This is a genomic window from Pseudomonas sp. PLB05 (assembly GCF_021106615.1).
Lineage (GTDB): Bacteria > Pseudomonadota > Gammaproteobacteria > Pseudomonadales > Pseudomonadaceae > Chryseomonas > Chryseomonas benzopyrenica.
In genome coordinates, this window is record NZ_JAJOHO010000003.1 from 393,834 (window position 1) to 449,978 (window position 56,145).

Sequence of the window (56,145 nt, forward strand, 5' to 3'; positions counted from 1 at the left end):
TTGGGCTTCGACGGTGGAGCCGACTCAACCCAAGCTACGCAATCACCGGATAGCCCTGCTCCACCGCCTCGCGGCGCCAGTCCAGCAGGGGCAGATAGATCGCCTCGTCTACTGCGGTGAAGCCCTCGATGGCGAGGCGCTCGGCCAGCGTAGGATCGGCGACCAGGCTGTCGCCCAGCGCCCCACGCAAAGCCTCAACCTCTGCATCGGACCGGCTGACGGCGGTGATGAAGGGCAGCGCTGGACTTGGGCGGGTGCGTTGCAGCAAGCGCAGACCGGCGACCCGCTCGGGTTGGGCGCGCTGCAGATAGCCATAGGTCACGGCATCCACCGCGGCCACATCGGCATGGCCTTGCTGCAACAACGCCAGGCTGTTGGCGTGGCTCTCGCTGACGATCACCTCACCAAAGAAGCGGCCACGCTCGGCCAGGGGCGCCACGGCGAGGCGCAGGAGATTCATGCCGCTGTTGGAATCCAGGCCATTGAGCGCCACTCGCTTGCCGCGCAGATCGGCCAGGCTGGCCACATCCAGGGCGTCGGGCACCAGGATGAAGGCGCAGTGCTCGGCCTCATTGCAACCCTCGAAGTGATAGCGCGGCGCCGCCACCAGACGCACCTGACCGCGCAGGCGGGTCGCCCAGGGATAGCCGCAAGTCTGGGCCAGCAGCAGCTCCGGATGACTCCAGAGCGCTGGCAGTTCCTCGGGCGCGGATTCGAGGGTCGCCCCCAGGCGCAGCGCCACGGCCTCGGCGAGCTGGCGATAGGCGTCGCGCACCTCGGCGGGCTCGACGTACATGGTAAGGGCGGCGACGGTCATGGGCGGCTCCTGCACGGAAAACCGCCATTATCCCCTATCGCTGCGCCTAGAGCGCGGCCTTCACCCGCTCGGCATTTTCCGCCGGCAGCCAGGACGTCCAGACCTCGGGGTGCTCCTTGAGGAAACGCTTGGCCACGACCTGGGCATCTTCGCGTTTCTCGGCCATGCCGGCGAGGATGCCGTTGAACTGGTCGAGGGGAAATTCGACCTTCTCGAACAGGGCCACCAGGGCCGGCGCCTTGTCGTGCAGGTCGCGGGAGACGCCGATGGTGATCTTGGCCGGGAGCGAGCGCGACGGCAGCGGATCGGGGTTCTTCGGATCCGACAGGGTATCCCAGGCCTTCTGGCTGAACGGTGGTTCTTCCAGCTGGACCAGCTTGTAGCGGCCCATCAGCGGTGTCGGCGACCAATAGTAGAAGAGCACCGGTTCGCCGCGGCGCATGGCGGTGGCGATGGCGGCGTCCAGCGCGGGGCCGGTACCGGTGCGGAAGTTGGTGTAGCTGTCGGTGAGCTGGTAGGCCTTGAGCTTCTGGCTGTTGACGATCTCGCAGGTCCAGCCGGTCGGGCAGTTCAGGAAGCGGCCCTTGCCCGGCTCCTCGGGATCGCGGAACAGCTCTTTATAACGTGGCAGATCGGCCACGCTCTTGAGATCCGGCGCCTTGGCCTGGATGCCGCGCTCAGGATCGCCCTTGACCAGGTATTCCGGCACCCACCAGCCCTCGGTGGCGCCCTTGACCGTCTCGCCGACGGCGAACACCTTGCCGGCCTGTTCCGCAGCGCGCCAGGCCGGACTGCGCCCGGCCCACTGCTCGCCGGTGACCTGGATGTCGTTTTGCGCCAGGGCGTTTTCCAGAGTCACGGTGTTGCCCGGTACGCTGTCGGTCTGGCAACCGTAGCCCTTCTCCACCAGCAGGCGCAGGACCTCGGTGGTGAACATGCCGCTCTCCCAGTTGGGGCCGGCGAATTTCACCGTCTTTGGATAGGGACAGCCGCCATCGGCGGCAAAGGCCAGTGGCGCGATGGCGAAACTGGCGAGGGTCAGGGCGAAACGCAGGCGCATGGGCAATTTCTCCGACAAGGGACGTGGTCCTTTCGACCCAAGGTATGGCCATTCGTCGCCGCGGGCCAGAGCTATTTCACAGCGGACCGTTCTCGGCGGTCTTGCGCAGGCCGGCGATCACCGTTTCGCCGGTTTCCCGGGCCAGCTCGGCGTACCAGGCCTGGGTGGCCAGGGGCTCATGACCGTGGGTGATCTCGCAGCGCTTGCGCGCCCGCGCGACGATCCCGGCGACCCGCTCCAGACGGGCTGCTTCATAGGCTTGGAGCGCTGCCAGGGGATCCTGCTCGGCGTCCAGGCAGCGCGCCAGCACCCAGGCGTCCTCCATGGCCTGGCAACCGCCCTGCCCCAGATCCGGCGCCATGGCATGGGCGGAATCGCCCAGGAGCGCTACCCGGCCCTGTACCAGGGTCGGCAGCGGCCGGGTGTCATGGATTTCCACCCGCGCCACGCCCTGGGGATCCAGCCGTTCGATCAGCCGTTGCACCGGCGGTGCCCAGCCGGCGAAGTGCTCGGCTAGCTCCGCGCGGTAACGGCTACGGTCGTTGGGTGTGCCCTTGGGCAGGGGTACATCGAAGAAGAAGTAGAATTCATCGCCGCCCATGGGCATCAGGGAGACTCGCTGATGCGCCCCGACGAATTGCGCCCAGTCGTGGGCCTCGGCTAGATCAGGCGCGATCCTCACCCGCCCGTTCCAGTTCACGTAGCCGCAATACTCACGGGTGATGGCCCGGCCCACCACCCGGTCGCGCAGGCGCGAGTGGGTACCGTCGGCGGCGATCAGCAGATCGGCCCACTCGCGACGCCCGTCGCCAAGGTGCACCGTCACCCCGTCCGCGTCCTGCTCGAAGCCCTCGCAACCGATACCCAGGGTCACCTGATCGGCGCCCACGGCGTCCAGCAGGAGGCGCTGCAGGTGGGCACGGGCGATGGGCCGTGCCGGTCGGCCCACGGCTGTATAGAGCGGCAGCAGGCTGAAGTGGGTGAGCAACTGTCCCTGGTGGTCGCGGTAGCTCATGGTCTGCATGTCGCCACTGACCGCGGCGATGGCGGGCCCCAGTCCCAGGTGTTCGAGTACCTTGACGCCGTTGGGCCAGATGGAGATGGCCGCGCCGATGGGTGCGAGGTCCTGCGCCCGCTCGAACAGGCGGACCCGGTGTCCGGCCTGCTGCAGTGCCAGGGCGGCGGTGAGACCGCCCATGCCGGCACCGGCGATGATGATGTCGAGAGATGGCATGACGGACCTCGTTGGCCGGTAACAGATGCCTTGAGCAAGCAATTTCCTGACCAGGTGGTCAGGTATTGGAATCAGGCCGCTGGCGAAACGAGCGGGGGCGGAAAACGCACCAGCCTGGTGCCCTGCGACCACTCGTCGCTTCGTTTCTAGGCAGGCTGCCCTTCGTCGGCTCGCATGACGCATTCCAGAGCTCTTCTATACTCCTAAGGTAGTCGCCATTTGCGTTGTACCCAGCGTTCGCCATCCACAGAGGCCCGCTTGCGGCGACCACAGCGGGTGAGGAGCAGGATCATGATCAATCATGTCTGGGGCCTGCTGGCCCATCCCGATCGCGAGTGGCAACAGATTCGTCGCGAAGGGGAAACGGTCGGGCACTTCTTTGCCCATCATGTCGCCTTGCTGGCGGCCATTCCCGTCGTCGCGTCCCTGGTGGGCACCACCACCTTCGGCTGGCGCTTCGGTGGCGGTGAAGCCCATGTGCTGGATCTACCCACGGCGGCGGTACTGGCGGTCATCAGCTACGCGCTGATCATGGCAGCGGTGGTGGCCATGGGGCATGTGATCCACTGGCTGGCGCGGCGCTATCCGGATCGGCCCAGTGCCAATCGCTGCATTCTGTTCGCCGGCTACGTGGCCACGCCCATGCTGCTGAGTGGTCTGGTGGGTTTCTATCCGCTGGTGTGGCTGTGCACCATCGGCGGCATCGTCGGCCTGGCCTATTCGGCCTATCTGCTCTATACCGGCATCCCCTCCTTCCTCAATATCGATCAACGGGAAGGCTTCATCATGTCTGGCTCCACCCTGGCCATCGGGGTGCTGGTGCTGGAGGTGCTGATGGCTACCACGGTGCTGATGTGGGGTTACGGTCCGGAGCTGTTCGGCTGATCGAACGTCGCTCTGCAGTTGGCAAGCAGCTAGCGGCGGGAAAAGCCGTAGAGATCCATGGCCAGGATGCCATGGGCGATGCCGTCGTGATGGACGCTGAAGGTGCCTTCGGGGTCCGCCGCGCCCAGGGCGACGAACAAGGGCAGCAGGTGCTCGTCGGTGGGATGCGCCTGGCGGGCCTGGGACGCCTGGCGCCGGTAGTCGAGCAAGGCGTCCAGATCTCGCTCGCGCAATCGATGTTGGATCCACTGCTGGAAGTCCCGCACATAGCCGGGGGACTCAGCGCCCCCACGACGGAAGTGACCGAGGTTGTGGGTCAGGCTGCCCGAACCGATCAGCAGGGTATCCGCCGGCAGCACCCTGGCCAGCGCCTGGCCCAGGGCATAGTGGTAGTCCGGCCCGCGGGAGGCGCTCATCGACAGCGGCACCACGGGGATTTGCGCGTCGGGATAGAGATAGCGCAACGGTACCCAGGCGCCGTGATCCAGTCCCTGCGCCTCCGTCTCGGCCTCCCAGCCCTGGTCACGCAAGCCTTGAGCCAGTTGCTCGGCCAGCGCCGGGGCACCCGGCGCGGGATAATCCAGGCGGTAGAGGGCTTCGGGAAAGCCATGGAAGTCATGGATGGTGGCCGGCCGCTTGGCGCTGCCGAATACCGGTATCCGGGTATCGAAGTGCGCCGAGACCACCAGGATGGCGGCCGGGGTCGGCAGTGACCGCCCCAGGGCGCGCCAGGCCGCCCCTGCCGCGCCGGCGTCGAGCGCCTCCATGGGCGACCCGTGGGAAACGAACAGGGTGGGAAGCGACATGGTGGCGACCTCTCGAGTGGATTCAGGCGCGCTTGCGGGCATCCCAGGAGAGCTGACCCGCGCCCAGCAGCGCCAGGGCGGCAGCGGTCACGGCGAGAAAGACCGGATATTCCCAGCCACCGTCGGGATTGGAAAAGGACCAGCCGTTGCCGAAATGGACCGTCGCCGCGGCGAACAGTTGGACGGCGGCCACTGCCGCGACCGGACGCACCCAGACGCCCAGGATCAGCAGCACGCCCGCGCCCAACTCGAAGAAGGTGACCGGATAGGCCAGCCAGCCGGGAAAGCCCACCGAAGCGAAGCAACCCGCGGTGCCTGGCAAGGTGAACACCAGCAGCTTGGTCAGGCCATGGGCCAGGAACATGGTGCTCAGGGCCAGGCGCAGCAATAGGGCGGCATAGGACGAAGTACGATCGGTCATGCTGATTCTCGAGCAGGGGAAAGATGACCCATTGTCCTGTTTCCAACGCGCGAATAAAGGTGCACTCTGGGAATGAACTATGCACGCTATGGAAACAATCCTTGGATACCCTGAGAGCCCTGCAGGCCTTCATCAAGATCGTCGAACTGGGTAGCCTGACCGCGGCGGCTGAACGGCTGGAGCTCTCGCGCTCGGCGCTCACCAAGCATCTGGCCGCCCTGGAGCGACACTACGGCACCCGGCTGCTGCAACGTACTACCCGCACCCTGAGCCTGACCGAGGCCGGACGCACCCTCCATGAAGGGCTGGTGCCCCTGCTGGGCGATCTGGAGGCCCTTGAACAGCGCCTGCAGGAAGGCCACGAGCGCCCGCAGGGACGCCTCAGGGTCAGTGCGCCCCTGACCTTTGGCGTGCGCCACCTGGCACCGCTGGTGAGCAGTTTCCTGCACGAATACCCCGAGGTCGCGATCGATCTGGAGCTGAGCGATCGTCAGGTGCGCCTGGTCGAAGAAGGCTTCGATCTGGCCGTACGCATCGGCGATCTCAGCGATTCCAGCCTGGTGGCGCAGCCCCTGGGGGCGGTGGAATTGTTCATCTGCGCCGCGCCCGCCTATCTGCAGCGCCACGGTCGTCCCGAGCACCCCGCCGAACTACGCGAGCACCGCTGCCTGCTCTACAGCTACGCCAGCGATGGCGATCTCTGGGAATTCCAGCGTGACGATGAGCGCCTGCAGGTCAAAGTCAGTGGGCCCTTGCGCGCCAACAATGGCAGTGTCCTGCACCAGGCAGCGCTGGACGGCCATGGGATCATTCGCCAACCGGACTTCCTGGTGGGCGATGACCTGGCGACGGGTCGCCTGCAACGACTGTTCGCACCCTGGTACACCCAGGCCATCGCCATCCATGCGCTCTATCCCCATCGGCGTCTGGTGCCGGCCAAGGTGCGGCTGTTCATCGCCTGGCTGCAGCGACATCTGGTCACAGCCGAGCATCTGAAAAGACTGCCGTAGGTCGCCGCCGAACGGTCATTGCCGGGGGCTTCGCAGCCTGACGGGGCTTGCCTAGAATCCCTGCCTGTCCCGCCGGCACTGCCGGTTTCTGCGATGGCTGTCGTTCATGTCGACCGAGAATCCTTGCCTCAACTGTGGCGCCTGCTGCGCCCACTTTCGCGTGTCTTTCTATTGGGGCGAATGCCATTCGGCAGGCGGCCCAGTGCCCGATTACCTCACCGTCGCGGTCAGTCCCCATCTGGCGGCCATGCAGGGCACCGAGCAGAAGCCGGTACGCTGCGTGGCTCTGCTGGGCGAAGTGGGCTGCGGCACGCGCTGCACCGTTTACGAGAACCGTTCCAGCACCTGCCGCGAGTTCACCGCCGCCTGGGAGAACGGCGAAGCCAATCCCCATTGCGATGCCGCCCGCGCCGCCTATGGCCTGCCGCCGCTGACGCCGCCGTTGCAGCCCCATATCTCGCCCGACCGCGTAGCCTAGAGGGAAACCAAACGGCCATCGCCGCTGCCCAAAAAGGCGACGGCTGGGCTGTGAAGCGTGGAAAATGCAGTGCGGATCAGGTTTTCACGTCCCTGCTAGATCGAATACCCTATCGTTCTTTCGCCCGCTATGCGTATCCTGTAGCGCCGAACAACAAGGCTGCTTCAACCGGCCACGTAGAGGCTTACAAAGGCTCTACGCAAGGCAAAGCTGCCGCTATACTGCCTGGCCAATACTCACACATGGAGTTTTTACATGAATAAAGCTGAGCTGATCGACGCCATTGCCGCGTCTGCCGACCTGCCCAAGGCCACCGCTGCCAAAGCCCTGGACGCCTTCACCACCGCGGTGACCGACGCCCTGAAGCAAGGCGACAGCGTCAGCCTGGTCGGTTTCGGAACTTTCGCAGTAAAAGAGCGCGCTGCTCGCGAAGGCCGCAACCCGCAGACCGGTGCCACCATCAAGATCGCCGCTGCCAAGCTGCCCGGCTTCAAGCCCGGCAAAGGCCTGAAAGACGCCGTCAGCTAAGACTGCATTGGTCGATTCTTGTCTTCCGGGCGCTGCAGAGCGCTTCGGAAGACAGTCCTCCGCCCCACCCGCTCACGCCCCTTCCCTGCTTTTCCCCTCCGCGCCCTAGTGAAAATCCCGACTCGACACCAAGAGTTCGTCGAGCAGCGGACTCAGATCGGTCAAGCGACCGGCGATCAGGTGCTGCACCCCCGCCTCCCGTTCCAGATGCCCCTCGACCTGTAGCAGCCGTGCCTGCAACAACGGTCGTCGCTGCTGTTCGCCCACTGCGCGCCAGACCACCACATTGAGCATGCCGTGCTCGTCTTCCAGGGTGACGAAGATCACCCCGCTGGCCGTGCCTGGACGCTGTCGTCCGCGCACCAGTCCGGCCACTCGCACCAGGGCGCCGGGCCTGATCTCGTCCAGCTGACGGAAGTCCCGGCAGCGCCGCGCCTGGAGTTCGCCACGCAGCAGGCTCAGCGGATGCGGCCCCAGGGTGGTGCCCAGCATGCGGTAGTCGGCATGGACTTCTTCGGCAACGCTGGGCGTGGGCAAGGCCAGGCGCTCCTCTTGAACGCTATCCGCCGCCGCGAACAGCGGCAGCTGGCGCTCCACCCCGGCCATGGCCCAGCGCGCCTGATGGCGATCCCCGGCGAGCTCCGCCAGGGCGCCGGCCTCGGCCAGTTGCCCGCGGGCCCGGGCATCCAGTTCGGCCCGGCGGCAGAGGTCCTCGATGTCCCGAAAGGGCTGCGTACCCCGCGCCACCACCAGGCGGCGGCCGACCGCTTCCGCCAACCCCTGCACCAGGCGCAGGCCCAGGCGGATCGCCGGCTGATGGCCAGCGCTCGCCTCCAGCCGGCAGTCCCAGTCGCTGGCCTGCACGGTCACGGCGCGCACCTCGACGCCATGGCGTCGAGCGTCCTGCAGCACCTGGTCGGGACTGTAGAAGCCCATGGGCCAGCTGTTGACCAGGGCACAGGCGAAGGCGGCCGGTTCATGGCATTTGAGCCAGGAGCTGGCATAGGTCAGCAGGGCGAAGCTGGCGGCATGGGATTCGGGAAAGCCGTAGCTGCCGAAGCCCTTGATCTGCTCGAAGAGGCGCGCGGCGAATTCCGGGCGATAGCCGCGCTCGACCATGCGACTGTGCAACCGCTGGCGATGAGGTTCGAGGCCGCCATGACGCTTCCAGGCGGCCATGGAGCGGCGCAGCTGATCGGCTTCGCCCGGGGTGTACTGGGCAGCGGTCATGGCGATCTGCATCACCTGCTCCTGGAACAGCGGCACTCCCAGGGTGCGCTCCAGAGCTGGCCGCAATTCGTCATGGGGATAGTCCGCCACTTCCTCGCCATTCCGGCGGCGCAGATAGGGATGCACCATGTCGCCCTGGATCGGCCCGGGGCGGACGATGGCCACCTCGATCACCAGGTCGTAGAGGGTTTGCGGCCGGAGGCGCGGCAGCATGGCCATCTGGGCGCGGGATTCGATCTGGAACACCCCCACCGTGTCGGCGCGGGAGATCATGGCGTAGGTGGGCGCATCCTCCTGGGGCAGGCTGGCCAGGGTCCAGCGCTGGCCACGCCAGTCGGCGACCAGGTCGAAGCAGCGGCGCAGGGCGCTGAGCATGCCCAGGGCGAGGATGTCGACCTTGAGCAAGCCCACGGCATCGAGGTCGTCCTTGTCCCACTGGATCAGGGTGCGCTCGGGCATGGCGGCATTCTCCACCGGCACCAGCGTGGCCAGGGGCGCCTCGGAGATGACGAAGCCGCCGGGGTGCTGGGAGAGATGTCGGGGAAAACCGATCAGTTGACCGGCGAGGATGAGCACCCGCTGCAGCAGCGGGCTGTCGGGATCGAAACCGGCTTCGCGCAGACGTGCGGGGCCGGGGATCTCGTCGGTCCAGCGCCCGGCGCACCCGGACAGGGCGTCGAGCTGATCGCCCGGCAGGCCCAGGGCCTTGCCGACATCGCGCAGGGCGCCAGCGGCATGGTAGGTGCTGACCACCGCGGTGAGCGCGGCCCGTTCGCGGCCATAGCGGCGAAAGACGTACTGGATCACCTCTTCGCGGCGTTCGTGCTCGAAGTCGACATCGATGTCGGGCGGTTCGTCGCGCTCACGGGAGATGAAGCGCTCGAACAGCAGATTGCCGGTGAGCGGATTCAACTCGGTGATGCCCAGCACGTAGCAGACCACCGAGTTGGCCGCCGAGCCGCGGCCCTGGCAGAGGATGTGCTGGCGGCGGGCATGGTCGACGATGTCATGCACGGTGAGAAAGTAGTTCTCGTAGCCCTTCTCGGCGATCAGCGCCAGCTCCCTGGCCACCTGATCGGTGACCTTTTGCGGCGGTCCCTCCGGCCAGCGCCAGGCCAGGCCGCGGCGGGTCAACTCGGCCAACCAGGAGCCGGCAGTCTGGCCGGCGGGTATCACCTCCTGGGGATAGCGATAACGCAACTCGCCCAGATCGAAGCGACAGCGGGCGGCGATCTTCAGGGTTTCGGCGCGCAAGGCATCGGGATAGAGCCCTTCGAGCACCGTCAACGGGCGCAGATGCCGCTCCCCGTTGGGATGCAGGCGATAGCCGGCCTCGGCCACTGGCAGGTGGTGGCGGATGCTGGTGAGCACATCCTGCAGGGCACGACGACCGCGGGTATGCATGTGCACGTCGCCGCAGGCCACCGGCGGCAGCCCCAGTTGCTCCCCCAGTGCCTGCAACTGCATGAGCTGGGCGGCGTCGTCGGCGCCGCGCAGCAATTCCACGCCGAGCCAGAGGCGTTCGGCGAAGACCTGCTTGAGCCAGGCGCCCTCCTCGACCAGGGGTTCGCCGCCCGGCAACCAGATGGCCAGCAGCCCGGGCAAGGGGTGCTGCAGATCCGCGCGACCCAACTGGTAGCGGCCCTTGGGCGCACGGCGGCGTGCCCGGGTGATCAGGGCGCAAAGAGACTCGTAGCCCGGCAGATCCTCCACCAGCAGCACCAGGCGCAGGCCGTCGTCCAGGGTCAGCTCGCTGCCAACGATGAGCGGCAGTCCGACCTGCCGCGCCGCCTGCCAGGCGCGGACGATGCCGCTCAGGGTGCCTTCGTCGGTGATGGCCAGCGCAGCGTAGCCCAGCGCCTTGGCTCGCTCGAACAATTCCAGGGCGCTGGAGGCACCGCGCTGGAAACTGAAATTCGACAGACAGTGCAACTCGGCATAGCCGCTCATGCGAACCAGCCCTGGATCCACCAGGGCGCCTCCTCGCCATAGCGGCGGAAGGCCCAGGCCTGGCGTCCGTCGGCCACCTCGATGCGGTAGTAGTCGCGGCGTTGGTCGCCGCCGTCCCACCAGCCGCTTTCGATGCGTTCAGGACCGGCCAGGATCCGGCGTGGCTGACCGTCGAGGGGGCGCGGTTCGCGCAGCAGCCAGCCCGGACGCAGGCCGGGCAGCACAGTCTCCAGGCGTCGCTCGTGGCGCCAGACCAGGGCGCGCTCGGGCCGATGATCCGCCTGGATGCCGAGGCCGAGCACGGCCTCCTCACCCAGCCGGGCGCGCAGACGCTCGCGCAGCACCTCCCAGCCCACGGCCTGGGCCGGGCGTTCGTCGAACAGACCATGGCGTTCCGGCACGAAGAGCGGCAATTCCTCGCTTTCCAGGCGCAGCGCCAGAACCGGCGCCACCACCTGCAACTGTTCGAGGCGGCCACGGGCGAATTCGAACAGCAGGGCGGCATCGCGCTCGGGGGCCAGCAGGCCGATGGTGAGGGTGGTGGCCGGCCCCTGGCGATGTTCCAACCAGAGCAGGAAGCGCTGCACGCCACGGTCGCGACTGGCCAGCCAGGCGGCCAGGTCGGCGGTGAGGCGGCGCAGTGGGAACAGCAGGGCCTGGTGGGAGTCCACCTCGAAATTGAGTTCCACCCGCGCCACGAAGCGATCGGGCGGCCGATAGAACTCCAGCGCCAGACTGCGACTGCCGCCCAGCAGATCCAGCTGCTGCAGAAGCTCCGGCGCGAAGCGCCGGGCCAGGGCGGCCCTGGGCAGGGCCTTGAGCTGCTCCAACCGGCGGATACCCATGCGCGTCAGCGCCTGGGCTTGCTGGGGGGCGAAACCGGCGCGCTCCACGGGCAGCCGATCGAGCAGGCGCGGCAGGTCATCCGGAGAGGCGATGAGACCATCGGCGACATTGGTCAGCATGCGCGCCGCCACCGGATTGGGTGCCAGGGCCAGCCGATGACGAAAGCCCAGGCCCTGGAGCTCCTGACGCAGGCGCCGCTCCAGCCGCGGCCAGGGACCCAGCAGCGGCAGGCTGGACTGGATCTCCAGCAGCAGCGCCCGCGGATAGTGGCGACTGACCTGGGAGCTGAAGCCATAGCCCCAGGCCGCCAACAGCGCCTCGGCCGTCTCGATGAGCGCCGGATCATGTTCCTGCTGCTCGAAGTCGCGGGTCAGCGCCTGGGCGGCGGCCAGGGTCAGGCCAGGGCGCAACCCCAGGGCCCGCGCAGCCGGATTGACCGCCCGCAGCAGGCGGCGCTGGGGCGGACCGGAAAGCAGCACCAGCGGCTGCTCCGGCTGCGGATGACGGCGCAGCACGGCATCCAGCGCCAGCTGCGGAAAGAGGATGCAGGCCCAGCGCATGGCCAGCTCAAGCGCCGCCGGCCAGATCGAGCACGCCGGGCTGACCGCCGCGGCATTTGCGGATGTGCAGCCGTTCCAGCGGCGCCCTGAGTTCCAGGCGCAAGGCCGCCGGCGAGGGATTGTCCAGGGCGGCGGCCGGGCGCAGGGCGAAGGCCAGGGTGCGACCGCTCTCGGCGGCGACCTGCAGCCGACGCAGTTGGCGATCATCGGCCCGCTCGGGCCAGCAGAGCACCGCGCCGAAGCATCCCGAACGCAGGCACTGCTCGGCGGCCCAGAGCACCTCGGCGCCCTGGGCGCGGATCACCACCAGGGAATCCAGCGCCACGCCGGCCGCCTGCCAGGCCAGGGGATAGGGCAATAGCGGCGGGCCGATCAGGGCGATGCGTTCGGCGGCCTGACTCAGGCGTGCCAGGGTTGGCCAGAGCAGCCGCAACTCGCCATGGCCGGGGCCGGCGAGCAGCAATTCGGTCAGCGCCGCCTCGGGCCAGCCGGCGCCGGGCAGATGGGCATCCAGGGCGGCGACCCCGGTGGGCTGGTCGCTACGCCGGGCATCAGGACTGGTCTGCCCCTTCCAGAGCCGCCGCTCCTCGAACAGCCGGGCCAGGCTGGCGCCACCGCTCATGCCGCCAGACCTGCAGGGGTGTTATCCATGGCCATCGCCTCAATCTGTATATGCATACAGTATTAGAGGCGATCCGCATCGGGGTCAAGTCGAACCGGTGTCTTGGCTGACGAAGGCGACGTCAGATCCAGATGACCACGCCGATCAGCGCCGCCAACAGCAGCCACTGTTCGAGGTAGTAGCGGAAGCGGTTGCGCTTCTTCAGCGCCTTGCCGCGCTGGCGGATGCGATAGAGATGCCGGAAGGCGCGGTTGAGGCCGCCGGTTCTGTCGCTGGCGTCATTGGGCGAGGCCGCGGAGGCCAGCAGGGTGCCGCTGACCCAGCGGTTGAAGGCGCCGGCCCAGCGATAGCGCAGGGGCCGCTCGATGTCGCAGAACAGGATGATGCGATCCTGCTCGGTGGTGTTCTCGGCGTAGTGGATGAAGGTTTCGTCGAACACCACCGCCTGGCCATCGCGCCAGTGATAGCGCTGGCCGTCCACCTCGATGAAGCAGCGCGGATCGTTGGGCGTATCCAGGCCCAGGTGATAGCGCAGGGAGCCACCGTAGGGATCGCGATGGCGCACCAGCCGCGAACCGGGCGGCAGTTCGGCGAACATGGCGGCCTTGACCGTGCCGATGCCCCGCAGCAGTTCGGTGGTCTGCGGGCACAGCTGCATGGCGGAAGGATGGCTGTCGCCGTACCACTTCAGATAGAAGCGCTTCCAGCCGCTCTTGAAGAAGGAGTTGAAGCCGGCATCGTTGTGCTCGGCGGCTTTCTTGATCTGACCGGCGCGCAGCAGGTCCTGGGCCTCGTCGCGGATAAGCTGCCAGTTGTCCTGCAGCACCTGGAGTTCGGGAAAGCGCTCCACCGGGTGATAGGGCTGGTTGGGTACCCGCGACGTCAGGAACATGAAGGTGTTCAGCGGTGCCAGCACCGTCGAATGATCACTGAGCTGACGCAGGAAGCGATGGCGCACATGACCGCGGAAGTGCACATACAAAACGCAGAGAAAAAAACCGCCGATAACGAACCACTTCACGCGTCGCTGTCCTGGAAAGAATGTTTCAGGATGTTATACGTTCACGGCAAACCAGGCCTAGCCTTTAAGGTCTGACGATTAGCCGCAGGCTTATTCTCGATACTGGGAGCCGTCGCGGTCATCTTGTATCCTGCAGGTGACACTTCGAGTGCCCGGAGGGCCTCATCATGCGTTCGCTGCTCTATGGCCTGCTGTTCGCCAGTGGCGTCGTGGCCGCTCAGGATGTCTACAAATGCGTGGACGCCCAGGGCCGGACGACCTATACCCAGGGCGCTTGTCCGACGAATAGTCAGATCACTACCATTCCGCTGCAGCGTTTGCCCGACAGCAATGGCTTCACTCCCCCGCCAAAACCCGCCACGCCACCGCCAGCCACTGCACCGCGCGAGATCACCGTAGTGCCCGCGCCGGCCAGCAGACGTCAGCGCCCGGTCGATGACGTCACCGTGGTCGGCGGCTCGTCCTCCTCTTCCAGCTTTCGCCAGGAAACCCAGGTGCGCAGCGCTGGCATCCTCTATCAGCCGGTGCCGATCTACATCGACCGCCGGCCGCGTGACGAGACCTGGCACATGGTGCCCCACCCCCAGGCGCAGCCGCCGGCTCCGCCTACTCAGCAGATTTACGGTATCCCTTTCAAACGCTGAAAGGCGGTAACCACTGCCTAAAGACGATGCAGGAAGTTGACGACGAACTTGCGTCCCTCGGTGCGGTTCTCGGCGTCCTGCTCGAAGTAGCTGTTGACGGTGACCAGGTTCTGTCTGGAAAAGGCGTAGGTGAAGCCCGGGCCCCAGGCCCAGACCTTTTCCCGACGTCCGCTGACGTCATGGCCATCCACCTGGGTATCGGTGATCTGCCGGAGCCAGTAGCCGCTCAGGCCGATGCTGAGTCGGTCGTTCAGCGCGTACTGGGTGGCGAAGTTGGCATGCAGTGCTTGGCCGGCCTGGGTGTCCGAGACAGCGCCGAAGCTACGCAGCGGCTGGTCGTTCTTGCCATTCCACAGGTACCAGAAGCGCCCGGTCACCGACCACTGGGGCGTCAGCCAGTAGGTGGTGGCGTAATAGGGATTGAAGGACCAGAAGTTGCTGCCCGGATTGATCGCCCGGTCGCGGTCGTAGCGGCCGGTGGGAGCGACGATCTCGGCCTCGATGCGCTGCGCCCAGCGCGGTCCGCCATCGGGGCGGGTGGTGGTGGGTAACTGCAGGAAGGCGCCCAGGGTCAGGTCCCCTACCCCTTCGCGGGCGCTCAACGCCTGGCCGCCGAGGCCATCGTCGACATCGGCATGGGCCAGCCAGGGCAGGATAACGGTGAAACCGGGCATGGCCCCATTGGCCAGCGGCTGCCCCAGGTAGATGAGCTGGGTGACCGGGGCGAAGGTGGTCAGGTCCTGCTTGGGCAGGGGCAGCTTGCGGCCATTCTGATCGTTGAAGCGATTGGTCTTGCCATAGATCAGGTATTCCGCCAGGTACCAGCCGGGCCATCCGGCGCCGGGGCGCCATCATAGAAGCTGGTGGAGCCAAGGTTGAGACCGGGCAGGTCGTAGGCCTGGGCCAGCGTGGTGGCGAGACTGGCCGCGGCCAGCAGACCGAATCGGGAAAATGTGCGCATGACGTCGTCCTGAAGTTGTTCTTGTTGTGGGAACACGCGATCACCGCACCCGGGCAGGCGCGGCGATCCGGGTCAGACGTAACTGGCCGCCAGGCCACCATCCACTGGCAGATTGGCGCCGTTGATCCAGCGCGAGGCATCGCTGCAGAGGAAGGCGATGACCGCGGCCACCTCATCGGCCAGCGCCGGGCGCAGGATGCGCTGGCTGTCGCGGGCGACCCGCTCTTCACCCAGCATGCTGACGAAGTCGCCGAGGATGGGGGTGAACACCGGTCCTGGTGCCACGCAGTTCAGGCGCACGCCAAACTCGCAAAACCAGCTCTGGGACTGCACGAAGCTCCAGACGATGAGCGCCTCCTTGAAGTACTGGTAGCAGGTGGCCTGCTCCACCGGATGGGCCTCCAGCCAGGCCTGGGCCTGGGCGAAGTCGGCGATTTGCGCCAGTTCGCGGTGTCGTTCCAGGCGCTGCGGCCATTCGGCGCCCAGGATGGAGGCGACGTTGACGATGGCCCCACCCTGCCCCAGCCGCGTGACCAGTTGCTGGCTGAGCAGCCGCAGACCGAGGTAATTGACCCGGGCCACTGCCTCCCGGGGTGCCGTGCCCGGTACCCCGGCGATGTTGCACAGGCCGTGCAGGCGATCCGGCAGGCGACTGACCAGGGTGGCGATGCTGTCGGGATCGCCAAGGTCGGCCTGGTGGAAGTCGTCCAGGCTGAACTGGGGCTGATTGCGGTCGACGCCGATCACGGTGGCGCCTTGGAAGCGTGCTAGGCGCGCCAACTCGGCGCCGATGCCGGAGGCAACGCCGGTGATCACCAGAGTCTTGCCATTCAGGGTCATGGGATTTTCCTCTTGTTGTTATTGGGGGTGAAACAAGGGCTTGGAGCCTGTTCAAAGACTCGCGAGCTAGAGCCAAACAAGGCGAACATGGCTGAGGAAGCGGATCGGACCCGCGCTCGGGTTTACGAGTGGTAAATGAGCATTCCGATCGGGCTGGCGACCCAGGTCGTGTTCAACGCGGTTTGGCCGACGCGCAGCAGCCTTTGAGCAGGCTCTCAGAAGGGGTAGCGTGGCGGCTCGTTATGCTCGGTCACCCATTGCCACTGGCTGTAGTCGTCCCAGTTGCACAGGCCACCGACGCTGCCGCCATTGCCGGACTGGCCACGGCCGCCGAAGGGATTGACCACCTCGTCGTTCACCGTCTGGTCGTTGAGGTGCAGCATTCCGCACTCTAGCCGTTCGCCCAGGGCCCGGGCCCGCGCCAGGGAGCCGGACAGCACACCGGCTGCCAGGCCATAGGAGGTGCGGTTGGCCAGGTCGATGGCCTCGGACTCGTCGGCGAAGGTCACCACGCTGGCCACCGGGCCGAAGACTTCCTCATCGAAGGCCCGCATGCCGGGGCGGACGTCGGCGAGCACCGTGGGGGCATAGAAGAGGCCTTCGTGATGACCGCCCTGCAGCAGCCGGGCACCGGCGGCGAGGCTATCGGCGACGATGCCCTGCACCCGTCGCAACTGCCGGTCGTTGATCAGCGGGCCGAGTTGGGTGCTGGGCGCCAGGGGGTCACCCAGGCGCAGGGCGGCGGCGCGGGCGACCAGGCGTTCGCTGAAGGCGGCGGCGATGCGCTGGTGCACCAGGATCAGGCCGGTGGCCATGCAGATCTGGCCCTGGTGCAGGAAGCTGCCCCAGGCGGCGCAGCTGGCGGCGCGGTCGAGATCGGCGTCATCGAGCACGATCAGCGGATTCTTGCCGCCCAGCTCCAGGGCCACCTTCTTCAGATGGCGCCCGGCACTTTCCGCCACCTGGCGCCCGGCCTGGGTCGAGCCGGTGAAGGCGATCATCCGCACCTGGGGATGGGCGCAGAGCGCTGCCCCGGTCTCGGCGCGACCGGGCAGCACCTGCAGCACGCCTTTGGGCAGGCCGATGGCCTCGAACAGTCGGGCGATCAGCACGCCGCCGCTCACCGGCGTCTGGTGATCCGGCTTGAGTACCACGGCATTGCCGCAGGCCAGGGCCGGGGCCACGGCGCGCAGGGAAAGGATCAGCGGGAAGTTGAAGGGCGAGATCACCCCCACCACGCCATGGGGCAGGCGGCGGGCATAGGACAGGGCACCGCGCTCGCTGGGCAGAACCACGCCATGGGGCTGCAGCAACTGGCCGGCGACCTGCTGCAGGATGACTCCGGCTTCGCGCAGTTCCAGCTCGGCCTTGGGCAGGATGCCGCCGGTCTCCCGGGCGATCAGGGGTGCCAGTTCGGCGCGATTCAATTCGAGCTGCGCGGCGGCCGCCAGGAACAGCGCGGCCTTTTGCCGGGCCGTCCAGGCAGCCCAGGCCGGTTGCGCCTGGGCCGCCTTGGCGCAGGCCTGGTCGATGTCGGCGACGCTGGCGAGGCCCGTGCGATGCAGGGGCTGGCCGGTGGCGGGTTCGATGACCTCCAGGGTGCCGCCCTGAGCGGCGATCCAGTCGCCATCGAAAATCCGCTCGCGCCAGGGTGCGCCGTCCAGGAACGGCGTGGATGGTCTGCTCATAGCCTTCTCCTTGTTGTTATCGGGCCGCGGTGGGCACAGACAACGGAGCAAGGGCTGTGCCCAGCCCGGGCTGGCAGGAGAAAGAGTCGTTCAATCAGGGACTTGCTGGATTAGGTGGGCAAAGACACCCGACCCACCCGGCAAACGCCTTGCTCAAAAGATAAAGTTATGAGGTATAACCTTTTTCTCGATTGCGCATTTGCGCAATTCACCTGGGAGGTGGTGCCATGGCCCGGTCCGAACGCCTGTCCCTCAACGCCTTGCAGCAGGTCACCCCTGGCCTGTACCGCGGCGACAGTGCCGCCTGGGATGACAGCGCCAGCCCGACCCAGGCGGAACTGGCCGAGTGCCTGTTCTTCTCGCCCGGCGATGGGCGCATCTGGCTCAACGACCAGCGCATGCTACTGGTGCATGCCTCCGCCTTTGGCGCCCTGCGGCGCGAGCTGATCGGCGCCCTGGGTCAGGAACGCGCCCGCGGGCTGCTGACCCGGGTCGGCTATCTGTCCGGGGTGCGCGACGCCGAGCTGGTGCGCAAGCGCTGGCCCCAGGCCGACGCCGCCGCCATCTTCGCGGCCGGCACCCGCCTGCACGGCCTGGAGGGGCTGGTGCGGGTCGAGCCGCTGCATTTCGAATTCGATGTCGATCAGGGCCGCTATGGCGGCGAGTTTCTCTGGCATCACTCGGCCGAATGCGACGAGCACCAGATCGCCCACGGTCAGGGCAGCGACCCGGCCTGCTGGATGGAGATCGGCTATGCGATCGGCTATGTCAGCAGCCTGTTCGGCCGCCTGGTGATCTTTCGCGAAGTGGAATGCCGCGCCATGGGCCACCACGTCTGCCGGGTCGAGGGCCGCAATGCCGAACGCTGGCCCGATGTGGCGGAAGACCTGCGCTATCTCAATGCCGCTGGCGACGGCGCCCCCGCGACAGCCGCCACGGAACGCCTGCCCGCGCCCCTGCCCCACGCCGCCGACGGCCAGCAACCGCTGGTGGGCGCCTCGGCGGCCTTCAACAGCGCCTTCCAGGCCCTGCAGCGGGTCGCCCCGACCCCGGCCACGGTGCTGCTCACCGGCGAATCGGGAGTGGGCAAGGAATTGTTCGCCAGCCACCTGCACCGCCTCAGCCGCCGCGCCGACGGCCCCTTCGTCGCCCTCAACTGCGCGGCCATTCCCGAGAATCTCATCGAAGCCGAATTGTTCGGCGTGGAGCGTGGCGCCTATACCGGCGCCAACCAGTCCCGCGCCGGGCGCTTCGAACGCGCCCAGGGCGGTACGCTGTTCCTCGACGAGATCGCCTGCCTGAGCCTGCCCGGTCAGGGCAAGCTGCTGCGCGCGCTGCAGGAGCGCGAGATCGAACGGGTCGGCGGCAGCCGCACCCTCAGGGTGGACGTACGGGTAGTCGCCGCCACCAACCTGGACCTGCGCGACGCGGTGCGCCGTGGCGACTTCCGCGAAGACCTCTTCTATCGTCTCAACGTCTATCCCATCGGCATCCCACCCCTGCGGGACCGCCGCGACGACGTACCGCTGCTGGTGGATCTGTTCCTGCGCCGCTTCTGCGCCGCCTACGAACGCCCGCCGGTGGGGCTGACCATGCGCGCCCTCAAGGCGCTGCTGCGCTACGATTTTCCCGGCAACGTACGGGAATTGCAGAATCTGGTGGAGCGCGGGGTGATCGCCAGCGATCCGGGCGAACTCATCGACCTGCCCCACCTGTTTCGCGGCGAGCCGCTGCCGGCCGACCTCCTGGAACCGGCGCCGCAGACAGCCGGTTGGCTGGAGCGCCTCGGCGTGGCTGGCGAACGCCCGCTGCACCTGGGCCAGCTGGAAGCCGAGCTGCTCGACGAAGCCCTGGCGCACAGCCACGGCAACGTGGCCGCCGCGGCACGACTGCTCGGCCTGAGTCGTGCCCAGTTCGCCTATCGCCATCGACGCGCGAGACGGGATCTCGACTAGAATGACCCCTCGATACCCTCCTCTCGCCATCTCCGACGGAAGCCCTTCCCGCCGATGAGTTCCCCCGACGACGCCACGCCCCTGGACCCTGCCGCCACCCCCTGGCTGGACACCGCCGTAGGCTATGCCCTGCGCCGCGCCCAGATGAAGATGTTCCAGCACCTGGTGGACAGCCTGGCCGAATACGACCTGCGCCCTGCCCAGTTCACCGCCCTGGTGATCCTCGAACAGGAACCGGGCCTGATGCAGGCCGACCTGGCCCGGCGCCTGGCCATCGAGCCGCCGCAACTGGTCCTGCTGCTGAACAAGCTGGAACGCCAGAGCCTGGCCGAGCGGGTGCGCGGCACCCAGGATCGCCGCGCCTACGCCCTGCACCTCACCGAGCAGGGCCGTGCCCTGGTGGGCGAACTCAAGGAACGCGCCGCTGCCAGCGACCGTGCCGCCAGCGCCCCGCTGGACGACGCCGAACGAACCGAGCTGTTGCGCCTGCTGCGCAAGCTCAATGGAGAGCTGGGCTGAAGGTTGATGGCGGTGTTCTGTGTTGGGCTTCGCTGCGCTCAACCGCAACCTACGAAAAGCCAGCTTGCACCGATCGCCCCCTCTCCCTCGGGGAGAGGGTTGGGGTGAGGGATACTGGCAGCGTCTGGGGCAGTGCCCTGTTGGGCTTCGCTGCGCTCAGCCGCAACCTACGAAAAGCTAGCTTGCACCGATCGCCCCCTCTCCATCAGGGAGAGGGTTGGGGTGAGGGAGATTGGCAGCGTCTGGGGCAGCGCCCTGTTAGGCTTCGCTGTGCTCAGCCGCAACCTACGGAAAGCTAGCTTGCACCGATCGCCCCCTCTTCCTCGGGGAGAGGGCCGGGGTGAGGGAGATCGACAGCGCCTGAGGCAGCGCCCTGTTGGGCTTCGCTGTGCTCAGCCGCAACCTACGGAAAGCCAACCTGCACCGAACGCCCCCTCTCCCTCGGGGAGAGGGCTGGGGTGAGGGGGACCCCGGTACCTATCGTCACGCCCTGATCAACAGCGGCGCCGTTCCCTGATAGCAGGCCTCCAACCGTTCCGCGCGATGGGTCAGGACGCTGCGCTGGTTGAGCGAGCCCTTGTCGGTGATCTCGCCACGGTCGGCGGACGGCGGTTCCTCCTGCAGGGCGATCCATTCCAGGCGGCTGGCGTTGCCCGAGGCCTCGCGATTGAGGCGCTTGAGCCAGGCGGCGAACCAGTCCTGCACCGGCGCGCTGGCCAGCACCGTGGCGGCATCGGCGCTCTCGTCCAGCCCGGCCAATTGCCGGCAGTCCGCCAGCCGCGGAAAGACCAGCAGCCCGAGGCACTCGCGATCCGGCGCCGCCACCACCACGTCCTGCACCAGGGGCGTGCCCTCCAGCACCGCGCGATTGCGCAAGGGTCCGACGCTGACGAAGACCCCGGACGACAGCTTGAAGTCCTCGGCGATGCGGCCATCGAACATCAGGCCCAGTTGCGGGTTGGCCGGATCGACCAGCTTGAGGGCATCGCCCGAGCAGTAGAAACCCTCTTCGTCGAAGCAGGCGGCGGTCTGGCCGGCATCGCGCCAGTAGCCAGGCATGATGTGCGGCCCGCGGAAGCGCCCTTCCAGCTTGCCGTCCACCGGCACCAGCTTGAGTTCGCACCCCGGCGCCGGTACCCCGACGTAGCCGGCCACCGACAGGGGTCCGGTGGTGAAGGTGCAACTGGGCGAGGCCTCGGTCATACCCAGGCCGGCCATCATGCGGATGCGTTCGCCGCAATGGGCCTCGGCGATGCGATCCAGGCGATCCCAGACGCTTTGCGACAGCCCCGCCGCGGCAAAGAAGAACAGCCGCATGCGGGCGAAGAAGCGCTCGCGCAACCTGGCGTCGCGCTCCAGGGCATTGGCCAGCTCTTCCCAGCCGCGCGGCACCGTCAGGTAGGCGGTGGGTGATACCTCGCGCAGGTTGCGCAGGGTCTCGCCGAAGCCCTGGGGCGTCGGCTTGCCTTCGTCCAGATAGAAGGTGCCGCCGTTGTAGAGCACGATGCCCAGGTTGTGGCTGCCGCCGAAGGTGTGGTTCCAGGGCAGCCAGTCCACCAGCACCGGCGGCTCTTCGCCGAACACCGGAAAGGTCTGCAGCAGCATCTGCTGGTTGGCGCAGAGCATGCGCTGGGTAGTGGTCACCGCCTTGGGCAGCTTGGTGGAACCGGAGGTGAAGAGAAACTTGGCGATGCTGTCCGGCCCGGTGGCGGCGAAGGCACGCTCGGCGGCGGCTAGCTCACCGCGGGCGAGCAGCGCCGCGAAGGCCAGGCTGATGCGGCCCTGTACCTGGCCGCGGGTCGCGATCACCGGTACGTCGGCGGGCAGCACAGCGTCCAGCGCCTTCTGGAAGGCCGGACCATCGCTGACGAACACCAGTCCCGGCTGCACCAGGCCGCAGACATGGCGCAGCTTGGCGTGATCCTGGGACAGCAGTGCATAGCCGGGTGACACCGGGCAGAAGGGAATGCCGGCGTAGAGGGCCGCCATGGCCAATTGCAGATGTTCGGGATCGTTGCCGGAGAGGATCGCCAGCGGGCGTTCGGCGGAGAGGCCGAACTCCAACAGCGCGGCGGCCAGCTGGCGCACCCGCTGCAGCATCTCGCCATAGGAGAATTCGCGCCAGGCGCCGCCGGCTTCCCGTGCGGTGAAGAAGGTGCGGTCCGGGGCCACCGCGGCCCAGTGCAGCAGCCGGTCCAGCAGTCGCGGCGGCGGCGGGGTCAGGGCTTCCTGGGAGGCCATGTAGAGCAGTCCACCCCGCTCTTCCACGGTGACGCCGGGTTGTCCCAGGGTCACCGGGCGATAGCGCAGCGGCTGATCGGCGGGCGCGCGGGTGTGCGTGACGTGACTCACCTTGAATTCTCCTCTGGGCTGGCGCCCGAGGGCGCCTCTTATTGTTGTCGCGACAGGAGCGAGGGACGGCGGACGCGGATCAGATCGGGTAGTGGCGCGGCCCCGTCTGCAGCGTCACCCAGCGCAACTGGGTGAAATGGTCGATGGAGGCGCGCGAGCCGAAGCTGCCGTAGCCGCTCGACTTGACGCCGCCGAAGGGCATCTGCGCCTCGTCGTGCACTGTGGGGCCGTTGATGTGGCAGATGCCGCTCTCTACCCGCTGCGCCAGCGCCAGGGCACGGGCGGTGTCGCGACTGAAGATGGCCGACGAGAGACCGAATTCGGAATCGTTGGCCAGGCGCAGCAGGGCCTCGTCACCCTCGGCACGGATCACCACCGCGACCGGGCCGAAGGATTCCTCGGCATAGAGCTGCATCTCGGCGGTGACGTCATCCAGCAGCGTCGGCTGCAGGATGCTGCCCTCCAGCTCGCCGCCGCAGACCAGCCGCGCGCCCTTGCCCACGGCGTCGTCGATCATGGCCTTGATGCGGGTCCCGGCACTGGCGTCGATCAGGGAACCCAGAACCGAATCGGGCGCGCCTGGATCGCCGGCCTTGAGGGTGCGCACCTTGGCCGCCAGGCGCTCGACGAAGGCGTCGGCGATGCGACTGTCCACCAGCAGACGCTCGGTAGACATGCAGATCTGCCCCTGATTGAAATAGGCGCCAAAGGCCGCCGCGGCGACCGCGGCATCCAGGTCGGCGTCCTCCAGCACCAGCAGCGGTGCCTTGCCGCCCAGTTCCAGCACGGCCGGCTTGAGATGGCGCGCCGACAGTTCGCCGACGATGCGACCCACCCGGGTGGAACCGGTGAAGTTGACGCGCCGCACCGCCGGGTTGGCGATCAGCCGCTCGACGATGGCCGGGGCATCCTCCGGAGCATTGGTGACGACATTGACCACACCGTCGCCCAGGCCGGCATCCTGCAGCACCTTGCCGATCAGCCGGTGCACGCCAGGACTCTGTTCGGAGGCCTTGAGCACCACGGTGTTGCCGCAGGCCAGCGGCATGGCCAGGGCGCGGGTACCGAGGATCACCGGCGCGTTCCAGGGGGCGATGCCCAGCACCACGCCGCACGGCTGGCGCAGCGCCATGGCGAAGCTGCCAGGCACATCGGAAGGAATGACCTCGCCCTGGATCTGGGTGGTCATGGCCGCCGCCTCGCGCAGCATGTTGGCCGCCAGGTGGACATTGAAGCCGTACCAGTTGGCCATGGCGCCGGTCTCCCCGGCCAGGGCGACGAATTCGTCACTGCGTGCGGCCAGACCATCGGCGGCAGCCAGCAGACGGCGACGGCGCTCGCCCGGCGGCAACGCGGCCCAGGCGGGAAAGGCGGCCTGGGCCGCGGCCACCGCGGCGTCGGCGTCGTCCAGGGTGGCGGCGGCCACGGTGGAGACCACCGCGCCGGTCACCGGATGGCAACGCTGATAGCTGCGACCGTCGCCGGCCGGGCGGCTGGCGCCGCCGATGAGCAGGGATACCTCGACCATGACGCTACCTCTTGTTGTTGTACGGGTGGGCGGTGGCGGTTCAGCGCTTGTAGGTCTGCAGCCCGGGCTTGATGCTCTTGTCGTCGAGGAACTGCTTCATGCCCTGCTCGCGACCGCCCTCCGGATCCTGCAGCCGGGACTGGTCGAGCTTGGCATAGAGGTAGTCCTCGTTCTGCTCCCAGGTCAGTTCGCGGCAGCGCTTGAAGCCGACCTTGGCGGCACGCAGCACCACCGGATTCTTGTCCAGCAGCTCACGCGCCAGGGCGGTGGTCACCTCACGCAACTGGTCGCGCGGCACGCTCTGGTTGACCAGGCCCATGGCGGCAGCCTCAGGACCGCTGAAGGTCTTGCCGGTCATCACATAGTAGAGGGCGGTGCGATGGCCCACGGTGTCGGCCAGGGCCTTGCTCACCAGGTTGCCCGGGGGAATGCCCCAGTTGATCTCGGACAGGCCGAAGGTGGCCTCGTCGGCGGTGATGGCCAGGTCGCAGGCCACCAGCGGGCTGAAGCCGCCGCCAAAGCACCAGCCGTTGACCATGGCGATGGTCGGCTTGGCGTACATGCGCAGGAGCTTCCACTGCCACTGGGAGGCTTCGCGGCGAATCTTTTCCTGCAGGATCTCGGGGCCGGCATCGGTCTCGCGGAAGTATTCCTTGAGGTCCATGCCCGCGGTCCAGGCATCGCCGGCACCGGTCAGCACCAGCACGCCGGCGCTGGCGTCCTGCTCCAGGGTCTCCAGCACCTCGACCATCTCGCGGTTGAGGGTGGGACTCATGGCATTGCGTTTTTCCGGACGATTGAGCGTCACCCAGGCGATACCGTCCTCGATGTCCACTTTGACCGTCTGCCAACGTCCGTCGTAACTGCCCATGGCGTGTGCCTCTTGTTGTTGGGTGGGTATGGAGCCGAAGCTACGCCAGGGAATTAGTTAAGTCAATTAACTATTTTTGGCAAAACGATGACCTTGCCAAAAGCGGCTAGCCCAGCGCCTCGCCCTGCCGCCGACTTAGCTCCGTGGCGGTATGCCGCTGCTCGGGCCGGGTCAGCAGGAGCAGCATCCCCGCCGCGACGAACACCCCGGCAAAGACCAGATACAGCCGCAGCGGTGGCCAACCCTGGTCGAGCAGCAACCCGGCCACCACTGGCGAGAGGATGGCGCCCAGGCGACCGATGCCGATGCCCCAGCCCACCCCGGTGGCCCGCACCTCGGCGGCATAGGCCAGCGCCGGCAGCGCATAGAGGCCGGCGACGCAACCATTGGCGAACAGTCCGATCAGCAGCCCCATGGCCAGGGCACCCAGGTAGGAACTGCCCAGGTGGGCGAAGACTACCAGCAGCAGCGCGGTGGTCAGCATGAAGCCGCCCAGCGCCCGGGACAGTGGCAGGCGGGCAAACAGCAGCCCCACCAGGGCGGCGCCAAAGATGCCGCCCACGCTCAGCAGAACGCCACCGGCCACCCCCTGCTGCTCGGACAGTCCCAGGGTGGTGAGCAGCTTGGGCGTCCAGCTCATGATGAAGTAGAAGCCGAACATGGCCAGAAAGAACAGCGTCCACACCAGCAGGGTCGTGCGCCGCAAGGCAGGCGCCAGCAGCCGGCCGACAGTACCGCCCGCTGTGGAGTTTTCCAGCCGCGGCGGCAGCACGGCGAGTTCGGGCTGGCCGAGTCTCCTGGCCAGGCGATTGACCCGCACCAGGGCGCCGGCTGGCTGGCGCGTGAGCAGGAAATCCAGGGACTCGGGCAGACCGATGAGCACCAGCGGGATGGCCCCCAGGGTGAGGAGACCGCCGGCACAGAAGACCGCGCGCCAGCCCCAGTGCGACAGCAGCCAGACCGCCAGCAGTCCACCCAGGGTCGCCCCCAGCGCATAGCCCATGCCCTGCAGGCTGACTGCCAGACCTCGCCAGCGACGCGCCGAGTATTCGCTGGCGATCACGTTGCTGCTGGCCAGCACCCCGCCCACGCCCAATCCGGTCAGGCCACGCAGCAGCTCCAGTTGCAGGGGTGATCCGGCCAACGCCGAGAGCAGCATGCCGAGCCCCGAGAGCAGCAGGCAGACCAGGATCAGCCGGCGGCGGCCCCAGCGATCGGCCAGTGGCGCCAGCAGCAGCGAACCGGCCGCCATGCCCACCAGACCGGCGCTGAGCAGCAGCCCCACCTGGGCGCCGGAGAGCCCCCACTCGCGGGATACCGAGGCCGCGGTGAAGGCCATCACCAGCACATCGAAGCCGTCGATCATGTTGAGCAGGATGCAGACCAGCACCGCCAGGTACTGGAAACCACGCATGGGTCCCTGGTCGATGATCTCACGCAGGTCGGTCATAGCCCACCTCGCGCACTGAGCAGGTGACGACGGCGACAGGTGCCGCGCCCGGGCGTGGACGGAAAGACGGCGACGGGTACTGACATGGCGAGCATCCTTGGGTTCTTGTTGTTGGAATCTCAGCCTGCTTAAGCTGGCAAATATGGATCCAATTCACAAGATGCCTCGGCCTATCCGAGTCCCACCCGTGGCGATGTCACCAGCCGCTTCAACACTGGAAAACCCATTCAATCAATGCCATTCGGTACCGAATTAGCTCTAAGCGACGGGTATTTACTGGGCGATTATCGAGCAGCAATCGCTCTTGGCTACCGACTAGCCGCATTGACACCCTGAATGGCCTCAATCGATTATTGGATCCAATAGACAACAACAAGAGGTCCCGATCATGTACCCGAAGAATGCCTGGTACGTCGCCTGCACCCCCGACGAAGTCCAAGACAAACCCTTGGGGCGCCAGATCTGCGGCGAACCCCTGGTCTTCTATCGCGATGCCAACGGCCAGGTGGTGGCGCTGGAAGACTTCTGCCCGCACCGTGGCGCGCCGCTGTCCCTGGGCTTCGTCCGCGACGGCACCCTGGTCTGCGGCTATCACGGCCTGGAGATGGGCTGCGGCGGCAAGACCCTGGGCATGCCAGGCCAGCGGGTCGGCGTCTTTCCCGCGGTACGCCCCTATGCCGCCGTGGAGCGGCACGGCTTCATCTGGGTCTGGCCAGGTGACCAGGCCAAGGCCGATCCGGCCCTGATTCCCTATCTGGAATGGGCCGAAAGCCCCGATTGGGCCTATGGCGGCGGTCTCTACCATATCCAGTGCGACTACCGGCTGATGATCGACAACCTCATGGATCTCACCCACGAGACCTACGTCCATGCCTCCAGCATCGGCCAGAAGGAGATCGACGAGGCGCCGCCGACCACCCGCGTCGAAGGCGACGAGGTCATCACCAGCCGGCACATGGAAAACATCTCCGCCCCACCCTTCTGGCGCATGGCGCTACGTGGCAATGGCCTGGCCGATGACGTCCCAGTGGATCGCTGGCAGATCTGCCGCTTCACTCCGCCCAGCCACGTGATGATCGAGGTGGGCGTGGCCCATGCCGGCCATGGTGGCTACGACGCGCCGGCGGCGGTCAAGGCCGCCAGCGTGGTGGTGGACTTCATCACTCCCGAGACCGAGACCTCCATCTGGTACTTCTGGGGCATGGCACGCAACTTCAAGGCGGAGGACGCCGAGCTCACCGCCAGCATCCGCGAGGGCCAGGGCAAGATCTTCGGCGAAGACCTGGAGATGCTCGAACGCCAGCAGCAGAACCTCTTGCGCTATCCCGAGCGCGGGCTGCTCAAGCTCAACATCGATGCCGGCGGGGTGCAGTCGCGGCAGATCATCGACCGCCTGCTGGCCGCCGAACAGGCCGCCACCGGCATCCCGGTCCGGCAGATCGCCTAGGAGACAGTCATGCTCGATCTGATCGTCACCGCCGTGCAACGCGAGGCCCCCACCATCCTGGCCTTCGACCTGGCCCGGGCCGACGGCGGCCCGCTGCCCGGCTTCGCCGCCGGCGCCCACCTGGAGATCACCCTGGGCGACGGCCTGGTGCGCCACTATTCGCTGTGCGCCACGCCCGAACCCGCCCCGACCCGCTATCGCATCGCCGTGCTGCTCGTCGCCGACTCCCGCGGCGGCTCCCAAGCCATGCATCGGCTGCAGGTAGGTGATCGCCTGCAGGTAAGCGAGCCACGCAACCTCTTCGCGCTGGTACCGAGTGCCCGCCGCACCCAGCTGCTGGCCGGCGGAATCGGTATTACCCCGATCCTGGCCATGGCCGAGCAGCTCTATCAGCAGGGTGCACGTTTCAGCCTGCGCTACCTGGTGCGGGATCGCGACCACGCCGCCTTCATCCCCTGGCTCAAGGCGCGGCCCTATGCCGACCAGGTCAGGGTCCACTTCGACCAGCACGATCCGGCGCTGAGACCCAACTTCCAGCACCTGCTCGGCCCGGCGGCGCCGGACGACCACCTCTATGTCTGCGGCCCGGCCGGCTTTATGGCCGCCGTGGTGGACGCCGCCCAGGCCCAGGGTTGGCAACCCGGCCAGATCCATCGCGAATACTTCGCCGCCGATCCCACGGCCCAGGGCGAGCAACGCCCTTTCGAGGTGGAACTGGCGCGCAGCGGTCGCCGCGTGCAGGTACCGGCCGAGCGCAGCGTGGTCGAGGTGCTTGCCGACCTCGGGATCGTCCTGCCGGTCTCTTGCGGCCAGGGGCTCTGCGGCACCTGCCTGACCCCGGTGCTGGCCGGCGAACCCGAGCACCGCGACCTCTTTCTTTCCGAAGCCGAGCACGCCGCCAACGACCGCTTCACCCCCTGCTGCTCCCGCGCCAAGGGCGAGCGCCTGGTACTGGACCTCTGATGACCCGAGCCCGCCCTACCTCCCCCTCTCCCCTTGGGAGAGGGCCGGGGTGAGGGCCCGCCCTACACCAGCACCTTCATCGCCCCCGCCTCGCCCTCTTCCCCACCGAACCACCGCGCATAGCCCAGGGTCGCCTGGGCATGCTCGCGCATGATCCCCTCGGCGCGGGCGCCCTGGCCGCGCACCAGGGCGTCGAACACCGCATGGTGCTGCAGGTGGGCGAAATTGAAGCGGCGATACTCGCGTTCGAGATCCTCGGCATCCACCGCCAGGGCGCTCACCGAGGCGAAGGGCAGGTGCTCGTGGCGGCCCAGGGCCACGGCAATGGCCGGATTGCCGCTGGCCGCGACGATGACCTGGTGGAACGCCCGATTGAGATCGTGATACTCCTCCAGGTCCTCCAGCCGCACATGCCCCTTGGCGAACAATCGATCGCCACGGCGCAGGCAGTCTTCCAGCGTGGCGCGCGTGGCCGCATCCAGGCCGTGCTCGGCCGCCTGGCGCGCGGCCAGGCCCTCCAGCACACCGCGCACCTCCACCGCGCCTTCCAGATCCGCGCCCGTCAGTGCCCTCACCTGATAGCCCCGGGCACCACTGCTCTCCAGCAAGCCCTCCTGGGCCAGGGTGCGCAGGGCCAGGCGCACCGGCATGCGCGACACGGCGAAGCGTTCGGCGGTGGGGATCTCCGCCAGCCGCTCGCCCGCCGTGAGCTCGCCGGAAAGAATCATCTGCCGCAGCGCGGCCAGTACCCGCTGTCCCGGCTTGCTCATGGCTGTCCCTCTCCTTCGTTGATCTCGGCCAGCAGCCACTGGCGAAAGGCCTGCAGCGACGGCAGCCCTTCGTTGCGCGGCGGATAGACCAGGTAATAGCTGCGCCGGCTGACCAGCGCCGGCCCGCAGGCCAGCAGCTCGCCCTGGGCCAGTTCGTCCTCCACCAGCACCCGCGGCACCAGGCCGATGCCAATGCTGGCGCGCACCGCCTGGATCAGGTGCGAAGTCAGCTCGAAACTCGGCCCCGGGCGCATGGCCCGATGCGGCAGCTCATGGTGGCGGAACCATTCGCCCCAGGCCTGGGGATTGTTGGCCACGCCCAGCAGCAGCTGGCCAGCCAGGGTCGCCGGCGTCGCCTCCGGTAACGCGGCCAGCGTCGTTGGGCTGGCAATCACCACAAGCTGCTCGGCCTGCAGCGGATGGGCACAAAGCCCTGGCCAGTCACCGCTGCCGACGCTGATGGCGGCATCGATCTCGCTGGCGGCGAAGTCCACCGCCTGGATGCGCGAGTGCAGGTGCACCAGCATGCCGGGGTGAGCGGCATAGAAATCGCCCAGGCGCGGCAACAGCCACTTGGAACCAAAGGTCGGCAGTACCGCGAGGCGCAGGGTGCCCTGCCCGGAGGCGAAGGCCATGGCCTGCAGGGTGGCGCTGCGGATCTGTCCCAAGGCCAGGCCCAGTTCACGGCTATAGGCCCGGCCCACATCGGTTAGGACGATCTGGCGGCCCTCGCGGCGGAACAGCGTCAGCCCCAGCAACTGCTCCAGCGCCTGCACCTGGCGGCCCACGGCGCTCTGGGTCAGCGACAGCTCTTCGGCCGCCCGGGTGTAGCTCTCATGGCGCGCCGCCGCCTCGAAGGCCAGCAGCAGCGACATGGAGGGCGTCAGGCGACGGTGATTCATTCAGGATCTTCCGGCATAGGCGGCGGAATCTTCGGTTGTGGCCCCGGCGCGCTGTGGTGAGAATGCCTACTATAGCCAGAAAAGGTCGATGCCATTCCTTCGTTCGCTGAAGGAAACGGCCATCCGCCGCCAGAGAGCTCGCCTGATGAACATGATCGCCCGCCTGCCGGCCCCGGCGCCCCTCGCCGCCGCCTACACCGACTTCCTCAGCGCCCTCGCCGCCAGCGGCTTTCAGGGTGAGATCGCACCGGACCATGCCAGCCGTACGGTCATGGCCACCGACAACTCTATCTACCAGCGCCTGCCGCAGGCCGCGGTCTTTCCCAAGGACAGCGCCGACGTCCAGCGCCTGGCCCAACTGATGGGCGAGCCGCGCTTCCAGGGCGTGGTCCTCACCCCGCGCGGCGGCGGCACCGGCACCAATGGCCAGTCGCTCACCGACGGTATCGTGGTCGACCTTTCCCGCCACCTGAACCGGATCCTGGAGATCAACGCCGCAGAGGGCTGGGTACGGGTACAGGCCGGGGTGGTCAAGGACCAGCTCAACGCCGCGCTCAGGGCCCACGGGCTGTTCTTCGCCCCGGAGTTGTCCACCTCCAACCGCGCCACCATCGGCGGCATGATCAACACCGACGCCAGTGGCCAGGGCAGCGTGACCTACGGCAAGACCCGCAACCACGTACTGGAACTGGACGCCTACCTGATCGGCGGCGAACGTGTGGAAAGTCGCCCGGTGGACAGCGCCGAGCTGGACGCCCTCTGCGCCCGCCAGGACCGTACCGGCGCGGTTTACCGCTGCGCGCGGGACATCGCCGAGAACCAGGCCGAGCTGATCGAGGCGCGCTTTCCCAAGCTCAACCGCTGCCTGACCGGTTATGACCTGGCGCATCTGGTCGAGCCGGACGGCCGCTTCAACCTCAACAGCGTGCTGTGCGGCGCCGAGGGCTCCCTGGCCTTCATCGCCGAGGCCAAGCTCAACGTCCTGCCGATTCCCAAGTACTCGGTGCTGGTCAACGTCCGCTACGCCAGTTTCATGGACGCCCTGCGCGATGCCCGCGCCTTGATCGAATTGAAGCCGCTGTCCATCGAGACGGTGGATTCCAAGGTGCTCTTGCTGGCCATGCAGGACATCGTCTGGCACAGCGTGGCGGAATACTTTCCCGAGGACGTGGAGCGCCCCACCCTGGGCATCAACCTGGTGGAATTCAGCGGCGACGATCCCGAGGTAGTGGACGCCCGCGTCCAGGGCTTTCTGGAGCACCTGCGCCAGGACGTCACTGTCGAGCGCCTGGGCCACACCCTGGCCATCGGCCGCAATGCCGTGACCCGCGTCTACACCATGCGCAAGCGCGCCGTGGGGCTCCTGGGCAATGTCCAGGGCGAGATCCGTCCGCAGCCCTTCGTCGAAGACACCGCGGTGCCGCCGGAGCGCTTGGCCGACTTCATCGCCGAATTCCGCGCCCTGCTCGACGGCCACAACCTGCAATACGGCATGTTCGGCCACGTCGACGCCGGGGTGCTGCACGTGCGCCCGGCGCTGGATCTCAAGGACCCGCGCCAGGCGGCGCTGGTGCGGCCGATCTCCGACCAGGTGGCCGCACTGACGCAGAAATACGGCGGACTGCTCTGGGGCGAACACGGCAAGGGCGTGCGCTCGGAATATGCGCCAGCGTTCTTTGGCGATCTCTATCCCGCGCTGCAGGCGCTCAAGGGCGCCTTCGATCCGCACAACCAGCTCAATCCGGGCAAGATCGCCACGCCCCTCGCCAGCGGCGCCGAACTGCTCAAGGTCGATGGCGTGACCCTCAGGGGCGAACTGGACCGTACCCTCGACGAGCGCGTCTGGCAGAGCTACGGCACCGCCATGCACTGCAATGGCAACGGCGCCTGCTACAACTACGATCCCGATGACGCCATGTGCCCGTCCTGGAAGGCTACCCGCCAGCGCATTCACTCGCCGAAAGGCCGTGCCTCCCTGATCCGCGAATGGCTACGCCTGCAGGGCCAGGCCGGCATCGATGTCCTGGCTCCGGCCCCGCGTGGCGCCCTGAACTGGCTCAAGGCCCTGCCCCAGCGCTGGCGCAATGGCCGCCAGGCTGAGGCGGATTTCTCCCACGAGGTCTACGACGCCATGGCCGGCTGCCTGGCCTGTAAGTCCTGCGCGGGCCAGTGCCCGATCAAGGTCAATGTGCCGGAATTCCGTTCGCGCTTTCTCGAGCTCTATCACCGTCGCTACCTGCGCCCTCTGCGCGACTACCTGATCGGCTCCCTGGAATTCAGCCTGCCGGCGTTCGCCCGCGCCCCCGGTCTCTACAACGCCGTCATGGGCGCCACACCCATCCAGCGGCTGTTCGCCGAGCGCATCGGCATGGTCGACAGCCCCCTGCTCAGCCGTTTCGACCTGGTGCCGGTCATGCAGCAGTGGCAGGTACAGATCGCCACCCCCGAGCGGCTGCTGGCCCTGAGCGATGAAGAACGCGCCAAGACCATCGTGCTGGTGCAGGACGCCTTCACCCGCTACTTCGAGACCCCGCTCACCGCGGCCTTTCTCGAACTGGCAGCGCGCCTTGGCCAGCGCGTCTTCCTGGCGCCCTATCGCGCCAACGGCAAGCCGCTGCAGGTGCAGGGCTTCCTCGGCGCCTTCGAGCGCACGGCGCGACGCAACGCGGCAGGACTCGCCAGCCTGGCCGGCTTCGGCGTCAAGCTGGTGGGCCTGGATCCAGCCATGACCCTGGTCTATCGCCAGGAATACCCCAAGGTCCCCGGCATCGCCCGGATGCCCGAGGTGCTGCTGCCCCAGGAATGGCTGCTGCAGGTGCTGCCGGAAGAGAAGCAGGTGGTCGGCGACAAGGTCTATCGCCTGCTCGGCCACTGCACCGAAAAGACCAACGCCCCGGCGAGCGTCAGCCAGTGGCAGCAGGTGTTCGAACGCCTGGGTCTGGGCCTCAAGCCGGAAAGCACCGGCTGCTGCGGCATGTCCGGCACCTACGGCCACGAGGCGCGGAATCTCGCGACCTCCAAGGTGATCTACGACCAGTCCTGGGCCCGCGCCCTGGGGGTACCGGCGGAACAGGGCGAAGCCCTGGCCACCGGCTACTCCTGCCGCAGCCAGGTCAAGCGCCTCGACGACCGCCGCCTGCGTCATCCGTTGGAAGCGGTGTTGGAGGCGGTAAGGGGCTGATCGCCTTGTTGGGCTTCGCTGCGCTCAACCCAACCTACAAGGACGCACTCCTGCCGTAGGTTGGGCTGAGACAGCTCCATCGTCGAAGCCCAACAGCCGGCGCCCGACCCTGGGCAGTGTTGGGCTTCGCTGCGCTCAACCCAACCTACAAGGACGCACTCCTGCCGTAGGTTGGGCTGAGACAGCTTCATCGTCGAAGCCCAACAACAGCCGTAGCGTGGAAAACCGCGCGGCGTTTTACACGCATCTACACACACGCTCGACCCGCCTGCTGGCAGATCGCTCGACCGGAGCGCTAGGAAAGGAAGGAAGACACTAGAGGACACGACCAGAAAAAATCGCGCCCAAACGAAAAAGCGGCCACTAGGGCCGCTTTTCGATGGCTGCTGGCGTTCAGGACCAGACAACCTTTAAATGGCGCAGCGGACGGGACTCGAACCCGCGACCCCCGGCGTGACAGGCCGGTATTCTAACCGACTGAACTACCGCTGCGCATTACCTCGAGTGGTGGGTGATGACGGGATCGAACCGCCGACCCTCTGCTTGTAAGGCAGATGCTCTCCCAGCTGAGCTAATCACCCGTTTGCTCTCGAAGTGGGGCGCATTCTACGGAGGGGCTTACGACCTGGCAACCCCTTTTTGAAAAAAAATTTCCCAGCACTTCCAAAGGCTTAGCGCTGCCCTTCCAGGCAACTGGAGAAAGCGCGCATTCCCGACGACCACCGCGATCCGGGGTTGGCCTCCGGGGCGAGCGACGCGGATAATGCGCGCTTCGTTTTTGGGAGTGACACCATGTGGTTCCGTAATCTGCTCGTCTACCGTCTCACCCAGGAAGTCGCCTTCGAGACCGAAGCCCTCGAAGCCGCCCTCGCCGCCAAGCCGGCACGCCCCTGCGCCAGCCAGGAATTGTCCACCTATGGCTTCGTCGCCCCCTTCGGCAAGGGCCCGGACCTGCCGCTGGTGCACGAAAGCCAGGGCTTCTTCCTGATCGCCGCGCGCAAGGAAGAACGCATCCTGCCCAGCAGCGTGGTCAAGGAAGCCGTGCAGGAAAAGGTCGACGAGATCGAAAACCAGCAGATGCGCAAGGTCTACAAGAAGGAGAAGGAGCAGATCAAGGACGAGATCGTCCAGGCCTTCCTGCCACGCGCCTTCATCCGTCGCCAGACCACCTATGCCGCCATCGATCCCAAGCAGGGCTGGATCCTGGTGGACGCCTCCAGCGCCAAGCGCGCCGAGGACCTGCTCTCCACCCTGCGCGATGCCCTGGGCTCGCTGCCGGTACGGCCACTGGGCGTCAAGCAGGCGCCGATGGCCACCTTTACCGACTGGGTCAAGGCCGGTGACGCCACCCATGGCCTCTACATCCTCGACGAATGCGAATTGCGCGATGCCGGCGAAGACGGCGGCGTGGTGCGCTGCAAGGGGCAGGACCTCACCAGCGAAGAGATCCAGAACCACCTGGGCGCCGGCAAGCTGGTCACCAAGCTGGCGCTGGCCTGGCAGGACAAGCTCGCCCTGCTGCTGGACGACAAGGTCACCATCAAGCGCCTGAAGTTCGAGGACCTCCTGCAGGATCAGGCCGAACAGGATGGCGGGGAAGACGCCCTCGGCCAGCAGGACGCCAGCTTCGTGCTGATGATGATGACCCTGGCGGAATTCCTGCCACAGTTGATCGAGGCCCTGGGTGGCGAAGAGTTGCCCCAGGGTCTGTAATCACGACCTGCGCGTGATCGCTTGAGTCACAAGGCTCATCCGATCACGTGGACAGCCTCCAAGGCCGGCAGAGACCGGCCTTTTTTCTGCCTTTTCGACAGGAGTTCAACCCATGCGCGCGCTCGCCGCCCTCAGCCGCTTCGTCGGCAATACCTTCGCCTTCTGGGTGCTGCTCGCCGCCCTGCTGGCGTTTTTCGCTCCCGCCGTGTTCAAGCCCCTGAGCGTCGCCATCGTGCCGCTGCTGGGGGTGATCATGTTCGGCATGGGCCTGACCCTCAAGGTCGAGGACTTCGCCGCCGTTGGTCGTCACCCCTGGCGGGTGCTGCTGGGCGTGGTGGCCCACTTCGTCATCATGCCAGGGGTGGCCTGGGCGCTCTGCCAACTGTTCCACCTGCCGCCGGAGATCGCCGTGGGCGTCATCCTGGTCGGCTGCTGCCCCAGCGGCACGGCGTCCAACGTCATGACCTGGCTGGCCAAGGGCGACCTGGCGCTGTCGGTCGCCATCGCCGCAGTGACCACCCTGCTCGCGCCCCTGCTGACCCCGGCGCTGATCTGGCTGCTGGCCTCCACCTGGCTGCCGATCTCCTTTGGCGGCCTGTTCTGGTCGATCCTGCAGGTGGTGCTGCTACCCATCGCCCTGGGCCTTGTCGCCCAGCGCCTGCTCGGCCATCGCGTCGGTGCCCTGGTCGAGGTGCTACCGCTGGCCTCGGTGGTGAGCATCGTGGTGATCGTCGCCGCGGTGGTGGCCGCCAGCCAGGCGCGCATCGCCGAATCCGGCCTGCTGATCATGGCGGTGGTGATCCTGCACAACGGCTTCGGCTTCCTGCTCGGTTATCTCACCGGCAAGTTCTGCAAGCTGCCGGTGGCCCAGCGCAAATCCCTGGCACTGGAGGTGGGCATGCAGAATTCCGGGCTCGGCGCCGCCCTGGCCACGGCGCACTTTTCGCCGCTAGCCGCGGTACCCAGCGCCCTGTTCAGCGTCTGGCACAACATCTCCGGGGCGCTCCTGGCTACCCTTTTCCGCCGCTTCAAGGACGACGACGCCCGCCCCTGAGGACTGGTGCCACACCTGCCGGAGCAGCGCCTGGCAGGTGTCCTCGGTGAAAGGCTGCGGCCGGGCGATGCCATAGCCCTGGGCATAGTCGACGCCCAGGGCGCCGAGGGCCGCGATCACCGCGGCGTTCTCGGCGAACTCGGCGATGGTCTTCTTGCCAGTGAGATGCCCCAGCCGATTGATCGCCTCGACCATGGCGCTGTCCACCGCATCCTCCAGCAGATGACGAACGAAGCTGCCATCGATCTTCAGGTAGTCCACCGGCAGATGCTTGAGATAGGTGAAGGACGACATCCCGGCACCGAAGTCGTCCAGGGAGAATCGCACCCCCAGGCCGCGTAACTCGTCCATGAATTGGCGTGCCGCATCCAGGTTGGCCACGGCGCTGGTCTCGGTGATCTCGAAGCAGATCCGCGTCGGCGCGATCTGCCAGCGCTGCAGCTGCTCCCTGACGAAATCCGCCAATCCCGCTTCGCCCAGGGAGTGCCCGGACAGGTTGATGGCCAGGGTATCGAGCAGTCCGCTGGGCAACTCGGCGAAACGGGCCAGCGCCGCGGCGATCACCCAGCGATCCAGGTCCGGCATCAGGCCATAGCGCTCCGCGGCCGGGATAAAGGCGCCCGGCGCGATCAGCCGCTCGCCCTCTTCCAGTCGCATCAGCACCTCCACGTGGCGATCCGCGCCGGTCTCCTGGCCCAGTCCCAGGATAGGCTGGACATACAGCCGAAACCTGTCCTCGGCCAGCGCCCGGTGCAATCGCTGCACCCAGGCCATCTCGCCATGGCGCTGGTCCAGCTCCACATCACCCGGCGCAAAGACCTGGATGCGATTGCGGCCCTTGTCCTTCGCCGCGTAACAGGCCAGGTCCGCCAGCCGCAGGGCTTCCTCCGGTGCGAGAGTCTGACCACCCAGATGCACCACGCCGATGCTCAGGCCTACGCGAAAGCCCTGCCCGGCCGCCTCGAACTGCAGCGCGCCCACGCAGCAGCGCAGACGCTCCGCCACGGCCTCGGCTTCAGCCGGCGCACGGTTCTCCAGCAAGACGCCGAATTCATCACCGCCCAGGCGCGCCAGGCAGTCTTCCTCGCCCAGCTGCTGCCCCAGCAAGCCGCAGAGCTGACGCAGCAGGCGATCGCCATGGAAATGCCCGGAGGTGTCGTTGACGATCTTGAACTGATCCAGATCGATGAACAGCAGCGAGGCACAGGCCAGGTCCTCGCGTGCCAGCAGGCGCTCCAGTCGGGTCTCGAATTCGCGGCGATTGAGCAGCCCGGTCAGGGCGTCGTGACTGGCCTGCCAGGCCAGGTCATGCAGAAAGGCGCGCTCGCGGGTCTGGTCGTGCATCACCAGCACCACCCCGGTGCCGGATTCGCCCCGCGGCAGGGTGGTCACCGTCAGCGCCACGGGCACCCGTGTGCCGTCGATACGCACCAGCTGATGCGCCAGGGGCTCGTTGCCCGCCAGCCAGTCCTGGCTGTGCAAGCGTTCGGCCAGTGGCTGGGTCGACACCGGCTGGTCCTCGGTCTGGATGTCGAACAGATGGGTGACAGGCGTACCCGCCGCCAGCCCCGGCCGCGCAAGCAGGCGCTCCGCGGCCGGGTTGTGATAGAGCAGCCGACCCTGGGCATTCAGCGCCAGCACGGCATCGCCAAGGGACGCCAGGATGACCTGGATATGTTCCTTTTCGGCCTGCAGGGCCTGCTCGGAACGCCAGCGCTGCTGCACCAGGCTGTGCATACGCCAGATGGTCAGGAGCACCAGCAAGGCGCCGATCAGGACGTTGGTGATGAACAGGGCCGCCACCAACTGGCGCGACGCGTTCCCCAGGCGCTCCGAGAAGGCCACCGTTTCCGGCATCATCCGGTCGTGCAGATCCAGCAGCTCACGTTTCAGCGGAATCAGCGCCGGCCCCGGTCCCTGCAGCTTGATCAATTCGAAGCCGGTGCGCGCCAAGGCCTGGAATTCGTCCATGTAGGGATCGGTGATCTGCCAGCGGGCGATCACGCCCTCGAAGGGCTCCACATGGCGAGCCATCTGGAAGAGCGCGATGAGGCCGTCGATGTCGTCCGGGCTGTTGCCGGCCAGACGCAGCAACCGCGCCGCTTCGGCAGGACTGCCGTCACCATCGAGCTCCTGCCGCGCCGCCCGGTCGAGATCGTTGACGCTGATGGACGCGAGGTAGGCGTGGTAGAACTCGGGCCGTCCTTCATCCAGGTAGGCGCCAAGCGACAGCATGGCGTTACCGAGGCTCTTGCTCCACAGGCTTTCCGCCGAGACATAGGCGCGCACTGTCGACAGCAGCTGCAGGCTGACGATGGCGACCAGCGCCTGGCAGGACAGGATGATGACGAAGGGCCAGACGACCCGTAGCGTGCGCAGCGCAGAGGAAGGCGACAGTGAAGACATACAGCGATCCGCAAAAGGAGACGGGCGAATTCTTGCCATTGAGCAGGCATGTCGGCCGTTTCGCGGAAAACTGTTGGTCTGGAAGGACTTCGCGCTGGATTACTGACGCCAAACAAGCGACATAGACCCTCGCGGTCTTGGCACTGCCGACGAACGGTAGCCCAGGCCCTGTGCCTAATTGAAGGACGCCTCCAGACGCGCCTTCACCTCGGGCCATTCGCGGTCGGTGATGCTGTACATCACGGTGTCGTCCAGACGACCGTCGGCCAGCCGCCGATGATGACGCAGCAGGCCTTCACGGACCGCGCCCAGCTTCTCGATGGCAGCCTGGGATCTGAGGTTGGTCGCCGCGGTCTTGAGCTGCACCCGCACCAGCTGCCAGTGCTCGAAGGCATGGCGCAGCATCAGGTACTTGATGTTGCCGTTGAGCCCGCTGCCATGCTGCTCGCTGTCGAGCCAGGTCCAGCCGATCTCGGCGGCGGGCAGTGCCGGCAGGAAGTCGGCGAAGCGGGTAGTGCCCACCAGCCGGTCGGCGATCCGCACGGCGAAGGGCAAGGCGCGCCCCTCGCGCGCCTCGGCCAGCGCCTGACGATACCAATCCGGCCGCAGGGGGCCGCTCAGGTAGTGCAGCGCCTCGCGATTGCGCTCGGCCAGGCTGACCAGCTCCAGCACGTCGCCCTCCGCCAGGGGGTCCAGGCGCAGCGCACCACGTTGCAGGGAAATGGGCTGCGCTTGGAACATGACGGTCTCTCTAGCTTGAATCAGCCCGCCAACCTAACAGGGCCGGCCGTCTGGCTCAACCCACCGTCATCCCATCGCGAGCCAGAACTGACGTCTGGCACCCCAAGGTGCGACACTTTGTCCGGGCGCGATGGGCGCCTGGAATGTCTGGAGTCGCCATGTCCCTGCCCAGCGGGCTGATCATCACCGTTACCCTCGGCTACCTGGCCCTGCTGTTCGCCATCGCCTTCTATGGCGATCGCCGCCCACCGCTCAAGCCGCGCCTGCGGGCCTGGGTCTACAGCCTGTCGCTGGCCGTCTACTGCACCAGCTGGACCTTCTTCGGCGCGGTCGGCCAGGCCGCTGACCAGCTCTGGTCGTTCCTGCCCATCTACCTGGGCCCCATTCTCTTCCTGCTGCTGGCGCCGCAACTGGTCAAGAAGATGGTGCTGATCAGCAAGAAGGAAAACATCACCTCCATCGCCGACTTCATCGCCTCCCGCTATGGCAAGTCCCAGACCCTGGCCATCGTCGTCGCGCTCATTTGCCTGGTCGGCGTCCTGCCCTACCTGGCGCTGCAACTCAAGGGCATCGTCATCGGCGTCAACCTGCTGACCGGCATCAACGCCGAATCCCTGAGCACCCGCGCCCAGGACACGGCGCTGTTCGTTTCCCTGGTGCTGGCGGTGTTCGCCATTCTCTTCGGCACCCGCAACCTGGATGTCACCGAGCACCATCGCGGCATGATGCTGGCGATCGCCTTCGAATCCCTGGTCAAGCTCGCCGCCTTTCTCGCCGTCGGCCTCTGGGTCACCTACGACCTGCACGATGGCTTAAGCGATCTGCTCGCCCGCTCCCAGCAGGCGCCGCAGCTGCAGGAATACTGGCGCGAGACGCTGGACTGGCCGGGCCTGCTGATCCAGACCGGCGTGGCCTTCATCGCCGTGATGTGCCTGCCGCGCCAGTTCCATGTCACGGTGGTGGAAAACACCGATACCCGGGACGTCAACCTGGCGCGCTGGGTGTTTCCGCTCTACCTGGCGCTGGCCGCCCTGTTCGTCATCCCCATCGCCCTGGCCGGCCAGTTGCATCTGCCCAGCGGCGTGTTGCCCGACTCCTTCGTCATCAGCCTGCCGCTGGCCCAGGAGCGGCCCTGGCTGGCCTTGCTGGCGTTTCTGGGTGGCGCCTCGGCCGCCACCGGCATGGTGATCGTCGCCTGCGTCGCCCTCTCCACCATGATCTCCAATGACATCGTCCTGCCCTGGCTGCTCAAGCGCCGCGGCCAGGTCGAGAGTCCGCACGCGGTGTTCAGCCACTGGATGCTCACGGTGCGCCGCGCCAGCATCGTGGTCATCCTGGTCCTGGCCTATTGCAGCTATCGCCTGCTGGGCTCCAATGCCAGTCTCGCCACCATTGGCCAGATCGCCTTTGCCGCCATCGCCCAGCTCGGGCCGGCCATGGTCGGAGCGCTGTTCTGGAAGGCCGCCAATCGCCGCGGCGTCTTTGCCGGGCTCACCGCCGGAGCACTGCTCTGGGGTTATCTGATGGTGCTGCCGGTGGTGGCCACCAGCCTGCAATGGCCCCTGGAGAGCTTTCCGGGCCTCGCCTGGTTCGAGCAGCCCGCGGGGGAACGGACCTTGCAACCGACCACCGTCGGCGCCCTTGCCTCCCTGGCCGGCAACTTCCTGCTGTTCGCCCTGGTGTCGCTGCTCTCGCGCACTCGGGTCTCGGAATACTGGCAGGCCGGGCGCTTCATCGCCCAGTACGCCCTGCCCCGGCCGCGCAATCGCGCCCTGCTGGCGGTCAAGCTGGAGGACCTGCGACTGCTCGCCGCCCGGTTCGTCGGCGACGAGCGCGCCCGCCTGAGCTTCAGCCGCTTCGCCGAGCAGAGCGGCCTGACCTATCACCCCGGAATGAACGCCAACAGCGAATGGATCGCCCAGACCGAGCGGCTGCTGGCCGGGGTGATCGGCGCCTCCTCCGCGCGCGCGGTGGTCAAGGCCGCCATCGAAGGCCGCGACATGCAGGTCGACGACGTGGTGCGCATCGCCGACGAAGCCTCGGAGGTGCTCGAATTCAACCGGGCGCTGCTGCAGGGCGCCATCGAGAACATCTCCCAGGGCATCAGCGTGGTCGACCAGTCGCTACGTCTGGTGGCCTGGAATCAGCGCTATCTGGAACTGTTCGACTATCCCGACGGCATGATCCAGGTCGGCCGGCCCATCGCCGAGATCATCCGCTACAACGCCCTGCGCGGCCTCTGCGGACCGGGCGATGCCGACGAGCACGTGGCCCGCCGGGTGGAACGGATGCGCCAGGGCATCCCCCACACCTCGGAGCGCACCTTTCCCAATGGCCGGGTGATCGAGCTGATCGGCAGCCCCATGCCCGGGCGCGGCTTCGTGATGAGCTTTACCGACATCACCGCCTTCCGCGAGGCCGAGCGCGCCCTGCGCGAAGCCAACGAAGGCCTGGAACAGCGCGTCGAAGAACGCACCCGCGAACTCTCCCAGCTCAACCAGGCACTGGAGGAAGCCAAGGCCCACGCGGAAGCGGCCAACCAGTCCAAGAGTCGCTTTCTCACCGCGGTCAGCCACGACCTCATGCAGCCGCTGAGCGCCGCCCGCCTGTTCACCGCCGCCCTCGCCCACCAGGACGGCCTGGCCCAGGAGGCCCAGGAGCTGGTGCGCAACATGGACAGTGCCCTGAGATCCAGCGAAGACCTGATCGCCGACCTGCTTGACATCTCGCGCCTGGAGAACGGGCGCATCCAGGCCACGCCGGCGCCCTTCCCCCTGGCCACTCTGTTCGACGCCCTGGGCGTCGAATTCAAGGCCCTGGCGCAGGATCAGGGCACCAGCCTGCGCATCCGCGGCAGTCAGCTGGTGGTCAACAGCGACAGCAAGCTGCTGCGTCGGGTACTGCAGAATTTCCTCACCAACGCCCTGAGATACGCCCATGGCCGGGTATTGCTCGGGGTGCGTCGTCAGGGCCAGAGCGTGAGCCTGGAGGTCTGGGACAGCGGCCCTGGCATCCCGGCGGACAAGCTCGAATTGATCTTCGAGGAATTCAAGCGACTGGACAGCCACCAGACCCGAGCGGAAAAGGGCCTGGGCCTTGGTCTGGCGATCGCCGACCGCCTCTGCCGGGTGCTCGGCCACGAACTCTCGGTACGCTCCTGGCCGGGCCACGGCAGCGTCTTCAGCGTCAAGGTGCCCCTGGCGCCCGCCCTCGCCATCCAGGCGGCCACTGCCAGCGAAGCCGCCCAACCCTTGGCGGGCGATCCGGTACTGTGCATCGACAACGAGGACAGCATCCTGCTGGGCCTGCGCAGCCTGCTGGGTCGCTGGGGCTGCCAGGTCTGGACCGCGCGCAGTCGCGAAGAATGCGCTGCCCTGCTGGAACAAGGCGTGGTGCCGCGCCTGCTCATCGTCGACTACCACCTGAGCGACGCCGATACCGGTCCGGATGTCGCCGTATGGATCCGCCAGAGGCTGGGGCAGGATATCCCGGGCATCGTCATCAGCGCCGATGGTCGCCCGGAATGCCTGGCCAAGGTCCGCCAGGCGCGGCTGGATTTCCTGCCCAAACCGGTCAAGCCGGCCTCGCTGCGTGCCCTGTTGAGTCGTCAGCTGGCCCTGTCCGGTTGACCTGGACAGCACTGCCTGAGCGCTGCCTTCGATAGGTCTTTCGTTCAGCGTCGATTAAGGTTATGCGGCCCTCATCCCACGGAACAATCCACAGCTTCTGTTGATAACTTTGTTGAAAACATGGTGGAAAAGAACCCGGAGCCTTGCTCCGCGGGCGCCCTGAACAAGTTGATCATTTTTTAATCACTTTGATAAGTTCAACGTAATCAACGACTTAATTCAAAGGCAGGATTTTCGGCAGGGAAAACCCTGGCGTCGAGAGAGCTTGACAAGCGCTAGCACAGGTTGTGCACAACTCACTGAAAAAATGACCAACGGAAACCTGTCAGCGGTCGCACAATTGTCAAGTATTCGTGAAACAAATTTTTTCAGGGCCCTCCATACCCGAGGCCCGAGGGCAGCCCGCAGGCTAGAGCCAACGCTCAGAGCGGCAGGCAGGCCAAAGGCTAGCCTTGTCCTCTGCCGGTCATCGGGTAGACTGCCCCTTTTAGCTCAGGGTTGTCACGGCGACGCCCAACCGGTCAAACAGGCATGGACGCGTCAGCCCTTCTGGAATAGCTCAGTCTCATGAACGTCTTCATCGCGGGTCAACACGGACAACTTTCCCAGGCACTGCAAGTGCTGCTGGCCGCCAAGGCCCAGGTCACCGTGGTTGGCCGGGCCCAGGTGGATTTCACCCAGCTGGACGCGCTTCATGACCGCGTCCTGGCCGCAAAGCCCGACGTCATCATCAATGCCGCTGCCTATACCGCCGTGGACGCCGCCGAGAACGATGCCCAGACCGCTACCCTGATCAACGAGCGGGTACCCCAGGTCTTCGCCCGGGCGGCCCAACAACTCGGCATTCCGATGGTCCACTACTCCACCGACTATGTCTTCGATGGCAGCCACGACGGCCGCTATCGGGAAGAGGATCCGACCTGCCCGCTCAATGTCTATGGGCGGACCAAGCTGGCCGGCGAGAATGCCGTGCGCGAACACGCCGAGCGTCACCTCATCCTGCGCACCAGCTGGGTCTATTCCTGGCAGGGCAACAACTTCCTGCGCACCATGGTACGGCTGCTCAGCGAGCGCGACGAATTGAACATCGTCGACGACCAGATCGGCGCGCCCACCTGGACGCGCACCATCGCCGATGCCACTGACCGCCTGCTGGCCCACAGCGACAAGGGCGATCTCTGGGGCACCTATCACCTGACCGCCAACGGCACCACTTCCTGGTTCGGTTTCGCCGAGCAGATCGCCCAGCGCCTGGGCGAGACCGGTCAGTTGAAGGCACGCCTCAATCCCATCCCCAGCAGCTCCTATCCCACCCCGGCCAATCGCCCGATCAATTCCCGCCTGTCCACCGAAAAGCTGGCCGCGGTGCTGGGCCAGCCGCTACCCGACTGGCAAGCGGCTTTCGAGCAGTGCTGGAACGAGCGCGAGCTTCAGGTGGGCGGCTGAAACGGGCCGCCGGTCATACTTCTGGGATCTCTCCCAGAACTACCCCTGTCCCTTGAAGTCAATGGCACTGACCCCGCTCACGCCAGTCAGGTACGTCATGGACAACCCCTTCCAACTCATCGCCGCAGCCTTCGAGCATGACTTCCGGGTCAATTTCCGCATCGAGCGCCTCGACGGCAGCGTCAGTCTGACGCTGTCGGACGACAGTGGCGTCAAGGTCAAGCGGTTGATCAGCAAACAGCAGCTGCATGATCACAATCGCCTCGCGCGGCTGATCGACAGCATCCGGCTGGGTATCGCCATCGACGAAGGTCACGGCGTTACGGCCTTGCTGGCAGGCGGCAGCGGTACCGTTAACCGTCTGACCGTCGCGAACTGAGCAAGGATCTATGCAAACCATGGAAGGCCTGATAAGCAGTCCCGTGCAGACGGCGAATCCCACGACGTTACTGGATAGCGTGGAGACGGTACCGACGCTGCAATCCGCCCAGACCTCGCTGTACCAGCTGACCTGTGCGCGGCTCGACGAACAGCTGGCACCGCTCAAGGTCTGGCCGACCCTGCCGGACCGTACCGGTCGATTTTCCTTCACCCTGTTGGACAGATGCGGACGCATCCTCTATCGCTCGCCGGCCTTGCGCCAGGCGCTGTATCGAGAAGAGGATCTGCTCAATGGTGTGATCGCCAGTGCGCGGCTGGCCGCCGTGCAGGCTGGACAGGGCTTTCCGTCCTGGGGTGTAGTGGACGTCGCCTGCCCTATGTATGAGCTACCTGCCACTCAACTTCCCTGTGCGGGATGCCGTCTGTTGAAGTGCAAGAGCTAAGGGAAAAGTCGCGGGAAAAACGCTCAGGGCTTGTTTGCCCTCTTCAACTCTTCAACGTTCGAGACCAACGAACACCCAGGCATTCGTACTGCAAGTCTCGCGCTGAAGCGTTCTGATGCAGAATCTTTACTCGGAATATCTCAGCATATTGGCGCCGGTGGCACGCAGCACCGCCATGGACTGTGGCGCCAGGGCGCCGGCCCGCAGCGAAACATCCTTACGAACCTCGTCAATCACCGTCTTCAGCAGCTGGCTCTCGCCCAGTTGCCGGGCACTGACCACTCGGTTCACGCGAGCGTCGTCACACTGCTGATCCTGCACCGTCAGCACGATACTGCCATCGGGGCGAGGTGCCGTAACCGAGCATTTATAAGTACTGAAAGCGGCGGTCAGTCTATCAATGGCGTTTTCCATTCTTCCCCCTGTTATTTGTCTAGAAGTGCATGGATGATCAAATACGACGCAACTGACAGTGATAGAAACAGCAAAGTTCTAGCGCTCTACTTGAATAAGACGACCAATGGCGCTAGTACGCCGTTTTGTGAGCCAGCTCTTCTAATTGACGATCAGCGGGGAACTTTTAAAGGGGCGAAATGGGTAAGGTATGACCATTCGTCCGCTGTGAGCTTGGACCTGTAGCCGCCTAGCGCGCCCTTGACGACGGCTCTGGCCCGCGGAACCTTTGGTCGGAGCCCTCACTCGAAAGGGCTGAAACGGATACCCATCGCCTATCAGGAGCGCGCCATGAACGACAAAACCCCTCCCGTGATCAAAGACGAGCTTGCTGCTGACATCCATGAGCAGGCACACAAGCAGAACACTGACCGGGTCCGTCGTCATCTGGGCGAGGCCGAGCAGGCGTTGACCGATGAATTCCACACCCTGCTGGCAGACGCCGAGCAACTGCTCAAGCACACTGCCAGCATGGCCGGTGAGCAGGCGGACGAACTGCGCGCCAAGTTGAGCTCCAGCCTGGAGCGCTCCCGCGACGTGCTCAAGACCAAGCAGGATGACCTCTACCGCCAGGGCGTCGCCGCCAAGGAGACCACCGAGGAATACGTGGTCGACAATCCCTTCAAGGCCCTTGGCATCGCTGCCGGCGTTGGCTTCCTGATCGGTCTGCTGGCCTCGCGCCGCTAAGCCTGGGGGATCACCATGGACACCTCCTCTCCTCCACGGGAGCTGCCTGACGAGGCGCCCAAGCCATCGGTCAAGCGTCTCGCCGGCGCGGTGGTAGGGCTGCTGCAGAGCCACCTGGAATTGCTGGGCATCGAGGTCCAGGAAGAGAAGGTCCGTACCTTCCAGCTGTTCCTCTTTACCGGCCTGAGCCTGATCTTCGGTCTGCTGGTGCTGGTGGGTGTTTCGGCGGCCATCATCATCGCCTTCTGGGATACCTACCGCATGACCGCGACCCTGGGTCTGTGCGCCTTCTATGCCGTGGCGCTGGTGATCTGCATCCTGCGGGCACTGAGCCTGGTCAAGGGTGCCGCCCCTTTCCACGCCACCCTGGAAGAACTCAATCGCAACCGGGAGCGCCTACTGCCATGAACCAGCCGCTCAGCTCCGCCACCAGCCAGGCCAAGCGCAAGGAACTGGTCAGGCTGCGCATGGAGATGTATCGCCAGCAGCTGATCTACAACGCTCAGCCCCTGCACAATCCCATCAGCCTCATCGGCGATCTGGTACGACCCAACCGGGACAAGGTGACCAGTTCAGCGAAGAAGCCCCTGATGTTGGGTGCCACGGTGTTCCTGTCGCTGTTCGGCAAGCGCCTCGGTGCCGTGGGTCGCTTGGCCCGTATCGGTCTGGCGCTCTATCCCATCGTCAATCGCCTGCAGAATCGGCACCGCGAACAGGCGGACCAGCCGCTGCCACCGCCTCGCTAGGACGAACGGCTCCCCAGGGAGCCGTTTTCACGGGTGGCATCCTTATCGCATGCTGGCTATCCCGCCACGCATTCCACTGCGGTCAGACGATAAGGAACCACCGTGCTACCAGGTCAACCCACTGCCTTCTTCCAACCCTTCATCGATACGGCGACTGGACGCATTGCCGGCGTCGAGGCACTTGGCCGATTGCGGCAGGCCGACGGCACCACACCTCTGTCGGTCCGTTGTTTGCCGATCCCCATACCCCGACCCCGGATCTGCTGCAGCTGGACCGCACCCTGCGGGAAGACGCCCTGCAGCGCTTCGCCAGCGCCCCGGATGACTGGTTTCTCAGCCTCAACCTCTCGCCGCGCTGGATCAGCCAGCTGGACGATGGCGTCGAGTTACCCAGTCTGGCGCAGCTGGAGCGCTCCGGCATCGCGCCGACGCGCATCGTCTACGAGATCACCGAGGCAGCCGGCGATCTGCCGAGCCTGACCCAGGCCGTCGCCCGCTATCGCGAACGCGGCATCCGCATCGCCATCGACGATTTCGGTTCCGGCTATTCGCAACTGGATCGGGTGCTGGATCTGCAACCGGATATCCTCAAGCTGGACATGCGGTTGTTCCAGGCCGCCGCGCGGGGCGGCCCCCGGGGCGAGGCGGTCAAGGCGCTGGCGCAGATGGCCGAGAAAACCGGTTGCTGGCTGATCGCCGAGGGCGTGGAGACCGAGACCGAACTCGACTTCGCCCTGGAGTGCGGCGCCCGCTACGTCCAGGGCTTCCTCTTCGCCGAGGCCACCGCCGAACTGGGCGCAAGCGACAGTCATCAGCAACGCTTCGCCAGCCTGCGCAGTCGCTTCGTCGACGGCAAGCTGGCCCAGCAGACCCGGCTGCTGGAGTTGCGCCAGCAGTTAGCCGAATTCGTCACCCAGCTCAGACCCTGGGCGGAACACGGCGGTCCCCTGAGCGCGCTGCCCGATCCCCAGGCCTTTCCCGGGCTGTTGCGTATCTACCAGTGCGACCGCACCGGTACCCAGATCACCCCGAATCTGGAGTGGAACGGCATGTTCTGGCGCGAGAATCGCCGCTACCTCAATCACAACTGGTCCTGGCGACCCTACTTCTATGCCCTGCTGGCCGAAGGCTGGAACGAGCGCCGCCTGGCGCTTTCGACGGTCTATCGCGATGCCACCACCAACCAGTATTGCCTGACCGCCAGCCAGTTCCTGGAAAGCGGTCAGCGCCTGCTGCTGATCGACCTGGATGCCAGTCAATTGCCGAGCTTTGCCAAGTAAGCGGTGATGATCGTATGTTGCCGAGGTCAGAACGCAGAAGCGCCGAACGGCAACCGTCGGCGCTCCCCTTATCGGTGATAGCTCGAGGACGGCCTTGGACTGGCAGACACTTCTTATCCGCGAACGGCTGGGCAAACCCCTGCACAGCCCGGATGAACTGGGGCGCAGCCCCTTTCACAAGGACCACGATCGCATCATCTTTTCCGGCGCCTTCCGCCGCTTGGGACGCAAGACCCAGGTGCATCCCGTCACCAGCAACGATCACATCCATACCCGCCTGACCCACAGCCTGGAGGTGAGCTGCGTCGGCCGCTCCCTGGGCATGCGCGTGGGCGAGAGTCTGAGAGGCGCCCTGCCCGAGTGGTGCGATCCGAGCGACCTCGGCATGGTGGTGCAATCCGCCTGCCTGGCCCATGACATCGGCAATCCGCCCTTCGGCCATTCCGGCGAAGACGCCATCCGCTACTGGTTCACCCAGGCCGCCGGCCGCGGCTGGCTGGATGACATGAGCGAGGCGGAGCGCCAGGACTTCCTGCACTTCGAGGGCAACGCCCAGGGCTTCCGGGTGCTGACCCAGCTCGAATACCACCAGTTCGACGGCGGCACCCGCCTGACCTACGCGACCCTCGGTACCTATCTCAAGTACCCTTGGACGTCACGCTATGCCGCGGCGCCTGGCTACAAGAAGCACAAGTTCGGCTGCTACCAGAGCGAATTGCCGTTGCTGGAACAGATCGCCGAAAAACTCGAATTGCCGCTGCTGGGTCCCGAACGCTGGGCCCGGCATCCCCTGGTCTACCTGATGGAGGCCGCCGACGACATCTGCTATGGCCTGATCGACCTGGAAGACGGCCTGGAGATGGAGCTGCTGGACTATGCCGAGGTCGAGGCGCTGCTGCTGGGCCTGGTTGGCGACGACCTACCGGAAACCTATCGGCAACTCGGCCCCAAGGATTCGCGGCGGCGCAAGCTGGCCATCCTGCGTGGCAAGGCCATCGAACACCTGACCAACGCCACCGCCCGCGCCTTCGTCGACCAGCAGGACGCCCTGCTCGCCGGCACCCTGGGCGATGACCTGGTCGAACACATGGCCGGCCCGGCCAAGCTCTGCGTGCAGCGCGCCAAGGCGCTGGCCCGGGAAAAGATCTTCCACGACAAGCGCAAGACGCTGCACGAGATCGGCGCCTACACCACCCTGGAAATCCTGCTCAACGCCTTCTGTGGCGCGGCCCTGGAACAACATCGCGGGCGCGAGCCTTCCTTCAAGAGCCGCCGCATTCTCGACCTGCTGGGCAACAGCGCGCCCGATCCTTCCTGGACGCTGCACCAGGCCTTCATGCGGGTGATCGACTTCATCGCCGGTATGACCGACAGCTATGCCACCGCCATGGCGGCCGAGATGACCGGGCGCTCGAACCCGGTCTAAGGAGCGCCACAATGGCCACCGCACCCCGCACGCGCAAGGGCCCCGGCAGTCGCTGGCTGGCCGCCCAGGGCTGGAAGGCCTTTCCCTTCCAGCGCGAGGTGGCCAAGGCCATCGCCGCCGGGGAGTCCGGCCTGCTGCACGCCACCACCGGCTCGGGCAAGACCTACGCTGTCTGGCTGGCCGCCCTGGATGCCTTCGTCGCGCCCAGGCCGATCACCGCCAAGGGCCTGCCCAGCAAGCGCAAACAGGCACCACCGCCGCTCACCGTGCTCTGGTTGACGCCCATGCGCGCCCTGGCGGCGGATACCCTGCGCGCCCTGGAGCGCCCGGTGCTCGACGAGGAGCTGGAATGGACCCTGGGCCTGCGTACTGGGGACACCGTCAGCAGCGAGCGCGCCCGGCAGAATCGCCGGCTGCCGACGGCCCTGGTGACCACGCCCGAGAGCCTGTCGCTGTTGCTGTCCCGGGAGGACGCCCAGGAAGCCCTGGGCCAGGTTCGCCTGGTGGTCATCGATGAATGGCACGAACTGCTCGGCAACAAGCGCGGCACCCAGACGCAACTCGCCCTGGCCCGCCTGCGCCGCTGGAACCCCGGCCTGCAGACCTGGGGCCTTTCGGCGACCCTAGGCAACCAGGCTCACGCGCTGGATGTCCTGCTGGCCGGAGAACCGGGACACCTGGTGCAGGGCCGCCAGGACAAGCGCCTGCAGGTGGACACCCTGTTGCCCCAAGGCGGCGTCGAGCGCTTCGCCTGGGCCGGGCACCTGGGCATGCGCCTGCTGCAGCAGGTGATCCGCGAACTGGAAGACAGTCCCACCACCCTGGTCTTCACCAATACCCGCGCCCAGACCGAACTCTGGTACCAGGCACTGCTGCAGGCGCGTCCGGACTGGGCCGGCCTGATCGCCCTGCACCATGGCTCCATCGAGAAACAGGCCCGCGAGTGGGTGGAGAGCGGCCTTAAGAATGGCCAGCTCAAGGCGGTGATCTGCACCTCCAGCCTCGACCTCGGCGTGGACTTCCTGCCGGTGGAGCGGGTGCTGCAGATCGGCTCGCCCAAGAGCATCGCTCGACTGCTGCAACGCGCCGGCCGCAGTGGTCACGCTCCGGGGCGCGCTTCCCGCGCGATCCTGGTGCCTACCTACAGCCTCGACCTGCTGGATGCGGCCGCCACCCGCCGCGCCATCACGGCCGGGGAGATCGAGGCCCGCGCGGCCCCGGTCAAGCCTCTCGATGTCCTGGTGCAGCATCTGGTGACCGTGGCACTGGGGGGCGGCTTCGAACCGGATGACCTGCTGCCGGAAATCCGCAGTGCCTGGGCCTATCGCCACCTCAGCGACGGCGAGTGGATCTGGGCACTGGCCTTCGTTCGCAACGGGGGCGCTTCCCTGTCGGCCTACCCGGATTACCGCCGCGCCGAACCGGACGCCGAGGGCATCTGGCGTGTCCCCGACAAGCAGCTGGCCAAGCGGCATCGGCTGGGCATCGGCACCATCGTCAGCGAGACCAGCCTCAATGTGCAGTTCTGGTCCAAGGGCGGCGGTGGCAATCGCCTGGGCAACATCGAGGAAGGCTTCATCGCCCGCCTGCGACCCGGCGATCACTTTCTCTTCGCCGGTCGTACCCTGGAACTGGTGCGGGTGGAGAACATGACGGTATATGTGCGCCGCGCCAGCGGGCGCAAGGCCGCCATCCCGCGCTGGAGCGGCAGTCGCATGCCGCTTTCGGACACCCTCGCCAAGCACGTCCTGGCGCTGTTGGAAGACGCCGAGGCGCAGCGCTACGAGAGCCCGGAGATGCGCCTGCTGCAACCGTTGCTGGATGTGCAACGGCAGTGGTCGGCGCTGCCCAGCGCCCACTACCTGCTCGCCGAGACCCTGGAATCCCGCGAGGGCTCGCACCTCTTTCTCTATCCCTTCGCTGGCCGCCACGCCCATCTCGGACTGGCCAGCCTGCTCGCCTGGCGCCTGGCGCAGCGCCGCCCCTGTACCTTTTCCATCGCCGTCAACGACTATGGCCTGGAGCTGGTCTCGCCGGTCAGCCTGGACTGGCAGGAGCTGCTCGATGCCAGTCTCTTCACCACCAACAACCTGGTCAGCGATACCCTGGCAAGCCTCAACGCCGCCGAACTCGCCCAGCGCCGCTTTCGCGAGATCGCCCGCATCTCCGGGCTGATCTTTTCCGGCTACCCAGGGGCGCACAAGAGCAATCGCCAGTTGCAGGCCAGCAGCAGCCTCTTCTATCAGGTGTTTCGCCAATACGATCCCGACAACCTGCTGCTCGGCCAGGCCCAGACCGAGGTCCTGCGCCAGGAACTCGATGCCGACCGCTTGCAGCAGACCCTGACCCGGACCGGCGCCCTACCCCTGCGCCTGGTCACCCTGGACCATCCCTCGCCCTTCGCCCTGCCACTCATGGTCGAGCGACTGCGCGAGAGCCTGAGTTCGGAAAAGCTGGCCGATCGAATCACTCGCCTGGTCGGCGATCTGGAGCGCGAAGCCGGACCGGACGAGCGCGCGCGCGCCTTCGATCCCGAATCCCTGGTGCAACCCAGCCATGACAGCGATCTGACGCCGCGTCGCGGCGCTAGTCCGCGGCGTCCTCGCGTACAGAAATCCGGTCGTCCTCGATAACGATCCGGCCCTGGCGATAGAGATGGCCGATGGCTTTCTTGAAGTTGCCCTTGCTGACGCCGAACAGCTGATGGATCAGGGCCGGCGGACTGCTGTCGCTGAGTTCCAGCACCCCTCCCCGCGCCTTGGCCAGGCTGATGATCTGCTCGGCGAGATCGGTACCGGCGGCGGCCCCCTGGGGCTGCAGGGTCAGGCTGATCTTGCCGTCCGCCCGTATCTCGCGAATGAAGCCGCGCTCGCGCTGGCCCAGGCGCAGCGGCTTGAAGGCCTCGTTGCGATGTACCAGCCCCCAGTGCTTGTTGTCGACGATCACCTTATAGCCGAGGTCGGTCTGCTCGACGACCAGCAGCGGTACCGGTTGGCCGACCTTGTAGCGCGCCGGCTCGCGATCCAGATAGCGATCCAGCCGCGCGGTGGCGACGATCCGCCGGGTGCGGGTGTCCAGATGCACGTGCACCACGCAGTGATCGCCCACCTGCAGCGGCCGCTTCTCTTCGGAGTGCGGCAACAGCAGGTCCTTGGGCAGACCCCAGTCGAGGAAGATCCCTACCCGACCCACCTCTACCACCCGCAGGCTGGCGAAGCCGCCGACCTGTACCTTCGGCTTCTCGGTGGTGGCGATCAGGCGGTCTTCGCTGTCCAGATAGAGGAAGACGTTAAGCCAGTCGCCTTCGGCGCAGGGTTCGTCCCTCGGCGCATAGCGACGCGGCAGCAGCACCTCGCCGTCGTTGCCGGCATCCAGGAACAGGCCGATGGGGGTATTGCGCAAAATCTGCAAGCTGTTGAAGCGACCCAACAAGGCCATGAGTGGAGACTCCTGTAGAAAGCGGTGCATTTTACCGCGATCAGCAAAGCCACTGCTTGCTCGCTACCCTGGCCCCTTGAAAGGATCGCTCAGCATCGTGCGAAGCCTTGATGGCCGCCGGGTGTCGCCCGGGTAGCGAACCTCGACCCGATGCGACGCTATCCCGGCACGGTTTGGCGCCATGCCCTGGTGGAGACCTACCTGCCGTTCACAGCGGTTGGAGCCTGCTGACGTCCGGGCAGCGCTGCTTGCATGAAAGCGATCGGCGCTTGCTCGATAGACGCCTTCCCATCGATTCAATCCGCATCCAGCGACCGCCAGATTCAGGCGGTAAGGCAGTCATCGGCGAGTGGAATCTCGATGAAGAGACCAACGGTGTCAGCCTCGACCCGCATGGCTGCCACCACCGCATTCAGCAAGAACGGATTGGTAGCCTGCTCGTTGGTCACTATTCGCTGGGTCAGCTTGATCGACTGCTGGGCATGGTAGACAGCTACCAGTATTTCATTGAGGTTCAGGCGACGAAGCTCGACCCGGTATCCGGCGAGTCCGTGGCCCAATGCGCGTCCTGCGCATTCGAGACCGTTTTTCACGGTAAATCCTTGAACCCTTGCGGTTCGGGGTAATGAATCGAACGAAATAATAGCATCTAGCCACTACCCACATTGAGCAGGCCGTCACCGTTTCGACACCACTGGCCTATGGCGACAGCGAAAACGAGAAGCCTTTGCCCGCGGCCGCTGAGCATTTGCTTTGACCGGCTGAAAACCTTCCCCTAGCCGGGACCCGCTCTTGGGTACCATCCCGGTCACGAAAAGACTCCTATAAACCCCAGCTGGCCGAATCGCGCCGCCTGGAACCCCGAACGATGGCCTCGGCAGAATGCTGGTGGGCAACGGGTGGAGGAGACGGGTGCTCACAGGCTCTTGAAAACCTGAAGAGTCAGCCCTCACGCACTACTGATTGCCGGGCACGATGCACTGCCCAGCGACTCGGCCAACGACACCTTGCGTCAGGGAAACGATTCAGCACGGATCCTTTTCGGCAGTCGACAGGCCCATGCCCAGGATTGCCATACGCCTCCCCTGTGCCAACAGCCGTTTGCCCGCTCTAGCCACCACTTCGACCATGGTCGCTAAAGTCAACATCGAGCAGCTCAAAGGTCTTGTTTTGCGCAAGCCAGTCTGAGACCATCCATCGCTGTCAGGTGAGGCTGTCTCTACAAAGCGGCTCACCTGTCGAGAACCTGGAGTACATCAGGGCCAGCTTTCGCGGCATGGGTTTCTCCTCGTTTCAAAACTGTCGTCCTTCGGACAACAACGTCATCTTATTCAAGGAGAAATCCATGTCTACTCGCCAAACTGGCACCGTCAAGTGGTTCAACGACGAGAAAGGCTTCGGCTTCATCACCCCCCAGAGCGGCCCGGACGTGTTCGTTCACTACCGTTCCATTCAGGGTAACGGCTTCAAGAGCCTGCAAGAAGGCCAGGCCGTTTCCTTCCTGGTCGTGCAAGGCCAGAAAGGCCTGCAGGCCGATGAGGTGCAGGTGATCTAATCACCCGCCTTCTCGAAAAAGTCCAACCCCGGTTGGGCTTTTTTTTGCGCGGACGTCGGCCAACCAACGTTCGCAATAGCGACCTAGGGATGAGGTGCGTCTTGTGAAAACCTTCGCTGCCCTGCTCTGCCTGCTCCTGCTCGCCGGTTGCGCCGCCTTTCCCGGTGACGAACTCCCTTCCCAGCCGTTCCGCGCTCCCGCGAGCGAGCAACAGCAGCGCCCCAACGTCCTGGTGGAATTCAACTTCTATCGAGGCGAGGTCGAAGACGCCAAGGAGGCGACCTCCATCGCCGTGGCCCGCGAAGGCCTGAAGCCCAGGCTGCGCCAGGTCCTGGAGCACTCCCAGCTATTCAACCGTATCACCCTGGTGCCGGAGCCCGGCAGGCCGGACGACGCCTTGCTGCGCCTCAAGCTCTACAACAGCACCTCCTATGCCGCGGCCATCGCCAGCGGCCTGATCACCGGTGCCACCTTCTTTCTCGTCCCGGGTACCGCCAGGGACGACTATGTACTGACCGCCGAGTGGCTGGCGCCGGGGGGCAGCTCGCCCATCCGCGTGCGCAATGCCAGCTCGGTGCGCACCTGGATGGGGGTCTGGTTCCTGCCCCTGGCCGCCAGCCATCAGGCCGGCACCGCCATCGAGGACACCTTCGCGCGCCAGGTCAACGAGGCCCTGCGGCAATTGCAGGCCGCCGGCGTGTTCGCCGACCACTCCTCGCCCCAGGGGAACGGCGAAACGCCTGCACCGGTCACACCTTGACCGGCAATCAAGCAGACGAGGATCCCATGGCCGAAGAAAAGCGCAAAGCCGACGAACGCGAACTGCCCAAGGACGAAAAGCCCCTGCGCACCGAGCACGCCAAGACCGACGACGGACGCGATCCGCCCTCGCCCAACAGTCCGGACCGTACCAAGGACGCCACGGGCTACAACTGATCCCGCCCTTTCCAGACACGACCGCCAAGGCGGTCGTTTCTTTGTCTGCGTGCTGCCCCTTGGGATTGGCTCGCGCCGCCCTCCTTACTGCATAATGCCCGCACTCCGACGTCTATCGGCCCCTTTTCTCTTCAACTAGGCCGGTACCCTGCCAAGGTGTGTGTCCCGATGCGAAAGACCTTCCGATCTCTGGGCCTGCTGCTGAGCTGCTGCGCCCTGGGCTTTTCCCTGCCCGTCAGTGCCGATACCTCCTACCTGCCGCCGCGAATCGA

General features: G+C 66.4%; 47 protein-coding genes, 2 tRNA genes and 2 pseudogenes (1 of these 51 cut by a window edge). 26 read left to right on the forward strand and 25 right to left on the reverse strand.

Features of this window, described 5'->3' with window-relative positions; translation table 11 throughout:
• Nucleotides 1–34: 34 nt before the first annotated feature.
• The 3 genes from LRS53_RS14615 to hpxO all read right to left on the reverse strand — a co-directional run bounded on the left by LRS53_RS14615 (nucleotide 35) and on the right by hpxO (nucleotide 3,111).
• Nucleotides 35–817, reverse strand: a complete 783-nt coding sequence (locus tag LRS53_RS14615; protein WP_231356395.1) for a phosphate/phosphite/phosphonate ABC transporter substrate-binding protein — start codon at nucleotides 815–817, stop codon at nucleotides 35–37.
• 46 nt (nucleotides 818–863) lie between these two features.
• The gene (locus tag LRS53_RS14620; protein WP_173147006.1) at nucleotides 864–1,877 is read right to left on the reverse strand and encodes an ABC transporter substrate-binding protein; all 1,014 of its coding nucleotides are present in this window, start codon (nucleotides 1,875–1,877) and stop codon (nucleotides 864–866) included.
• Nucleotides 1,878–1,953: 76 nt separating this feature from the next.
• On the reverse strand, nucleotides 1,954–3,111 hold the full coding sequence (hpxO, locus tag LRS53_RS14625; RefSeq protein ID WP_231356396.1) for an FAD-dependent urate hydroxylase HpxO: 1,158 nt from the start codon (nucleotides 3,109–3,111) through the stop codon (nucleotides 1,954–1,956).
• Nucleotides 3,112–3,402: 291 nt separating this feature from the next.
• On the opposite strand from hpxO, the gene LRS53_RS14630 reads away from it, so the two are divergent.
• On the forward strand, nucleotides 3,403–3,996 hold the full coding sequence (locus LRS53_RS14630; protein ID WP_231356397.1) for a Yip1 family protein: 594 nt from the start codon (nucleotides 3,403–3,405) through the stop codon (nucleotides 3,994–3,996).
• A gap of 29 nt (nucleotides 3,997–4,025) precedes the next feature.
• Here the strand turns inward: LRS53_RS14630 and LRS53_RS14635 are convergent, their stop codons facing one another.
• Both LRS53_RS14635 and LRS53_RS14640 read right to left on the reverse strand, forming a co-directional pair.
• Nucleotides 4,026–4,802: a DODA-type extradiol aromatic ring-opening family dioxygenase gene (locus LRS53_RS14635; protein WP_231356398.1), complete on the reverse strand. Its 777-nt coding sequence runs from the start codon at nucleotides 4,800–4,802 to the stop codon at nucleotides 4,026–4,028.
• Nucleotides 4,803–4,824: 22 nt separating this feature from the next.
• Nucleotides 4,825–5,223, reverse strand: coding sequence for a DoxX family protein (locus LRS53_RS14640; protein WP_231356399.1), 399 nt, complete (start codon nucleotides 5,221–5,223; stop codon nucleotides 4,825–4,827).
• Nucleotides 5,224–5,324: 101 nt separating this feature from the next.
• Here LRS53_RS14640 and LRS53_RS14645 point away from each other — a divergent pair, with 101 nt between their 5' ends.
• From LRS53_RS14645 to LRS53_RS14655, 3 genes are all read left to right on the forward strand, one after another.
• Nucleotides 5,325–6,233 carry a LysR family transcriptional regulator gene (locus tag LRS53_RS14645; protein WP_064307993.1) on the forward strand — a complete coding sequence of 303 codons (909 nt, stop codon included), beginning with the start codon at nucleotides 5,325–5,327 and terminating at the stop codon, nucleotides 6,231–6,233.
• Between the two features lie 106 nt (nucleotides 6,234–6,339).
• Complete coding sequence (locus tag LRS53_RS14650; RefSeq protein WP_231356400.1) at nucleotides 6,340–6,711, forward strand: YkgJ family cysteine cluster protein; 372 nt, start codon at nucleotides 6,340–6,342, stop codon at nucleotides 6,709–6,711.
• A 255-nt stretch (nucleotides 6,712–6,966) separates the two neighbouring features.
• Complete coding sequence (locus LRS53_RS14655) at nucleotides 6,967–7,239, forward strand: HU family DNA-binding protein (RefSeq protein WP_007159052.1); 273 nt, start codon at nucleotides 6,967–6,969, stop codon at nucleotides 7,237–7,239.
• A gap of 105 nt (nucleotides 7,240–7,344) precedes the next feature.
• Here LRS53_RS14655 and LRS53_RS14660 read toward each other — a convergent pair whose 3' ends face one another.
• The 4 genes from LRS53_RS14660 to lpxO all read right to left on the reverse strand — a co-directional run bounded on the left by LRS53_RS14660 (nucleotide 7,345) and on the right by lpxO (nucleotide 13,468).
• On the reverse strand, nucleotides 7,345–10,419 hold the full coding sequence (locus tag LRS53_RS14660; RefSeq protein WP_269216762.1) for an error-prone DNA polymerase: 3,075 nt from the start codon (nucleotides 10,417–10,419) through the stop codon (nucleotides 7,345–7,347).
• The gene (locus LRS53_RS14665; RefSeq protein ID WP_068385555.1) at nucleotides 10,416–11,825 is read right to left on the reverse strand and encodes a Y-family DNA polymerase; all 1,410 of its coding nucleotides are present in this window, start codon (nucleotides 11,823–11,825) and stop codon (nucleotides 10,416–10,418) included. The genes LRS53_RS14660 and LRS53_RS14665 overlap by 4 nt, the downstream gene beginning before the upstream one ends.
• Before the next feature lie 7 nt (nucleotides 11,826–11,832).
• A complete protein-coding gene (imuA, locus tag LRS53_RS14670; protein ID WP_093249492.1) occupies nucleotides 11,833–12,447 on the reverse strand; it encodes a translesion DNA synthesis-associated protein ImuA in 615 nt (204 codons plus the stop codon).
• 121 nt (nucleotides 12,448–12,568) lie between these two features.
• Nucleotides 12,569–13,468, reverse strand: a complete 900-nt coding sequence (lpxO, locus tag LRS53_RS14675) for a lipid A hydroxylase LpxO (protein ID WP_231356402.1) — start codon at nucleotides 13,466–13,468, stop codon at nucleotides 12,569–12,571.
• Nucleotides 13,469–13,635: 167 nt separating this feature from the next.
• Between lpxO and LRS53_RS14680 the strand changes: the two genes are divergently transcribed.
• The gene (locus LRS53_RS14680) at nucleotides 13,636–14,112 is read left to right on the forward strand and encodes a DUF4124 domain-containing protein (RefSeq protein ID WP_231356403.1); all 477 of its coding nucleotides are present in this window, start codon (nucleotides 13,636–13,638) and stop codon (nucleotides 14,110–14,112) included.
• Nucleotides 14,113–14,129: 17 nt separating this feature from the next.
• On the opposite strand, the pseudogene LRS53_RS14685 reads toward LRS53_RS14680, so the two are convergent.
• From LRS53_RS14685 to LRS53_RS14695, 3 genes and pseudogenes are all read right to left on the reverse strand, one after another.
• A pseudogene (locus LRS53_RS14685) lies at nucleotides 14,130–15,073 on the reverse strand (SphA family protein).
• Nucleotides 15,074–15,145: 72 nt separating this feature from the next.
• Complete coding sequence (locus tag LRS53_RS14690) at nucleotides 15,146–15,913, reverse strand: coniferyl-alcohol dehydrogenase (RefSeq protein WP_231356404.1); 768 nt, start codon at nucleotides 15,911–15,913, stop codon at nucleotides 15,146–15,148.
• A gap of 215 nt (nucleotides 15,914–16,128) precedes the next feature.
• A complete protein-coding gene (locus LRS53_RS14695; protein ID WP_231356405.1) occupies nucleotides 16,129–17,601 on the reverse strand; it encodes a benzaldehyde dehydrogenase in 1,473 nt (490 codons plus the stop codon).
• Between the two features lie 227 nt (nucleotides 17,602–17,828).
• Between LRS53_RS14695 and LRS53_RS14700 the strand changes: the two genes are divergently transcribed.
• Both LRS53_RS14700 and LRS53_RS14705 read left to right on the forward strand, forming a co-directional pair.
• Nucleotides 17,829–19,556, forward strand: coding sequence for a sigma-54-dependent Fis family transcriptional regulator (locus tag LRS53_RS14700; protein ID WP_231356406.1), 1,728 nt, complete (start codon nucleotides 17,829–17,831; stop codon nucleotides 19,554–19,556).
• Nucleotides 19,557–19,610: 54 nt separating this feature from the next.
• The gene (locus tag LRS53_RS14705; RefSeq protein ID WP_231356407.1) at nucleotides 19,611–20,075 is read left to right on the forward strand and encodes a MarR family winged helix-turn-helix transcriptional regulator; all 465 of its coding nucleotides are present in this window, start codon (nucleotides 19,611–19,613) and stop codon (nucleotides 20,073–20,075) included.
• A gap of 483 nt (nucleotides 20,076–20,558) precedes the next feature.
• Here LRS53_RS14705 and LRS53_RS14710 read toward each other — a convergent pair whose 3' ends face one another.
• From LRS53_RS14710 to LRS53_RS14725, 4 genes are all read right to left on the reverse strand, one after another.
• Nucleotides 20,559–22,427, reverse strand: coding sequence for a feruloyl-CoA synthase (locus LRS53_RS14710; RefSeq protein ID WP_231356408.1), 1,869 nt, complete (start codon nucleotides 22,425–22,427; stop codon nucleotides 20,559–20,561).
• A gap of 79 nt (nucleotides 22,428–22,506) precedes the next feature.
• Complete coding sequence (locus LRS53_RS14715; protein ID WP_231356409.1) at nucleotides 22,507–23,955, reverse strand: aldehyde dehydrogenase; 1,449 nt, start codon at nucleotides 23,953–23,955, stop codon at nucleotides 22,507–22,509.
• A 40-nt stretch (nucleotides 23,956–23,995) separates the two neighbouring features.
• Complete coding sequence (locus LRS53_RS14720) at nucleotides 23,996–24,826, reverse strand: p-hydroxycinnamoyl CoA hydratase/lyase (RefSeq protein WP_058792502.1); 831 nt, start codon at nucleotides 24,824–24,826, stop codon at nucleotides 23,996–23,998.
• A gap of 106 nt (nucleotides 24,827–24,932) precedes the next feature.
• The gene (locus LRS53_RS14725) at nucleotides 24,933–26,276 is read right to left on the reverse strand and encodes an MFS transporter (protein ID WP_231356410.1); all 1,344 of its coding nucleotides are present in this window, start codon (nucleotides 26,274–26,276) and stop codon (nucleotides 24,933–24,935) included.
• A 388-nt stretch (nucleotides 26,277–26,664) separates the two neighbouring features.
• On the opposite strand from LRS53_RS14725, the gene LRS53_RS14730 reads away from it, so the two are divergent.
• Nucleotides 26,665–27,723, forward strand: a complete 1,059-nt coding sequence (locus LRS53_RS14730; protein ID WP_231356411.1) for an aromatic ring-hydroxylating dioxygenase subunit alpha — start codon at nucleotides 26,665–26,667, stop codon at nucleotides 27,721–27,723.
• Nucleotides 27,724–27,732: 9 nt separating this feature from the next.
• Nucleotides 27,733–28,686, forward strand: a complete 954-nt coding sequence (locus LRS53_RS14735; RefSeq protein ID WP_231356412.1) for a PDR/VanB family oxidoreductase — start codon at nucleotides 27,733–27,735, stop codon at nucleotides 28,684–28,686.
• A gap of 62 nt (nucleotides 28,687–28,748) precedes the next feature.
• Here LRS53_RS14735 and LRS53_RS14740 read toward each other — a convergent pair whose 3' ends face one another.
• Nucleotides 28,749–29,456: a GntR family transcriptional regulator gene (locus tag LRS53_RS14740; RefSeq protein WP_231356413.1), complete on the reverse strand. Its 708-nt coding sequence runs from the start codon at nucleotides 29,454–29,456 to the stop codon at nucleotides 28,749–28,751.
• Nucleotides 29,453–30,358: a LysR substrate-binding domain-containing protein gene (locus tag LRS53_RS14745; RefSeq protein WP_231356414.1), complete on the reverse strand. Its 906-nt coding sequence runs from the start codon at nucleotides 30,356–30,358 to the stop codon at nucleotides 29,453–29,455. Before LRS53_RS14745 ends, LRS53_RS14740 begins: the two co-directional genes overlap by 4 nt.
• Before the next feature lie 151 nt (nucleotides 30,359–30,509).
• Here LRS53_RS14745 and ydiJ point away from each other — a divergent pair, with 151 nt between their 5' ends.
• Nucleotides 30,510–33,539, forward strand: a complete 3,030-nt coding sequence (gene ydiJ / locus LRS53_RS14750; protein ID WP_231356802.1) for a D-2-hydroxyglutarate dehydrogenase YdiJ — start codon at nucleotides 30,510–30,512, stop codon at nucleotides 33,537–33,539.
• 415 nt (nucleotides 33,540–33,954) lie between these two features.
• On the opposite strand, the gene LRS53_RS14755 is transcribed toward ydiJ, so the two are convergent.
• Nucleotides 33,955–34,031, reverse strand: a tRNA-Asp gene (locus LRS53_RS14755).
• Nucleotides 34,032–34,044: 13 nt separating this feature from the next.
• Nucleotides 34,045–34,120 (reverse strand) — tRNA-Val (locus LRS53_RS14760).
• 211 nt (nucleotides 34,121–34,331) lie between these two features.
• On the opposite strand from LRS53_RS14760, the gene rdgC reads away from it, so the two are divergent.
• A complete protein-coding gene (gene rdgC, locus LRS53_RS14765) occupies nucleotides 34,332–35,252 on the forward strand; it encodes a recombination-associated protein RdgC (RefSeq protein ID WP_007159072.1) in 921 nt (306 codons plus the stop codon).
• Between the two features lie 112 nt (nucleotides 35,253–35,364).
• On the forward strand, nucleotides 35,365–36,306 hold the full coding sequence (locus tag LRS53_RS14770; protein ID WP_231356415.1) for a bile acid:sodium symporter family protein: 942 nt from the start codon (nucleotides 35,365–35,367) through the stop codon (nucleotides 36,304–36,306).
• On the opposite strand, the gene LRS53_RS14775 is transcribed toward LRS53_RS14770, so the two are convergent.
• Both LRS53_RS14775 and LRS53_RS14780 read right to left on the reverse strand, forming a co-directional pair.
• On the reverse strand, nucleotides 36,202–38,712 hold the full coding sequence (locus LRS53_RS14775; RefSeq protein ID WP_231356416.1) for a putative bifunctional diguanylate cyclase/phosphodiesterase: 2,511 nt from the start codon (nucleotides 38,710–38,712) through the stop codon (nucleotides 36,202–36,204). The two genes, LRS53_RS14770 and LRS53_RS14775, sit on opposite strands and share 105 nt — an antisense overlap.
• A gap of 174 nt (nucleotides 38,713–38,886) precedes the next feature.
• Entirely contained in the window at nucleotides 38,887–39,453 is a 567-nt protein-coding gene (locus tag LRS53_RS14780) for a GNAT family N-acetyltransferase (protein WP_173146801.1), read from the reverse strand.
• Nucleotides 39,454–39,611: 158 nt separating this feature from the next.
• Between LRS53_RS14780 and LRS53_RS14785 the strand changes: the two genes are divergently transcribed.
• From LRS53_RS14785 to LRS53_RS14800, 4 genes are all read left to right on the forward strand, one after another.
• On the forward strand, nucleotides 39,612–43,082 hold the full coding sequence (locus LRS53_RS14785) for a hybrid sensor histidine kinase/response regulator (RefSeq protein ID WP_231356417.1): 3,471 nt from the start codon (nucleotides 39,612–39,614) through the stop codon (nucleotides 43,080–43,082).
• 567 nt (nucleotides 43,083–43,649) lie between these two features.
• Nucleotides 43,650–44,528, forward strand: a complete 879-nt coding sequence (gene rfbD / locus LRS53_RS14790) for a dTDP-4-dehydrorhamnose reductase (RefSeq protein ID WP_231356418.1) — start codon at nucleotides 43,650–43,652, stop codon at nucleotides 44,526–44,528.
• A gap of 97 nt (nucleotides 44,529–44,625) precedes the next feature.
• Nucleotides 44,626–44,907: a DUF3509 domain-containing protein gene (locus LRS53_RS14795; protein ID WP_017639725.1), complete on the forward strand. Its 282-nt coding sequence runs from the start codon at nucleotides 44,626–44,628 to the stop codon at nucleotides 44,905–44,907.
• A gap of 19 nt (nucleotides 44,908–44,926) precedes the next feature.
• Entirely contained in the window at nucleotides 44,927–45,352 is a 426-nt protein-coding gene (locus LRS53_RS14800) for a hypothetical protein (protein ID WP_231356419.1), read from the forward strand.
• Nucleotides 45,353–45,478: 126 nt separating this feature from the next.
• Here LRS53_RS14800 and LRS53_RS14805 read toward each other — a convergent pair whose 3' ends face one another.
• Complete coding sequence (locus LRS53_RS14805; RefSeq protein ID WP_007159080.1) at nucleotides 45,479–45,766, reverse strand: DUF3509 domain-containing protein; 288 nt, start codon at nucleotides 45,764–45,766, stop codon at nucleotides 45,479–45,481.
• A 330-nt stretch (nucleotides 45,767–46,096) separates the two neighbouring features.
• On the opposite strand from LRS53_RS14805, the gene LRS53_RS14810 reads away from it, so the two are divergent.
• From LRS53_RS14810 to LRS53_RS14835, 6 genes and pseudogenes are all read left to right on the forward strand, one after another.
• The gene (locus tag LRS53_RS14810; protein WP_017639722.1) at nucleotides 46,097–46,492 is read left to right on the forward strand and encodes a DUF883 family protein; all 396 of its coding nucleotides are present in this window, start codon (nucleotides 46,097–46,099) and stop codon (nucleotides 46,490–46,492) included.
• A gap of 15 nt (nucleotides 46,493–46,507) precedes the next feature.
• Nucleotides 46,508–46,900, forward strand: a complete 393-nt coding sequence (locus tag LRS53_RS14815; RefSeq protein WP_017639721.1) for a phage holin family protein — start codon at nucleotides 46,508–46,510, stop codon at nucleotides 46,898–46,900.
• On the forward strand, nucleotides 46,897–47,238 hold the full coding sequence (locus tag LRS53_RS14820) for a hypothetical protein (protein ID WP_017639720.1): 342 nt from the start codon (nucleotides 46,897–46,899) through the stop codon (nucleotides 47,236–47,238). The genes LRS53_RS14815 and LRS53_RS14820 overlap by 4 nt, the downstream gene beginning before the upstream one ends.
• A 102-nt stretch (nucleotides 47,239–47,340) precedes the next feature.
• A pseudogene (locus LRS53_RS14825) lies at nucleotides 47,341–48,518 on the forward strand (EAL domain-containing protein).
• A 94-nt stretch (nucleotides 48,519–48,612) separates the two neighbouring features.
• Nucleotides 48,613–49,944: a deoxyguanosinetriphosphate triphosphohydrolase gene (locus LRS53_RS14830; RefSeq protein WP_027596852.1), complete on the forward strand. Its 1,332-nt coding sequence runs from the start codon at nucleotides 48,613–48,615 to the stop codon at nucleotides 49,942–49,944.
• 11 nt (nucleotides 49,945–49,955) lie between these two features.
• The gene (locus LRS53_RS14835) at nucleotides 49,956–52,577 is read left to right on the forward strand and encodes a ligase-associated DNA damage response DEXH box helicase (protein ID WP_231356420.1); all 2,622 of its coding nucleotides are present in this window, start codon (nucleotides 49,956–49,958) and stop codon (nucleotides 52,575–52,577) included.
• On the opposite strand, the gene LRS53_RS14840 is transcribed toward LRS53_RS14835, so the two are convergent.
• Together LRS53_RS14840 and LRS53_RS14845 are read right to left on the reverse strand one after the other, a co-directional pair.
• The gene (locus tag LRS53_RS14840) at nucleotides 52,531–53,382 is read right to left on the reverse strand and encodes a CvfB family protein (RefSeq protein WP_068385518.1); all 852 of its coding nucleotides are present in this window, start codon (nucleotides 53,380–53,382) and stop codon (nucleotides 52,531–52,533) included. The two genes, LRS53_RS14835 and LRS53_RS14840, sit on opposite strands and share 47 nt — an antisense overlap.
• A gap of 323 nt (nucleotides 53,383–53,705) precedes the next feature.
• Entirely contained in the window at nucleotides 53,706–53,975 is a 270-nt protein-coding gene (locus tag LRS53_RS14845) for a hypothetical protein (RefSeq protein ID WP_231356421.1), read from the reverse strand.
• Between the two features lie 752 nt (nucleotides 53,976–54,727).
• On the opposite strand from LRS53_RS14845, the gene LRS53_RS14850 reads away from it, so the two are divergent.
• From LRS53_RS14850 to dacB, 4 genes are all read left to right on the forward strand, one after another.
• Nucleotides 54,728–54,937, forward strand: a complete 210-nt coding sequence (locus LRS53_RS14850; protein ID WP_007159089.1) for a cold-shock protein — start codon at nucleotides 54,728–54,730, stop codon at nucleotides 54,935–54,937.
• 103 nt (nucleotides 54,938–55,040) lie between these two features.
• Nucleotides 55,041–55,697: a hypothetical protein gene (locus LRS53_RS14855; RefSeq protein ID WP_231356422.1), complete on the forward strand. Its 657-nt coding sequence runs from the start codon at nucleotides 55,041–55,043 to the stop codon at nucleotides 55,695–55,697.
• A 26-nt stretch (nucleotides 55,698–55,723) separates the two neighbouring features.
• Nucleotides 55,724–55,873, forward strand: coding sequence for a hypothetical protein (locus LRS53_RS14860; protein WP_017639713.1), 150 nt, complete (start codon nucleotides 55,724–55,726; stop codon nucleotides 55,871–55,873).
• Nucleotides 55,874–56,041: 168 nt separating this feature from the next.
• Nucleotides 56,042–56,145 carry the start of a D-alanyl-D-alanine carboxypeptidase/D-alanyl-D-alanine endopeptidase gene (dacB, locus tag LRS53_RS14865; protein ID WP_231356423.1) on the forward strand. It continues 1,360 nt past the right edge of the window, so only the first 104 of its 1,464 coding nucleotides appear in the window; its start codon is at nucleotides 56,042–56,044; its stop codon lies beyond the right edge, outside the window.

What these genes read in the sequence shown, in the direction of transcription:
- LRS53_RS14615 (WP_231356395.1), bottom strand. Translation starts at nt 817, where the DNA reads ATGACCGTCGCCGCCCTTACCATGTACGTCGAGCCCGCCGAGGTGCGC.
- LRS53_RS14620 (WP_173147006.1), bottom strand. Translation starts at nt 1,877, where the DNA reads ATGCGCCTGCGTTTCGCCCTGACCCTCGCCAGTTTCGCCATCGCGCCA.
- hpxO (WP_231356396.1), bottom strand. Translation starts at nt 3,111, where the DNA reads ATGCCATCTCTCGACATCATCATCGCCGGTGCCGGCATGGGCGGTCTC.
- LRS53_RS14630 (WP_231356397.1), top strand. Translation starts at nt 3,403, where the DNA reads ATGATCAATCATGTCTGGGGCCTGCTGGCCCATCCCGATCGCGAGTGG.
- LRS53_RS14635 (WP_231356398.1), bottom strand. Translation starts at nt 4,802, where the DNA reads ATGTCGCTTCCCACCCTGTTCGTTTCCCACGGGTCGCCCATGGAGGCG.
- LRS53_RS14640 (WP_231356399.1), bottom strand. Translation starts at nt 5,223, where the DNA reads ATGACCGATCGTACTTCGTCCTATGCCGCCCTATTGCTGCGCCTGGCC.
- LRS53_RS14650 (WP_231356400.1), top strand. Translation starts at nt 6,340, where the DNA reads ATGTCGACCGAGAATCCTTGCCTCAACTGTGGCGCCTGCTGCGCCCAC.
- LRS53_RS14655 (WP_007159052.1), top strand. Translation starts at nt 6,967, where the DNA reads ATGAATAAAGCTGAGCTGATCGACGCCATTGCCGCGTCTGCCGACCTG.
- LRS53_RS14660 (WP_269216762.1), bottom strand. Translation starts at nt 10,419, where the DNA reads ATGAGCGGCTATGCCGAGTTGCACTGTCTGTCGAATTTCAGTTTCCAG.
- LRS53_RS14665 (WP_068385555.1), bottom strand. Translation starts at nt 11,825, where the DNA reads ATGCGCTGGGCCTGCATCCTCTTTCCGCAGCTGGCGCTGGATGCCGTG.
- imuA (WP_093249492.1), bottom strand. Translation starts at nt 12,447, where the DNA reads ATGAGCGGTGGCGCCAGCCTGGCCCGGCTGTTCGAGGAGCGGCGGCTC.
- LRS53_RS14680 (WP_231356403.1), top strand. Translation starts at nt 13,636, where the DNA reads ATGCGTTCGCTGCTCTATGGCCTGCTGTTCGCCAGTGGCGTCGTGGCC.
- LRS53_RS14690 (WP_231356404.1), bottom strand. Translation starts at nt 15,913, where the DNA reads ATGACCCTGAATGGCAAGACTCTGGTGATCACCGGCGTTGCCTCCGGC.
- LRS53_RS14695 (WP_231356405.1), bottom strand. Translation starts at nt 17,601, where the DNA reads ATGAGCAGACCATCCACGCCGTTCCTGGACGGCGCACCCTGGCGCGAG.
- LRS53_RS14700 (WP_231356406.1), top strand. Translation starts at nt 17,829, where the DNA reads ATGGCCCGGTCCGAACGCCTGTCCCTCAACGCCTTGCAGCAGGTCACC.
- LRS53_RS14705 (WP_231356407.1), top strand. Translation starts at nt 19,611, where the DNA reads ATGAGTTCCCCCGACGACGCCACGCCCCTGGACCCTGCCGCCACCCCC.
- LRS53_RS14715 (WP_231356409.1), bottom strand. Translation starts at nt 23,955, where the DNA reads ATGGTCGAGGTATCCCTGCTCATCGGCGGCGCCAGCCGCCCGGCCGGC.
- LRS53_RS14720 (WP_058792502.1), bottom strand. Translation starts at nt 24,826, where the DNA reads ATGGGCAGTTACGACGGACGTTGGCAGACGGTCAAAGTGGACATCGAG.
- LRS53_RS14725 (WP_231356410.1), bottom strand. Translation starts at nt 26,276, where the DNA reads ATGACCGACCTGCGTGAGATCATCGACCAGGGACCCATGCGTGGTTTC.
- LRS53_RS14730 (WP_231356411.1), top strand. Translation starts at nt 26,665, where the DNA reads ATGTACCCGAAGAATGCCTGGTACGTCGCCTGCACCCCCGACGAAGTC.
- LRS53_RS14735 (WP_231356412.1), top strand. Translation starts at nt 27,733, where the DNA reads ATGCTCGATCTGATCGTCACCGCCGTGCAACGCGAGGCCCCCACCATC.
- LRS53_RS14740 (WP_231356413.1), bottom strand. Translation starts at nt 29,456, where the DNA reads ATGAGCAAGCCGGGACAGCGGGTACTGGCCGCGCTGCGGCAGATGATT.
- LRS53_RS14745 (WP_231356414.1), bottom strand. Translation starts at nt 30,358, where the DNA reads ATGAATCACCGTCGCCTGACGCCCTCCATGTCGCTGCTGCTGGCCTTC.
- ydiJ (WP_231356802.1), top strand. Translation starts at nt 30,510, where the DNA reads ATGATCGCCCGCCTGCCGGCCCCGGCGCCCCTCGCCGCCGCCTACACC.
- rdgC (WP_007159072.1), top strand. Translation starts at nt 34,332, where the DNA reads ATGTGGTTCCGTAATCTGCTCGTCTACCGTCTCACCCAGGAAGTCGCC.
- LRS53_RS14770 (WP_231356415.1), top strand. Translation starts at nt 35,365, where the DNA reads ATGCGCGCGCTCGCCGCCCTCAGCCGCTTCGTCGGCAATACCTTCGCC.
- LRS53_RS14775 (WP_231356416.1), bottom strand. Translation starts at nt 38,712, where the DNA reads ATGTCTTCACTGTCGCCTTCCTCTGCGCTGCGCACGCTACGGGTCGTC.
- LRS53_RS14780 (WP_173146801.1), bottom strand. Translation starts at nt 39,453, where the DNA reads ATGTTCCAAGCGCAGCCCATTTCCCTGCAACGTGGTGCGCTGCGCCTG.
- LRS53_RS14785 (WP_231356417.1), top strand. Translation starts at nt 39,612, where the DNA reads ATGTCCCTGCCCAGCGGGCTGATCATCACCGTTACCCTCGGCTACCTG.
- rfbD (WP_231356418.1), top strand. Translation starts at nt 43,650, where the DNA reads ATGAACGTCTTCATCGCGGGTCAACACGGACAACTTTCCCAGGCACTG.
- LRS53_RS14795 (WP_017639725.1), top strand. Translation starts at nt 44,626, where the DNA reads ATGGACAACCCCTTCCAACTCATCGCCGCAGCCTTCGAGCATGACTTC.
- LRS53_RS14800 (WP_231356419.1), top strand. Translation starts at nt 44,927, where the DNA reads ATGGAAGGCCTGATAAGCAGTCCCGTGCAGACGGCGAATCCCACGACG.
- LRS53_RS14805 (WP_007159080.1), bottom strand. Translation starts at nt 45,766, where the DNA reads ATGGAAAACGCCATTGATAGACTGACCGCCGCTTTCAGTACTTATAAA.
- LRS53_RS14810 (WP_017639722.1), top strand. Translation starts at nt 46,097, where the DNA reads ATGAACGACAAAACCCCTCCCGTGATCAAAGACGAGCTTGCTGCTGAC.
- LRS53_RS14815 (WP_017639721.1), top strand. Translation starts at nt 46,508, where the DNA reads ATGGACACCTCCTCTCCTCCACGGGAGCTGCCTGACGAGGCGCCCAAG.
- LRS53_RS14820 (WP_017639720.1), top strand. Translation starts at nt 46,897, where the DNA reads ATGAACCAGCCGCTCAGCTCCGCCACCAGCCAGGCCAAGCGCAAGGAA.
- LRS53_RS14835 (WP_231356420.1), top strand. Translation starts at nt 49,956, where the DNA reads ATGGCCACCGCACCCCGCACGCGCAAGGGCCCCGGCAGTCGCTGGCTG.
- LRS53_RS14840 (WP_068385518.1), bottom strand. Translation starts at nt 53,382, where the DNA reads ATGGCCTTGTTGGGTCGCTTCAACAGCTTGCAGATTTTGCGCAATACC.
- LRS53_RS14850 (WP_007159089.1), top strand. Translation starts at nt 54,728, where the DNA reads ATGTCTACTCGCCAAACTGGCACCGTCAAGTGGTTCAACGACGAGAAA.
- LRS53_RS14860 (WP_017639713.1), top strand. Translation starts at nt 55,724, where the DNA reads ATGGCCGAAGAAAAGCGCAAAGCCGACGAACGCGAACTGCCCAAGGAC.